The sequence below is a fragment of the Halorussus salinisoli genome, from assembly GCA_005239435.1.
Lineage (GTDB): Archaea > Halobacteriota > Halobacteria > Halobacteriales > Haladaptataceae > Halorussus > Halorussus salinisoli.
The window spans coordinates 114,252-169,948 of record SZNP01000009.1 but is presented as its reverse complement, the minus strand read 5'-3'; the positions used below and the strand labels follow the sequence as shown (position 1 = coordinate 169,948).

55 protein-coding genes and 1 tRNA gene (2 of these 56 cut by a window edge) are annotated in these 55,697 nt (G+C 65.1%); 28 read left to right on the top strand and 28 right to left on the bottom strand.

Annotated elements, in window-relative coordinates; all coding sequences use genetic code 11:
- Positions 1–542, bottom strand: partial view of a DUF7282 domain-containing protein gene (locus E2484_RS25845; RefSeq protein WP_321112954.1) — the 5' end (the start) only. 646 nt of this gene lie to the left of the window's left edge; the window shows 542 of its 1,188 coding nt (coding positions 1–542); its start codon is at positions 540–542; the stop codon falls past the left edge of the window.
- A gap of 432 nt (positions 543–974) precedes the next feature.
- Between E2484_RS25845 and E2484_RS21995 the strand changes: the two genes are divergently transcribed.
- The 3 genes from E2484_RS21995 to E2484_RS21985 all read left to right on the top strand — a co-directional run bounded on the left by E2484_RS21995 (position 975) and on the right by E2484_RS21985 (position 2,514).
- Entirely contained in the window at positions 975–1,463 is a 489-nt protein-coding gene (locus tag E2484_RS21995; protein ID WP_137287340.1) for a twin-arginine translocation signal domain-containing protein, read from the top strand.
- Between the two features lie 6 nt (positions 1,464–1,469).
- Positions 1,470–2,036, top strand: a complete 567-nt coding sequence (locus E2484_RS21990; RefSeq protein ID WP_137287339.1) for a hypothetical protein — start codon at positions 1,470–1,472, stop codon at positions 2,034–2,036.
- A 178-nt stretch (positions 2,037–2,214) separates the two neighbouring features.
- Entirely contained in the window at positions 2,215–2,514 is a 300-nt protein-coding gene (locus E2484_RS21985; protein ID WP_137287338.1) for a DUF7545 family protein, read from the top strand.
- 294 nt (positions 2,515–2,808) lie between these two features.
- Here E2484_RS21985 and E2484_RS21980 read toward each other — a convergent pair whose 3' ends face one another.
- Positions 2,809–3,471, bottom strand: a complete 663-nt coding sequence (locus tag E2484_RS21980) for a 2,5-diamino-6-(ribosylamino)-4(3H)-pyrimidinone 5'-phosphate reductase (RefSeq protein ID WP_137287337.1) — start codon at positions 3,469–3,471, stop codon at positions 2,809–2,811.
- Between the two features lie 71 nt (positions 3,472–3,542).
- On the opposite strand from E2484_RS21980, the gene E2484_RS21975 reads away from it, so the two are divergent.
- The 4 genes from E2484_RS21975 to E2484_RS21960 all read left to right on the top strand — a co-directional run bounded on the left by E2484_RS21975 (position 3,543) and on the right by E2484_RS21960 (position 9,042).
- Positions 3,543–4,871 carry an arylsulfotransferase family protein gene (locus E2484_RS21975; protein ID WP_137287336.1) on the top strand — a complete coding sequence of 443 codons (1,329 nt, stop codon included), beginning with the start codon at positions 3,543–3,545 and terminating at the stop codon, positions 4,869–4,871.
- 267 nt (positions 4,872–5,138) lie between these two features.
- A complete protein-coding gene (locus tag E2484_RS21970) occupies positions 5,139–6,407 on the top strand; it encodes a Single-stranded DNA binding protein (protein ID WP_137287335.1) in 1,269 nt (422 codons plus the stop codon).
- On the top strand, positions 6,404–8,281 hold the full coding sequence (locus tag E2484_RS21965; protein WP_137287334.1) for a hypothetical protein: 1,878 nt from the start codon (positions 6,404–6,406) through the stop codon (positions 8,279–8,281). The genes E2484_RS21970 and E2484_RS21965 overlap by 4 nt, the downstream gene beginning before the upstream one ends.
- Positions 8,281–9,042, top strand: a complete 762-nt coding sequence (locus tag E2484_RS21960; protein ID WP_137287333.1) for a metallophosphoesterase — start codon at positions 8,281–8,283, stop codon at positions 9,040–9,042. The genes E2484_RS21965 and E2484_RS21960 overlap by 1 nt, the downstream gene beginning before the upstream one ends.
- A 51-nt stretch (positions 9,043–9,093) precedes the next feature.
- Here E2484_RS21960 and E2484_RS21955 read toward each other — a convergent pair whose 3' ends face one another.
- Together E2484_RS21955 and E2484_RS21950 are read right to left on the bottom strand one after the other, a co-directional pair.
- Positions 9,094–9,567: a hypothetical protein gene (locus E2484_RS21955; protein WP_137287332.1), complete on the bottom strand. Its 474-nt coding sequence runs from the start codon at positions 9,565–9,567 to the stop codon at positions 9,094–9,096.
- A gap of 49 nt (positions 9,568–9,616) precedes the next feature.
- Complete coding sequence (locus tag E2484_RS21950; RefSeq protein ID WP_137287331.1) at positions 9,617–9,982, bottom strand: group I truncated hemoglobin; 366 nt, start codon at positions 9,980–9,982, stop codon at positions 9,617–9,619.
- Between the two features lie 489 nt (positions 9,983–10,471).
- On the opposite strand from E2484_RS21950, the gene E2484_RS21945 reads away from it, so the two are divergent.
- The 3 genes from E2484_RS21945 to E2484_RS21935 all read left to right on the top strand — a co-directional run bounded on the left by E2484_RS21945 (position 10,472) and on the right by E2484_RS21935 (position 14,987).
- The gene (locus E2484_RS21945; RefSeq protein WP_137287330.1) at positions 10,472–13,327 is read left to right on the top strand and encodes a DEAD/DEAH box helicase; all 2,856 of its coding nucleotides are present in this window, start codon (positions 10,472–10,474) and stop codon (positions 13,325–13,327) included.
- Positions 13,328–13,457: 130 nt separating this feature from the next.
- The gene (locus E2484_RS21940) at positions 13,458–14,126 is read left to right on the top strand and encodes a hypothetical protein (protein ID WP_137287329.1); all 669 of its coding nucleotides are present in this window, start codon (positions 13,458–13,460) and stop codon (positions 14,124–14,126) included.
- Positions 14,127–14,192: 66 nt separating this feature from the next.
- Positions 14,193–14,987, top strand: a complete 795-nt coding sequence (locus E2484_RS21935) for a YihY/virulence factor BrkB family protein (protein WP_137287328.1) — start codon at positions 14,193–14,195, stop codon at positions 14,985–14,987.
- Here the strand turns inward: E2484_RS21935 and E2484_RS21930 are convergent.
- From E2484_RS21930 to E2484_RS21915, 4 genes are all read right to left on the bottom strand, one after another.
- Positions 14,984–15,886, bottom strand: coding sequence for a hypothetical protein (locus E2484_RS21930; protein ID WP_137287327.1), 903 nt, complete (start codon positions 15,884–15,886; stop codon positions 14,984–14,986). The two genes, E2484_RS21935 and E2484_RS21930, sit on opposite strands and share 4 nt — an antisense overlap.
- Before the next feature lie 328 nt (positions 15,887–16,214).
- A complete protein-coding gene (rbcL, locus tag E2484_RS21925; RefSeq protein WP_137287326.1) occupies positions 16,215–17,462 on the bottom strand; it encodes a type III ribulose-bisphosphate carboxylase in 1,248 nt (415 codons plus the stop codon).
- 292 nt (positions 17,463–17,754) lie between these two features.
- Positions 17,755–19,002, bottom strand: a complete 1,248-nt coding sequence (locus tag E2484_RS21920; RefSeq protein ID WP_137287325.1) for a CBS domain-containing protein — start codon at positions 19,000–19,002, stop codon at positions 17,755–17,757.
- Between the two features lie 213 nt (positions 19,003–19,215).
- On the bottom strand, positions 19,216–21,441 hold the full coding sequence (locus tag E2484_RS21915; RefSeq protein ID WP_137287324.1) for an AAA family ATPase: 2,226 nt from the start codon (positions 21,439–21,441) through the stop codon (positions 19,216–19,218).
- A 164-nt stretch (positions 21,442–21,605) separates the two neighbouring features.
- Between E2484_RS21915 and E2484_RS25840 the strand changes: the two genes are divergently transcribed.
- Complete coding sequence (locus E2484_RS25840) at positions 21,606–21,740, top strand: DUF7128 family protein (protein ID WP_321112949.1); 135 nt, start codon at positions 21,606–21,608, stop codon at positions 21,738–21,740.
- 97 nt (positions 21,741–21,837) lie between these two features.
- Here E2484_RS25840 and E2484_RS21910 read toward each other — a convergent pair whose 3' ends face one another.
- Both E2484_RS21910 and E2484_RS21905 read right to left on the bottom strand, forming a co-directional pair.
- The gene (locus tag E2484_RS21910) at positions 21,838–22,083 is read right to left on the bottom strand and encodes a DUF7508 domain-containing protein (protein WP_137287323.1); all 246 of its coding nucleotides are present in this window, start codon (positions 22,081–22,083) and stop codon (positions 21,838–21,840) included.
- Positions 22,084–22,091: 8 nt separating this feature from the next.
- On the bottom strand, positions 22,092–22,520 hold the full coding sequence (locus tag E2484_RS21905; protein WP_137287322.1) for a DUF5796 family protein: 429 nt from the start codon (positions 22,518–22,520) through the stop codon (positions 22,092–22,094).
- Between the two features lie 223 nt (positions 22,521–22,743).
- Between E2484_RS21905 and E2484_RS21900 the strand changes: the two genes are divergently transcribed.
- The 3 genes from E2484_RS21900 to E2484_RS21890 all read left to right on the top strand — a co-directional run bounded on the left by E2484_RS21900 (position 22,744) and on the right by E2484_RS21890 (position 24,823).
- Positions 22,744–23,601, top strand: a complete 858-nt coding sequence (locus E2484_RS21900; RefSeq protein ID WP_321112946.1) for an alkaline phosphatase family protein — start codon at positions 22,744–22,746, stop codon at positions 23,599–23,601.
- 101 nt (positions 23,602–23,702) lie between these two features.
- On the top strand, positions 23,703–24,560 hold the full coding sequence (locus tag E2484_RS21895; RefSeq protein WP_137287321.1) for a shikimate kinase: 858 nt from the start codon (positions 23,703–23,705) through the stop codon (positions 24,558–24,560).
- Positions 24,518–24,823, top strand: a complete 306-nt coding sequence (locus E2484_RS21890) for a chorismate mutase (RefSeq protein WP_137287320.1) — start codon at positions 24,518–24,520, stop codon at positions 24,821–24,823. Before E2484_RS21895 ends, E2484_RS21890 begins: the two co-directional genes overlap by 43 nt.
- A 312-nt stretch (positions 24,824–25,135) precedes the next feature.
- Here E2484_RS21890 and E2484_RS21885 read toward each other — a convergent pair whose 3' ends face one another.
- The 3 genes from E2484_RS21885 to E2484_RS21875 form a co-directional block, all read right to left on the bottom strand.
- Positions 25,136–26,548: an FAD-binding oxidoreductase gene (locus E2484_RS21885; protein WP_137287319.1), complete on the bottom strand. Its 1,413-nt coding sequence runs from the start codon at positions 26,546–26,548 to the stop codon at positions 25,136–25,138.
- A gap of 322 nt (positions 26,549–26,870) precedes the next feature.
- Positions 26,871–27,131 carry a hypothetical protein gene (locus tag E2484_RS21880; protein WP_137287318.1) on the bottom strand — a complete coding sequence of 87 codons (261 nt, stop codon included), beginning with the start codon at positions 27,129–27,131 and terminating at the stop codon, positions 26,871–26,873.
- Positions 27,132–27,369: 238 nt separating this feature from the next.
- A complete protein-coding gene (locus E2484_RS21875; protein ID WP_170977458.1) occupies positions 27,370–27,894 on the bottom strand; it encodes a hypothetical protein in 525 nt (174 codons plus the stop codon).
- 612 nt (positions 27,895–28,506) lie between these two features.
- Between E2484_RS21875 and E2484_RS21870 the strand changes: the two genes are divergently transcribed.
- Entirely contained in the window at positions 28,507–29,019 is a 513-nt protein-coding gene (locus tag E2484_RS21870; protein WP_137287316.1) for a hypothetical protein, read from the top strand.
- Between the two features lie 222 nt (positions 29,020–29,241).
- On the top strand, positions 29,242–30,411 hold the full coding sequence (locus E2484_RS21865) for a zinc-dependent alcohol dehydrogenase (protein WP_137287315.1): 1,170 nt from the start codon (positions 29,242–29,244) through the stop codon (positions 30,409–30,411).
- 66 nt (positions 30,412–30,477) lie between these two features.
- On the opposite strand, the gene E2484_RS21860 is transcribed toward E2484_RS21865, so the two are convergent.
- From E2484_RS21860 to E2484_RS26210, 8 genes are all read right to left on the bottom strand, one after another.
- Positions 30,478–30,900, bottom strand: coding sequence for a ribbon-helix-helix domain-containing protein (locus E2484_RS21860; RefSeq protein WP_137287314.1), 423 nt, complete (start codon positions 30,898–30,900; stop codon positions 30,478–30,480).
- A 59-nt stretch (positions 30,901–30,959) separates the two neighbouring features.
- Positions 30,960–31,730, bottom strand: coding sequence for a 5'/3'-nucleotidase SurE (surE, locus tag E2484_RS21855; protein ID WP_137287313.1), 771 nt, complete (start codon positions 31,728–31,730; stop codon positions 30,960–30,962).
- A gap of 106 nt (positions 31,731–31,836) precedes the next feature.
- Positions 31,837–32,544, bottom strand: a complete 708-nt coding sequence (locus tag E2484_RS21850) for a hypothetical protein (RefSeq protein WP_170977461.1) — start codon at positions 32,542–32,544, stop codon at positions 31,837–31,839.
- A gap of 123 nt (positions 32,545–32,667) precedes the next feature.
- The gene (locus tag E2484_RS21845) at positions 32,668–34,029 is read right to left on the bottom strand and encodes an LLM class flavin-dependent oxidoreductase (protein ID WP_137287311.1); all 1,362 of its coding nucleotides are present in this window, start codon (positions 34,027–34,029) and stop codon (positions 32,668–32,670) included.
- Positions 34,030–34,351: 322 nt separating this feature from the next.
- On the bottom strand, positions 34,352–35,635 hold the full coding sequence (locus E2484_RS21840) for a carboxylate--amine ligase (protein WP_137287310.1): 1,284 nt from the start codon (positions 35,633–35,635) through the stop codon (positions 34,352–34,354).
- Between the two features lie 587 nt (positions 35,636–36,222).
- Entirely contained in the window at positions 36,223–37,686 is a 1,464-nt protein-coding gene (locus E2484_RS21835) for a small ribosomal subunit Rsm22 family protein (protein ID WP_137287309.1), read from the bottom strand.
- Between the two features lie 64 nt (positions 37,687–37,750).
- Positions 37,751–38,524, bottom strand: a complete 774-nt coding sequence (locus E2484_RS21830) for a prephenate dehydrogenase/arogenate dehydrogenase family protein (RefSeq protein WP_137287308.1) — start codon at positions 38,522–38,524, stop codon at positions 37,751–37,753.
- Between the two features lie 64 nt (positions 38,525–38,588).
- On the bottom strand, positions 38,589–39,383 hold the full coding sequence (locus E2484_RS26210; protein ID WP_137287406.1) for an aldo/keto reductase: 795 nt from the start codon (positions 39,381–39,383) through the stop codon (positions 38,589–38,591).
- 770 nt (positions 39,384–40,153) lie between these two features.
- On the opposite strand from E2484_RS26210, the gene E2484_RS21820 reads away from it, so the two are divergent.
- A complete protein-coding gene (locus E2484_RS21820; RefSeq protein ID WP_137287307.1) occupies positions 40,154–40,339 on the top strand; it encodes a hypothetical protein in 186 nt (61 codons plus the stop codon).
- Positions 40,340–40,388: 49 nt separating this feature from the next.
- Here the strand turns inward: E2484_RS21820 and E2484_RS21815 are convergent, their stop codons facing one another.
- On the bottom strand, positions 40,389–41,564 hold the full coding sequence (locus E2484_RS21815) for a M24 family metallopeptidase (RefSeq protein WP_137287306.1): 1,176 nt from the start codon (positions 41,562–41,564) through the stop codon (positions 40,389–40,391).
- Positions 41,565–41,783: 219 nt separating this feature from the next.
- Positions 41,784–42,314, bottom strand: coding sequence for a hypothetical protein (locus E2484_RS21810; RefSeq protein ID WP_137287305.1), 531 nt, complete (start codon positions 42,312–42,314; stop codon positions 41,784–41,786).
- Positions 42,315–42,399: 85 nt separating this feature from the next.
- Between E2484_RS21810 and E2484_RS21805 the strand changes: the two genes are divergently transcribed.
- The 4 genes from E2484_RS21805 (at position 42,400) to E2484_RS21790 (ending at position 45,980) form a co-directional block, all read left to right on the top strand.
- On the top strand, positions 42,400–42,657 hold the full coding sequence (locus tag E2484_RS21805) for a hypothetical protein (RefSeq protein WP_137287304.1): 258 nt from the start codon (positions 42,400–42,402) through the stop codon (positions 42,655–42,657).
- Between the two features lie 71 nt (positions 42,658–42,728).
- On the top strand, positions 42,729–43,178 hold the full coding sequence (locus E2484_RS21800; protein WP_137287303.1) for a universal stress protein: 450 nt from the start codon (positions 42,729–42,731) through the stop codon (positions 43,176–43,178).
- A 63-nt stretch (positions 43,179–43,241) separates the two neighbouring features.
- Entirely contained in the window at positions 43,242–44,546 is a 1,305-nt protein-coding gene (aroA, locus tag E2484_RS21795; RefSeq protein WP_137287302.1) for a 3-phosphoshikimate 1-carboxyvinyltransferase, read from the top strand.
- A gap of 201 nt (positions 44,547–44,747) precedes the next feature.
- Positions 44,748–45,980 (top strand): alkaline phosphatase family protein, encoded by a 1,233-nt coding sequence (locus E2484_RS21790; protein WP_137287301.1) that lies wholly within the window; start codon positions 44,748–44,750, stop codon positions 45,978–45,980.
- Between the two features lie 56 nt (positions 45,981–46,036).
- Here E2484_RS21790 and E2484_RS21785 read toward each other — a convergent pair whose 3' ends face one another.
- On the bottom strand, positions 46,037–47,044 hold the full coding sequence (locus tag E2484_RS21785) for a calcium/sodium antiporter (RefSeq protein WP_137287300.1): 1,008 nt from the start codon (positions 47,042–47,044) through the stop codon (positions 46,037–46,039).
- Positions 47,045–47,163: 119 nt separating this feature from the next.
- Between E2484_RS21785 and aroC the strand changes: the two genes are divergently transcribed.
- Positions 47,164–48,324 carry a chorismate synthase gene (aroC, locus tag E2484_RS21780; RefSeq protein WP_137287299.1) on the top strand — a complete coding sequence of 387 codons (1,161 nt, stop codon included), beginning with the start codon at positions 47,164–47,166 and terminating at the stop codon, positions 48,322–48,324.
- A gap of 30 nt (positions 48,325–48,354) precedes the next feature.
- Here aroC and E2484_RS21775 read toward each other — a convergent pair whose 3' ends face one another.
- Positions 48,355–48,990 (bottom strand): twin-arginine translocation signal domain-containing protein, encoded by a 636-nt coding sequence (locus tag E2484_RS21775; protein ID WP_137287298.1) that lies wholly within the window; start codon positions 48,988–48,990, stop codon positions 48,355–48,357.
- A gap of 249 nt (positions 48,991–49,239) precedes the next feature.
- On the opposite strand from E2484_RS21775, the gene E2484_RS21770 reads away from it, so the two are divergent.
- From E2484_RS21770 to E2484_RS21760, 3 genes are all read left to right on the top strand, one after another.
- On the top strand, positions 49,240–49,560 hold the full coding sequence (locus E2484_RS21770; protein ID WP_137287297.1) for a HalOD1 output domain-containing protein: 321 nt from the start codon (positions 49,240–49,242) through the stop codon (positions 49,558–49,560).
- A 12-nt stretch (positions 49,561–49,572) separates the two neighbouring features.
- Positions 49,573–50,460, top strand: coding sequence for a DUF7504 family protein (locus E2484_RS21765; RefSeq protein WP_137287296.1), 888 nt, complete (start codon positions 49,573–49,575; stop codon positions 50,458–50,460).
- Positions 50,461–50,579: 119 nt separating this feature from the next.
- A complete protein-coding gene (locus E2484_RS21760; protein ID WP_137287295.1) occupies positions 50,580–51,212 on the top strand; it encodes a uracil-DNA glycosylase in 633 nt (210 codons plus the stop codon).
- 28 nt (positions 51,213–51,240) lie between these two features.
- Here the strand turns inward: E2484_RS21760 and E2484_RS21755 are convergent, their stop codons facing one another.
- Entirely contained in the window at positions 51,241–51,447 is a 207-nt protein-coding gene (locus E2484_RS21755) for a hypothetical protein (RefSeq protein WP_137287294.1), read from the bottom strand.
- A gap of 67 nt (positions 51,448–51,514) precedes the next feature.
- Here E2484_RS21755 and E2484_RS21750 point away from each other — a divergent pair, with 67 nt between their 5' ends.
- The 3 genes from E2484_RS21750 to E2484_RS21740 all read left to right on the top strand — a co-directional run bounded on the left by E2484_RS21750 (position 51,515) and on the right by E2484_RS21740 (position 53,194).
- The gene (locus E2484_RS21750) at positions 51,515–52,075 is read left to right on the top strand and encodes a hypothetical protein (protein ID WP_137287293.1); all 561 of its coding nucleotides are present in this window, start codon (positions 51,515–51,517) and stop codon (positions 52,073–52,075) included.
- Positions 52,076–52,138: 63 nt separating this feature from the next.
- The gene (locus tag E2484_RS21745) at positions 52,139–52,894 is read left to right on the top strand and encodes a TIGR04282 family arsenosugar biosynthesis glycosyltransferase (RefSeq protein ID WP_137287292.1); all 756 of its coding nucleotides are present in this window, start codon (positions 52,139–52,141) and stop codon (positions 52,892–52,894) included.
- Positions 52,895–53,111: 217 nt separating this feature from the next.
- A tRNA-Ser gene (locus tag E2484_RS21740) sits at positions 53,112–53,194 on the top strand.
- A 448-nt stretch (positions 53,195–53,642) separates the two neighbouring features.
- On the opposite strand, the gene citE is transcribed toward E2484_RS21740, so the two are convergent.
- Complete coding sequence (citE, locus tag E2484_RS21735; RefSeq protein WP_137287291.1) at positions 53,643–54,665, bottom strand: L-malyl-CoA/beta-methylmalyl-CoA lyase; 1,023 nt, start codon at positions 54,663–54,665, stop codon at positions 53,643–53,645.
- A 24-nt stretch (positions 54,666–54,689) separates the two neighbouring features.
- Positions 54,690–55,697: the 3' portion of a 2-methylfumaryl-CoA hydratase gene (gene mch, locus E2484_RS21730; protein ID WP_137287290.1), read on the bottom strand. It continues 126 nt past the right edge of the window; the window shows 1,008 of its 1,134 coding nt (coding positions 127–1,134); its start codon lies beyond the right edge, outside the window; the stop codon is at positions 54,690–54,692.

The following is a 55,697-nucleotide window of genomic DNA, read 5'->3' as shown; positions in this document are numbered from 1 at the left end:
GTTGTCTCCTCTGGTGTCTCTTCCGGGGTCGTCTCTTCCGGGGTCGTCTCTTCCGGAGTTTCTTCAGGGGTAGTTTCCTCTGGCGTGGTTTCGTCGGCGGCGGTTATGGTCAGGTTGGCGGTCGCTTCCGCGTCCTCGGTGAAGACTCCCTGCGTGAACGTCCCCGTCGCCAGACCGGACGTGGTGTTCCCTGTGACGTTGAACGCTACCGACGTCGTGTTGTTCCCGGGAATCTGAACGATTTCGGAGTCGATGACGACACCGCCGATTCGGTACACCACTCTTCGGACGGCGCTTTGCGCCTCGTCGTTACTCACGTCGGCCGAAACGGTGAAATCCTCCCCTGCTCGAATCTGGTCGGGTGCCGACAAGTTCTGAATCGAAATTCTAGACGTGTCCTCCGGCGTGGTCGTCTCCTGGACCGCGGTAACGGCTTCCGTATCGGACGGTCCGCTCGCAACTGCTCCCGCCCCCACGACGAGGAGCGCAGCAACACAGACGACTCCCACCGCTGTCACTCGGTACTCTCTGTCCTGTATCATTCTACTCTTGCCCTCCGAAGTGTTCCGCCCTCTCAGGCAGCGTTCGCACGGTACGACCTCCGACCTCAATCCACTCTCAGTCGAGAGTTATAGCTGCAAGACCGTTCAGCGGCTCATTATCCTACTAACGTTCTATAACCGCGGGTATCCTCGAATACACTGGTGTCGAATATAGATGCTCGCCCTCGTTCGGGAGCTACCGGGCATTCGTTCGACACTCGAATACTGAAAATAACCTCTCCCGTTCACGAACGCCGTTTCGATGGTAACAGCGTATTGTTTTTTGTTAACAACTATCACTACTTGGTATCCTATTACACCGGAGAACAACGAGTTGATGAGAGCGTCCAAAATTCTGAACGGTCGTACTTCTTTAAGGAATGACTAGCCGCATATACGCAAGCCCCCAGAGGGGCAGAAAGAGGAGGGACTATGGAACGAGACAACGCACAAATACACGAGAAAGACGAGTCACGTCGGAACTTCATGAAGAAAGGCGCGCTCGCGTCGGGTGCAGTCGCACTCGGACTCGCCAGTACCGAAACCGCTGCGGCGGAGTCGAACCTACAACAGCAACCGAGTCAGGCGCTGGTGTTCGGGTACGAGTACAATCCCGGTATCTCGTACGAGGTCATCTCTCTACTACAGCAGGGGACGGTCGACAGTGTTCTCGGCCGCCAGGTCGGTGACGACGGTCGGTCGATCGTCCAAGACACGGCCGACTACAACGGCTACGTCATCCGATATCAACCCGACCAAGCCGCTGGCGAGTACGCACTCGTCTTCGTCCGGGACGGGTCGCTACAGTCCGGGCAGACCTACCAGTTCGGGACCGACGCTACGTTCTTCAACAGCCAGGTCAACCTGATCACCGCAGGAATCAGCACTGGTGGCGGTGGCGACGGTGGTGATGGTGGATAGCGAAACATGACTGGAGAGAGAGACAGGAACGCGAAGAAAGTTCTCGCTGCGGCCACACTCGGGCTAGGAGTCGCGGGTGGTGCCGCAGTCCGTGAAGGAAGCCAAAGTGCTATCGCCCAACAGCAGCCGAGTCAGGCGCTGGTGTTCGGGTACGAGTACAATCCCGGTATCTCGTTCGAGGTCATCTCCCTAGTGCAGCAGGGGACGGTCGACAGTGTTCTCGGCCGCCAGGTCGGTGACGACGGTCGGGCGATCGTCCAAGACACGGCCGACTACACTGGCTACGTCATCCGGTATCAACCCGACCAAGACGCTGGCGAGTACGCACTCGTCTTCGTCCGGGACGGGTCGCTACAGTCCGGGCAGACCTACCAGTTCGGGACCGACTCCACGTTCTTCAACAGCCAGGTCAACCTGATCACCGCAGGGATCAGCACCGGTGATGGTGAGGAGACCACGCCGGAAGACGAGGAGACCACGCCGGAAGACGAGGAGACCACGCCGGAAGACGAGGAGACGACCGAAGAGGTCGTCGTGGAAACCACGACTCCCGGGAACGGTGACGGCGGCTAACGGCCCTCGTCATCTTCGCAACTCGTACGGAAGCAAACGTTCGATGTATCGGGGTTGTACGAGATTGCTGTAGCCGCGTGCGGTCGCGTGCGGACACTTTTGCGTACCCGCTTCCAGTTTGCGCGAAGTCGTCTTTCTTTCCCCTACATCTTTACGTTCGCCCGGGGAAAGAAGAACCATGACCGACACCGAAGTCGAGACCGTAACGTACACCATCGAATCGCCCGACGGAGACAGCGAAGACCTCACTCTCCCGAAGGGAGTCGTCGACCTGCTCCGCGAAGACGAGAGCGAAACCGACACCGAAGTCCTCGGCGACCTGACGATGCTGTCGTTCGCCCAGCAGGCCCACGCCCTCGTCCACCACGCGCAGCAGGAACCCGACGAGGAAGTGCTGGCCAACGAGGAGAAGACGATGGAACTGTTCGAAGAGCGGTTCGGCCAGAGCTTCGGCGAGATGACCGGCCACTCCCATTAAATCACCGTTCGGGCGCAGTTACTTTACACCGTATTTGCCGGATCTTAAAAAGGCCTTTCTATAGCAGGGAATAATCACTCCCCTGACGACTTCGAAAGATACTCCGAGCGACCGCAATGGGCGAGGACGAAACCCGGATTCGGGTCCCGCTGTCGGGACTGCCCCTTCGAGAAAGTCGTCAGCGTCGACGCCGACGAGAAACCCGCAGACGTTCTCATCGAACACGGTCAGCGAACCGGCCACACGCTCTCGCTCGAACGTATCGAAGAGTGATTCGCCCGGCCGCAGAGCTGCTCAACCGACCGCGTACCGGAGCAGAACCCCGTCGTCGATTCGCTCTACGTCGGTCAGTTCCAACTCGGGAAACTCCGCGACGAACCCCTCGCCGTCGGCCAGCGTGGGAGCGTCCCGGCCGCCGATGATTTTCGACCCGACGAACACTCGGAGTTCGTCGGCAAGCCCCGCGTCGAACAGCGAGAAGATGAGTTCGCCGCCGCCCTCGACCATCAACTGCTCGACTCCTTCGCGCTCTAACGCCGAGAGCGCCCCCGACAGGTCCACGCGCTCGTCACCCGACGTGAGGAGTCGCGCGCCCGTGGCCTCCAGCGCCTCGATTCGCTCGGTGGGCGCGGCCTCGGCGACGAGGACGTAGGTCGTCGCGGCGTCGTCGAGAATCCGGGCGTCGGGCGGCGTCCGCGCGCGGGAGTCGGCGACGACGCGCGCGGGGTGGGCCGAGTCGTCGCGCTCGCGGCGGGCAGCCTGTCGCTCGGGGTCGTCGAGCGTGAGGTGCGGGTCGTCGGCCAGCACCGTCCCGACGCCGACCATGACCGCGTCGCTTCCACCTCGGAGGGCGTCCATCCGGTCGAAGTCGGCCGGGCCGCTGATGGCTATCTGCTCGCGGCGCTTCGAGGAGAGTTTGCCGTCGGCGCTCATCGCGGCGTTGACGACCACGCGCATACTCGGAGTAGTCGCCTCCGGGGAAAACAGCTTTCGGTCGATTTATGTCTCCGAGGGCGTATTTCTGAGGTGTGCGTCGTTATCGCGTCGCTTTCGCACTCGTCGTCGTTCTCTGCGCAGGTACGCTCGGCTACAGTTACGTCTCTTCGCCCGCCAACGCCGCGGTTTCGGACTACGAGCGACAGGCCGAACTCCCGGCGGACGAGCGTGCGTCCGTCGTCCCGGCGCGCGAGAACGTCACCGTAATCGCTGGTCACGGCATGAATGGCGAGTCGGCCGCGCTGGTCGCGTTCAGTCCCAACGGCGAGGTACTCTACCACAACGACTCGTACCACGGTTACTTCGACGTCGACCCCGTGAAGGGGACCGAGATGACCGTCGAGTACGTCGCCGAACACGACTACGAGGGCGACGACTGCGACGGGAAGTGTACGGTCTCGGTGGTCGAGCGTCTCAACCTCACGACCGGCGAGATAGAGCGCGTCTACTCCAGAGTCATCCCGGCCGACCGCGGGGCCAACTGGCACGACGTGGACCGAATCGGCGAGAACCGACTGCTGGTCGGAGCCATCAACACCGACGAGATGTACGTCGTCAACACGACGACCGGCATAACGACCTGGGAGTGGTCCACCAAGCAGGCGTACCCACTCTCGGGCGGCGGCCCCTACCCGGCGGACTGGGCACACCTCAACGACGTGGAGAAACTCCACGACGGCCGATTCATGACCAGCCTCCGGAATCAGGACTCGGTGGTCTTCGTCGACCCCCAGACCGGGGTGCAGGAGAACTGGACGCTCGGCGCTGACGGTGCCCACGGCGTTCTCTACGAGCAGCACAACCCCGACTACATTCCCGAATCGCGCGGCGGCCCGGCGGTCGTCGTCGCCGACTCGCTCAACGACCGCCTCGTCGAGTACCAGCGGAAGAACGGTGAGTGGACCCAGACGTGGGTCTGGTCAGACGACGAGATGAAGTGGCCCCGCGACGCCGACCGACTCCCGAACGGGAACACGCTCGTCGCCGACACGAACGCCCACCGCGTGCTGGAGATAGACGAACAGGGCGAGGTCGTCTGGGACGCGAACTTCTACGCGCCCTACGAACTCGAACGCCTCGGCACGGGCGACGAGAGCGCGAATGGCCCGAGCGCCACGGCGGCCGACCTCCAGTCGCACGACGCCGAGGCAGGCGACAGGGAGACCGAAACCGCCGCAGTCGCCGGATTCACGCCGCGGAAGGTGACCAACAGCGTCGCGTTCGTCCTGCCGATTTGGATGGGGTTCACCGACATTGCGGCCGCCCTGATTCTGGCTCTGACCGTGCTGGCGTGGGCGACCGTGGAGTACCGGCACTCCTCGCTGTCGGTGTCGTTCCGGTGGCCTGTTCGACTCCGGTGACTCGCCGACTCCGCCCATCTCGGTTTCGCGCCGACTGACTAACCGCCAGTAGAGGCCGCAGGACTTTCCACCGCGGGCGCGCCCGGCCGACCAACCACCAGTAGCACCCGACCACGAGAACGCGTGGGCTTTCTAAAACATCTCCCCTTCCACTGCTCGAACGAGTCCCACTACCTCCACGACACCCACGGTGCGTAACGAGTTTCGACTACCTCGGTTCGACTCTCGTGACGAACACTTTTAATCCGTCCGGGCAAAGTTCGAGTGATGAGTTTGGACGACCATGCCGAGGAACTCGCCTCCGACCTCGGCGTCGATAAGGAGGAGGTCAAGGCGGACCTCGAGAATTTGGTGGAGTACAGCGTCCCAGTGGACGAGGCAAAGCAGAGCCTCAGGCGGAAGTACGGCGACGGCGGTGGTGGTTCGAGCGAACCCTCGCAGGCCGACATCGCCGACGTGTCCACCGAGGACAGCAGCGTCACCGTCACCGGGAAGGTGCTGACGGTCGGCAAGCGCTCGATTCGGTATCAGGGCAACGAGCAGGTCATCCACGAGGGCGAGATCGCCGACGAGACCGGCAAGATCTCCTACACCGCGTGGGAGGACTTCGGTCTCTCGGCCGGTGACACCATCACCGCGGGCAACGCCGGCGTCCGCGAGTGGGAGGGCAACCCCGAACTGAATCTGGGCGAGAGCACCAACGTCGCCTTCGAGGACGACATTGAAGTGCCCTACCCCGTGGGCGGCGACGCCGACCTCGCGGACCTCGAACCCGGCGACCGGGGCATCAACCTAGAAGTCGAGGTGGTCGAAGTCGAGCAGAAGACCATCGACGGCCGCGACGGCGAGACCGAAATCAAGAGCGGCGTCCTCGCAGACGAGTCGGCGCGACTCCCGTTCACCGACTGGGAGGCCCGACCCGAACTCGCCGAGGGCGAGACGTTGCGAATCGAAGACGTGTACGTCCGGGAGTTCCGCGGCGTCCCCTCGGTCAACCTCTCGGAGTTCACGGAGGTCACGTCGCTCGACCGCGAACTGGCGATAAGCGACACCGGCACCCGGATGACCGTCAGCGAGGCGGTTGGAACCGGCGGTGCCTACGACGTGGAAGTCGTCGGCAACGTCGTCGCGGTCCGAGACGGTTCCGGTCTCATCGAGCGCTGTCCGGAGTGTGGCCGCGTCATACAGAACGGCCAGTGCCGGAGCCACGGCGACGTGGACGGTCAGGACGACCTGCGCGTGAAGGCCATCGTCGACGACGGGACCGGCACCGTGACCGCGGTGCTGGACGACGAACGCACCGCCGAGGTCTACGGCGGCGGCGTAGAAGACGCCAAGGAGCAGGCCCGCGACGCGATGGACAAGGAAGTCGTGGCAGACGCCATCCGCGAGCGCGTCGTCGGCCACGAGTACCGCGTCCGGGGCAACCTCTCGGTGGACGACTACGGCGCGAACCTCGAAGTCACGGAGTTCGAGTTGTCGAACGACTCGCCCGCCGACCGTGCGAACGCCCTGCTCGCGGAGGTGGCAGAATGAGCGGAAACGAGGACGAGAACGAGTCGGACAGTCAGGGCGGCGCGGGTCGCCGCGAAGTCGCGTGGCGCGTCTTCGCCGCGGAGTACGACGACGCCGACTTCGACTACTCCGAGAGCGACGAGGAGCGCGCCCCGAACTACGTGGTCACGCCGACCGGCGCGCGCATCAACCGCCTGTTCGTGGTCGGCGTCCTGACCGAGGTCGAGCAGGTCAGCGACGACGTGCTTCGAGGCCGGGTCGTGGACCCGACCGGCGCGTTCGTCCTCTACGCCGGGCAGTACCAACCGGACGAGATGGCGTTCCTCGAAAGCGCCGACCCGCCCGCGTTCGTCGCGGTGACGGGCAAGGCCCGGACCTTCCAACCGGACGATTCCGACCGGGTGTTCACCTCGATTCGACCCGAGTCCATCAACCGCGTGGACGCCGAGACCCGGGACCGCTGGGTGGTCCAGACCGCCGAGCAGACCCTCTCGCGGGTCTCGACGTTCGCCGACGCCATCGACTCGGGCGAGCGCGGCGACGACCTCCGCGAGGCGCTCGAAGCCAGCGGCGTGGACGCGGGACTCGCCTCGGGAATCCCGCTCGCGCTCGACCACTACGGCACGACGAAAGCCTACCTCGCGGACGTCTGGGATCTCGCGGTCGATTCGGCCCGGGTCGTCGCAGGCGAAATCACCGCCGACGACGTGGGACCGCTCGACCTCGCTCCTGGTGAGGGCGACGACGAGGTGACCGTGGACCTCGACTACTCGCTGACGAAAGCCGAAACAGACGACCTCTCCGGCCTCGGAACCGGAGAGACGGGGACCGACGCGACGACCGAAGTCGGTGAAGCCGAACCGACCGAAGACGAACCGGTCGAAGCCGAAGAAGCCGAACTGAGCGGCGCACCCGAGACGGAACTCGGTGACGCCCCGGAACCGGACGCCGAGAAGACCGCGGACGCCGAGACTGCCGCGGAAACCGAGACCACGACGGGTACCGAGACGGCCACGGACGCAGACCTCGGCGACGCTCCGACCGGTACGGTCGAGGACGCCGAGGCAGAAGCCGAAGCCCAAGAACCCCCCGAAGTCGAGGACGCCGAGGACGCCGCCGAACTACAGGAGGAAATCGGCGACGAGGAACCGCCGACCGTCGAGTCCGAGCAGGACACCTCGACCGACGAGTCGTTCGCTCCGGAGACCGACGACGCGGACGAGGGGCCGGACATCGGCACCGCCGGGGCGGGCGACGAGATGTACGAGTTCGACGACGAGGAACGCGAGGAGGTCGAGGAGGAGTACGGTCTCGAATTCTCCTCCGGAACCGAAGTGGACGAACCCGGCGAGTCGGAGATGGACGCTCCCAGTCCGGACCCCGAACAGGGTCCCGAGGACTCGACGCCCGAGCGCGAGGCCGAACTCGCCGACGACGAACCCGACGCGGGCGAACCCGCCGACCCGACCGCCGAAGAAGTCGATACCGACGAGCTACAGGACCTCGAATCAGCGTCCGGTGGCACGGAAGACGCCGTGAACTCCGCCGACGAGGCACCCGAAGGCAGTGGGACGGCCGCTGCGGAAGCGCCCGGCGCGTCCATCGGGGAAGATAGCGCGGCGGTCGAGTCGGGCGACTCCGTACCGGACGACTCCGAGGACGCGACCGACGAGTCGGAGTCCGGAGGGAAGGAGACGCCCGAGAACCTCGAAGACACCGTGATGACCGAGATGCGCGAGTTGAACGAGGGCGACGGAGTCGAGCGCGAAGTCCTGCTGGCCGCCGTGGTGCAGGACTACGACGTGACGCCCGCCGACGTGGAGGACGCGCTCGAAGCCGCGCTGATGGCCGGGCGGTGCTACGAGTCGGGCGAGGACACCCTCAAGCCCATCTGATGAGCCTGGTGGAGCCGGTTCCCGGCGAACCAGCCGCGATTGCGGACGTCGAACGCGACGCCGACTGCCGCCCGGAGCGCGCGTTGGTCGTCGCCGACTTCCACGCGGGCATCGAGCAGGCGCTGCGCGCGGAGGGCGTCTCGCTCGACAGTCGCGCGGCAGAGCGCCGCGAGCGCCTCCTCTCGCTCGTCACCCGAACCGACGCCGACCGCGTCCTCTTCCTGGGCGACCTGATGCACGCCATCGGCGACCCCGGCGGGGCCGAGCGCGGCGAAATCGAAGTGCTACTGGAACGCCTCGAAGAGCGAGAAGTCGCCGCCACGCTCGTCAAGGGCAACCACGACGGTGCGATCGAGTCGTGGGCCGACCTCGACGTGACCGACGGCGCGGGCGTGCGACTCGGCGATGTGGGGTTCGCGCACGGCCACACGTGGCCCGCGCCCGAGGTTCTCGGAAGCGAGGTAGTCTGCGTCGGCCACGAACACCCCGCCGTGCGTCTGGAGGACGAGGTCGGCGGGTGCAGGGTCGAGCGCGTCTGGCTCCGGGGGTCGCTGGCCGGGGCCGCCTTCGCCGAGCGCGAGGGCGGCGTCCGGGCGGGCGCGGAGTTGGTGGTGTTCCCCGCCTTCAACGACCTCGTGGGCGGAACGTGGGTCAACGTCGAGGGCCAGGAGTTTCTGGCCCCGTTTCTGCCCGAGGGGTTGGCCGAAGGGCAGGCGTATCTCCTCGACGGGACCCGGTTGGGCGACTATCGGTCGGTGTAATCCCGGCAATCGCCGGAGTGAGCTCGCCGCCGGAAACGCGTCTCTTCGCCCTCAGACCGTCTTCTCGGTCGCTTCCTGCACCGCCCCGACGAGTTCGTCCGGTCGGTCCGACCCGACGAACACCGACTTCCCGCCGGTGCGCTCGAACCGGACGCCGCTCCGCCCGCTGACGGTGTAGGCGATGCCGCTCGGACTCCACCGGATACCCCACCCGCCGTAACGCAGGGGACTGTAGCCCGTCGCCTGCACGTCGGTGAGGTCCGCGAAGGGAACGCGCTTGTCCGACCGGTGGAACGGCGCGAAGTTGACGTACACGCCGTCGTCGCGGACTTCGGTCCGGAGCGTAGCGACCCGGAACAGGAGGGCGACGGCCCCGAGCGTGGCGAGGCGGCCGACCGTCTCGCGGGCCGACCGCTTCCCGCGAGCGAGGGCCAGGAGGTCGCCGACCGCACGCAGGCCGAGTAGCCCCCAGAGCCACGGCTGGTCGAACTCCTGATTTTCTCGGAAGTGGACTTCGGTCTCCATGACGCGCCCTTCGACACCTCCGGAGAAAAGCCTTCGCCGGAAGTCGAAGCTATCGAACGAGCACGTCGTCTTCCAGCGCCGCGACCTCCGACATGATTCCCTCGACCGACTCCTCCGGCACGTCGAACTCCCGAAGCGCGGCTTCGAGGTGGGTTGCAATCGCCGCGAAGTGTTCCGGTTCGAGACCGAGGCCCTCGTGGACTTCGCGCATCTCCTCACCGTCGTACTCGACCGGCCCGCCCGCGACCGCACTCAGGAACTGCGTCTGGTGGGCGCGCTGGGCCGCCATGTCGACGTCCTCGAAGAAACCCGCGACCGAGTCGTCGGCCAGCACTCGCTCGTAGAACTCGTCTACGACGTTCGAAATCTGTTCTTCCCCGCCCAACCGATGGTAGAGTGTATCTCCTGCAGACATTCGTGACGTTAACTTCGGTAGTCGCCGCGTCGGCGACAGCGGTTCGGTCGTAACTCGATTCCCGGTCGTACCGGACCGGCGACGCCTCGATATCGAGGTGTCGCGAGTGTATATCTTCCCCCGAACAAGTTCGGACGACGCGAAACAGGTCGCTCGCTGGTGTCGATTTTCGGAACTGTTCGCCGTCGTTATTGTTATGTACTGTCACGCGGACGGCGGACGCTGTAAGGATATCAGAGCAATCGTTAGAGAAACATATAGTTATTATAAGAAAACGATATCAATCGTCTGCTTCGGTGCGCGCTGGCGTCATCGCGGGGGTACCGCCGATAGACGCTCGGCGTCAACTGGGTGACGGACTTCCCGTGTGAGCGCGCTACCTCGTCTCCGAAACCCACCACGCGAACTCCGCAAAAACGCCCGACGAGGCCTCCCCGTCAGTTTCCGAAGGCAACGCGCTTATCACCCTCTAACCACTAAAAACGACCGATGAGTGACCAACGGGCCGCCGGTTCTGCGGCCTTCGCGCAACTCGGCGAGCAGGTGCGGGCGGCGCTCTCTCAACGGGGGTTCTCGACGCCCACCGAGCCACAGCGTCGGGCCATCCCGCCGCTCGCTCGCGGCGAGGACGCACTGGTCATCGCGCCGACCGGGACCGGAAAGACCGAGACCGCGATGCTCCCCGTCTTCGACGCGATTGCCGAGAACCAGGCCGAGAACGGTCCCCGATTCGGCATCTCCGCGCTCTACGTCACGCCGCTGCGGGCGCTCAACCGGGACATGCGCCAGCGACTGGAGTGGTGGGGCGAGGAGTTGAATCTGGACGTGGACGTGCGCCACGGCGACACCACCGACTACCAGCGCCAGAAGCAGGCCAACGACCCGCCGGACGTGCTGGTGACGACGCCCGAGACGCTCCAAGCGATGCTCACGGGGTCGAAACTCCGGAAAGGCCTCGAAGACGTGCATCACGTCGTCGTGGACGAGGTCCACGAACTCGCCAGCGCCAAGCGCGGTGCGCAGTTGACCGTCGGACTGGAGCGCCTGCGGGAGTTGGCCGACGACTTCCAGCGCATCGGTCTGTCCGCGACGGTGGGCGACCCCCCGGAGGTCGGGCGCTTCCTGACCGGCGGCGACGACCCCGAAATCGTGGAGGTGGACGTGGGGAGCAAGGTCGAGTTCGAGGTCCGCGAACCCGAGATAACCGACGAGGACGAGCGACTCGCGGGCCGACTCGCGACCGACGAGTCGGTCGCCAGCCACGTCCGGGCCATCCTCGACGTCGTGGACGACCACGACTCGACCCTGATCTTCGTCAACACGCGCCAGACCGCCGAAGCCCTCGGTTCGCGGTTCAAGGAACTCGACGCCGACGTCGGGGTCCACCACGGGTCGCTGTCGAAGGAGGCCCGCATCGACGTGGAAGACCGGTTCAAGGCCGGGGAAATCGACGCCCTGCTCTGTACCTCCTCGATGGAGTTGGGCATCGACGTGGGTCGCATCGACCACGTGGTCCAGTATTCGAGTCCCCGCGAGGTCGCGCGCCTGCTCCAGCGCGTCGGGCGCGCGGGCCACCGGAGCGAGCAGGTCTCTCACGGGACAATAATCACCAAGCACCCCGACGACACCCTCGAAGCCCTCGCTATCGCCCGCCGCGCGAAAGCGGGCGACGTGGAGAGCGTCGAGATTCACGACGGGAGCTTAGACACCGTGGCGAACCAGATCGTGGGTCTCGTGATGGACTTCGGCGAACTGTCGGCGATGCGGGCGTACGACGTCGTGACGCGGGCCTACCCCTTCCGCGACCTCTCAGAGTCGGAGTTCAAGGCGGTCTGCCGCGAGTTGAAGAGCAACCGCCTCGTCTGGCTCGACGAGGAGGCGGACCGACTCGAGAAGTCGAGCCAGACGTGGCAGTACTTCTACGCCAACCTCTCGATGATTCCCGACGAACAGAAGTACACCGTCGAGGACATCGCCTCGGGGTCGCAGGTCGGCACCCTGGACGAGCGATTCGTCGTCAACTTCGCCCAACCCGGCGAGATCTTCGTCCAGCGCGGCGAGATGTGGCGGATTACGGAGGTGGACGACGACGACGAAGCCGTCAAGGTCTCGCCCATCGAGGACCCCGGCGGCGAGATTCCGTCGTGGGTCGGCGAGGAGATTCCGGTCCCCTACGACGTGGCCCGAGAGGTCGGCGAGATGCGCGGCGTGGCCGGCCCGCAGTTCGAGCGCGGTGCGCCGCGCGAGGGCGTGGCCCGCGAGTTCACGAACCGGTATCCGACCGACGAGTACACCGCCAGCGAAGCCCTCTCGCAACTCGACCGCCACGCCGAGGCCGAGGCACCCCTCCCCACGGCCGACCGAATCGTGGTCGAACACGCCGCCCGGAAGGTCGTCCTCAACGCCTGCTTCGGCCACAAGGTCAACGAGACGCTCGGGCGGGTCCTCTCGTCGCTGGTCGGCCAGCGAACCGGTTCCTCGGTCGGACTCGAAGTGGACCCCTATCGAATCGAGTTGGACGTGCCGCCGAAGGTCAACGGCCGAGAGGTCGCCGAAGTCCTCGAAGACACCGACCCCGAACACGTCGCGGCCATCATCGAGTTGAGCCTCAAACACTCCGACTCGCTCAAGTTCAAACTCTCGCAGGTCGCAGCGAAGTTCGGCGCGCTCCGCAACTGGCAGGGCGGCGGCACCTCCGGTCCGGGGATAGGCCGCCTGATGGCCGCCCTCGAAGAGACCCCGATGTACGACGAGGCGGTCCGCGAGGTGTTCCACGACGACCTGGCGGTCGAGCGGGCCAGCGAGGTCCTCCGGAAGGTTCGGTCGGGCGACGTCGAGGTCGTGACCACCGGCGGGCGAACCCCGGTCGGCACCGGCGGCATCTCCTCTGGCAGGGAACTGCTCGCGCCCGAGAACGCCGACGCCAGCGTCATCCAGACCGTCAGGGAGCGCATCCGGAACGACGAGGTCATCCTGTTCTGCCTCCACTGCGAGGACTGGAAGCGCAAGAAACCGGTCCGGCGCGTCCGCGACCAACCCGGCTGCCCCGAGTGCGGTTCGACCCGAATCGCGGCGCTCAACCCGTGGGCCGACGAGGTGGTCAAGGCGGTCCGCGCACCGGAGAAGGACGACGAGCAGGAGAAGATGACCCGGCGCGCCTACAAGGCCGCCAACCTCGTCCAGAGCCACGGCAAACGGGCCGTCATCGCGCTGGCGGCCCGCGGGGTCGGCCCGCAGAACGCCGCCCGAATCATCGCCAAGTTGCGCGAAGACGAAGACGAGTTCTATCGGGACATTCTGGCCCAAGAGCGTCAATACGCTCGGACTCAATCGTTCTGGGACTGAGGCGAAACCGACCGTTTCTCGCCCGTAACCCCGGTTGCTCGGACGTAATCCGAATGTCTCCGGATTAGGCCGGGATAGGGGCCGTGAACTGCCAGTTCGGTATAAGAGGCGACGGTGCGGAAATCCGGGTATGGCAGACGAGAGTGACTCACCACGACGACGCGACGTACTCCGAGCAGGCGCGGCCGCGGGCGTCCTCGGCCTCGCGGGGTTCACGGTCGGTGGTGCGTCGGCACAGCAGGTACAGAACGCGTTCAGTTTGAGCCTGCAAGAAGGCGACCAGTTCAGAGTCCGGTTCCGACCGAGGGACCCGCAGGGGAACCCAGCGACCCAGACCATCCCCGGCGAATGCTTCGAAGACGGTGAGCAACGGGAGGTCCAGATACTCATCGTCCGGGCGCTCCGGGACGAAATCGACCTCGGATACCGGGGACTGTTCGTCCCCCAGCGAGTGCTGGAAACTCGGACTCCCGAGACGACGACTCCGGCGGAAGAGACGCCGACGCTCGGCGACGAGACGACACCCGGAAACGAGACGACACCCGCGGACGACACGACGACCGAGGCCGCACTTCAGGAGGAGACGACGCCGGGGAACGAGACGACGACACCTGCCGACGAGACGACCCCGGCCGAAACGACCCCAGGGGCACGGCCCGAACTGCCCGAGATACTCGTCGGCGAGTGGTACAGCGTCGTGTCGTCGAGCCGATGCAACGACTTCTCGAGATTGACGCTGGAGCGGACCGAACCGCCCGAGACGACCCCCGTCGGCGGGAGCGAGACCACGACGGGGTAGGTCTCCCCTGGACCGTTGCGGACCGGGCCGTACGGCCTAAAGGCGTGGCCGACGTTTACAGCGACTATGGCCACTTCTCAGAGCCGCGTCAAGCGAGTCGTAGACGTGGCGCGCGACCGTAACGTCATGTTCTTGGCCGCGAGCGTCGCCTACTACGCGTTCGTCTCGCTGATTCCGTTGGCGTTGCTCGTGTTGGTCGTCGGGAGCGTCGTGGGCGGGCAGGCGTTCGCGGATTTCGTCGTCCAGCAGTTCCAGAGCGTGCTGTCGTCGTCGGGCGAGCGAGTCCTCGGGAAGGCGCTCACGAGTTCGACCGGTCGGACCAGCGCGGGCGTCGTCGGCTTCGTCACCGTCGCGTGGAGCGCGCTCAAGCTGTTCCGCGGTCTGGACATCGCGTTCTCGGAGGCCTACGGTACCGAGCGCGACCCGTCGCTCGTCGAGCAGGTAGTGGACGGCGCAGTGACTATCGGACTGATCGTCGTCGCGGTGGCCCTGATGGTCGCGGTCGGCTACGTCCTCCGGTCGCCCTCGCTCGCCGAGGCGGTCCCGTTCGCCAACGTCCTCGGGAATCTGGCGCTCGTCGCCGGTCTCGTCGTGGCGTTCCTGCCGCTGTATTACGTCATGCCGCCGGTCGACGTGTCCGTCCGGGAGGCGCTTCCGGGTGCCGTCGTCGCGGGCATCGGGTGGGTCGCGCTACAGGTGTTGTTCCAGTTCTACCTCTCGAACGCCGGGCGATACCAGGCCTACGGGGTCATCGGCGCGGTGTTACTCCTGCTGACGTGGCTCTACTTCGCGGGAGCGGTCGTCCTGTTCGGTGCAGTGGTGAACTCGGTCCTCGGCGGCCGAATCCAACTGTCGAGCTAATCCCCGCCTCGGTCCGCCCGCGTCACTTCGAGGGTCTCGTCCATGCTCTCGTGGACGACGGCCACCTCGTCCGGGAGCGCGTACTCGAAGTCCACCGTCGCCTCGTAGGTGACTTCGCCGACGCACTGGGTACCCGGGTCGCCGTCGTCGGTCTCGCTCGCACGGACGCGGACCGTCAGCGCATCGGCGGTTCGGTCGTAGTCGGTCCCTGCGAGCGAGAGGTCGGACTGCGGCGTCGGAGTTCTGACCGCGCCGTCCATCCGGACCCGCTCGCCCTCGAAGCCGACCGTCGCGCGGTGTTCGGTGCCGCAGGACCTCCGCCCGACCGAGAGAGCGGCGTCGGCGACTTCCGGGCCGTGGCACGCCATCGCGGTGGACATCGACATGGTTTCGACGCGGCCGTCGGGCATGACCCCCGCGTCGGTCCCGGTCTGGTTGCAGTCGAAGGACGTGCGGGAGATATCGACCGTCGTCGCGTCTCCGTCCGCGAGACCGACCGAGAGTGCGTAGTCGGCGGGTTCGTTCAGGACGAGTTCGAGGTAGGCGTCGGCTTCGAAATCGAGGGTCCGGTCCACGAGGATTTCGGCGCTTCGGGCGACCCGTACGGATATCTCTCGACTCTCGTCGGCGGCGTTCCAGACCCGAACGCCGCGGGGCTGGTTGTTGTCGGGGAAGGCGACTTCTTCGCGGCTTCCCACGGAAATCGTCCGGAAGGGGTCGTCGTGGTCGGACCTGACCCCGGAGAATCGGCCGCGGGCGTCGTCGGTGGTCGCCCCGGAGTCGGTCGTCGGCTCGCGGTCCGTCGGTGGGGAGTCGCTACCAGCACTACCGAGACAGCCAGCGACGCCAGCGACGGCGGCCAGCGCGCTGGCACGATGGAGGAGTTCGCGTCGGTTCATGCCCTCTCGTTTCGGGGGCACTCCAAAGGACTTTCTGTAAACTCAAATAGCGGCTTTACATACTCCGAGACCTGTGTGGGCGTTCGAATTTCACCCGATAGCCGGTTACTCGAACGACATCCGCTATCGGACGCCGCCGCGGTGGCATCTCACCGGTCGCCCGGGTCGCCGGCCGTCCGGCAACGACTCTAGACAACTCCTCCGACGTGACTGCCCGGTTATTATCAGTCGGTCGTTTATTACCTATGGGACGTCTCGGTTTCTACAACATTGATATAAGGGTGCAAAATCCAGAATCGTACTCGGCGTCGGCGCTCTGACCGACCGACTACCGCGGCGTGTCGGTGCCCCACTTGTCGAGTGCGGTCGCCAGTTCCGGGTGGTCGTCGGCGTACTCTTCGAGCGGGACGCCTTCCATCGTCCCGTCGATGGCCTGCCGGAGGGCCTTGGCTCCGGCGTGGGTCCCGTCCGGGTGACCGTGGACGCCGCCGCCCGCCTGAATCCCGATGTTGGTCCCGGCGCGGTCGACGAGTTCCGGAACGAGTCCGGGGTGAAGCCCGCCGGAGGCCATCGGGAGGACGTCGTTCAGGCCGTAGAGGTCCGAATAGAGCCACTCGTTGATGCCTACCGTGTCCTCGTTTTCGAGTTTGCCGAGGTCGGCGGTCCCGGTGTGGATGTGGTCGACGCCACAGAGGCGGGCGACCTGCGCGATGACCCGCATCGAGACGCCGTGGGTCTCCAGTCGGTCGAAGGCGGCGTGCATCGCGCGGTGGGCGTGGATGGCGAGACCGTGTTTCTCGCATCGCTGGCGGACCTGCTGGACCGCGGCCCACCCGGTCGTAATCACGTCCACCATCACGTACTCACAGCCCTGTTCGGCCGCCAAGTCCACGCGGTTCAACATCTCGTCGCCGTCGGCGGTGACGTTGACCAGGTAGCTCTTCTTCTCGCCGGTCTCCTCCTCGGCCTGGTCGCGCTTTTCGAGGCTTCGATTCAGGCGCTCTTCGAAGGGGTTGAACTCCTGGTCGGTGAGGTTCTCGTCGTCCTTCAGGAGGTCGATGCCGCCGGTCCACGCCTCGTAGCCGACCTGTACGTGCTGGTCGGTCGTGAGGCCGACTTTGGGCTTGGGCACCGTCGCGGTGATGGGTCGGTCGCCCGCGTCGAAGATGTCGTTTCGGACGCTCGTGCCGAACTGCGGTCCGGGGAAGGAGGTCGTCAGTTTCTCGGGCCACTCGCAGTCGAGCAGGCGGATGCGCTCTACGGCTTTCATGCCTAGGATGTTGCCCGCGATGCACGACAGGACCTGGGGCATGTTGCCCGCCTCGAACAGTGCGTCTGGGTACGCGACCGTCACTCGATTCCCGTCGATACCGCAGGCCGTGGCGCTGAGGTTCCGCACCGAGCCTTCGACCTGCAACTCGGCCCACGTCCCGTTGGAACTCTCGGAGGCCACGCGACTGGCGGCGGCCTCCATGTCCATGTCGGCGGCCGGTTCGACGTAGAACTCGCAGACGAGGTCGGTTTCGACGGGGTCGTAGCCGAGGTCGATGAAGTCTTCGTAGGTGATGCCAGTCATAGTGTGCCTGAAGAACTATCGGAGGCCGGGCAAATAGTCTTTGAGGATAGTTCGCAAGGTGGTGTTCAGATACGCAGCGTCGGTGAGAGTCGAAGGCGAACGAGGACGCCCAAACGGTGGTTCGGTCGGCCGAGACGTCCCGCCAGTCGATGGTCGGGCTCGTTTACGAGGGACCGATCCGGAGCGAATTAGACAGCGTAATAACTCTATGGCGTTCCGAAACAATCGAAAATATTGCTTTTGAAAGTAAGAATGCAACCGAAACGATTGCTCCGAATGTCCTGCCGACGTTCTACTCTTCGCTGACTTCGCCGACGCGCCACCACTGGAGGAGTTCGGCGGTCCGTTCGCGCTCGTGTTCCATCTGGCTCCGAGGCGACTTGCGCTCCTTGTCGGACAGCGCGTTCTCCTCGACGGTCGCCGCGGCCTCGTCGAACGACGCCCTCGCGCCGTACCCCTCACCCGTGCCAGAGAACAGCCCTTCGTTGGTGAACAGTCGAATCGTGGCTTGGAGGAGCGGCGTGCCTCGCAACTTCTCCTTGTGCCGGTGGAACACCACGTTGGCTTCGAGCAGGTCCATCTTCTGGTACTTCCCGTCTATCTCCTCGATGCGCTCGGCGACGCTCTCGCGCGTGAGGTCGTCCATGAGGTCCACGCCGAACACCTGGACGTTGTACTGCTCGTCCTCGGTCCACGTCAGCGCCCGGAGCAGGTCGGTCTCGGTCACGATGCCCTCGGGTTTGGAGAACCCTTCGGGGACGACGACCAGCGACGAGTAGTTGTGTTCCAGCATCTTTTCGAGCGCCTCGTCGAGTCCCGCGTCGGGCGTAATCGTCGCGACCGGCGTGTTCATCACGTCGCGGGCGGGCAGGTCCAGGAGTCGGGCGGCCAGTCCCGAGCGTTCGCCCCAACCACCGTGCGTGCGCCCCTGACTCTTGGAGACGCCGCCGCCGAACGAGTCGGTCGCGTTGCTGTTTCCGCCCTGCTCGCGGTCCACCTCCCGCGTCGTGAAGTCCACGAGGTCGTAGAGGCTTATCATGCCGACCGTCTCGCCGTCGTCCACGACTGGGACGCGGGTGAACTGGTGCGTCCGAACCAGGTTGATCACCTCGCCGAGACTGTCGTCGGGAGCGACCGTGAGCAGTTCCGAGGTGTAGACGTCGGACACGTCGAGCGCGCCGAGGTTCTCCTGTACCGCCTTCAGGAGGTCGGTCGCCGTGACGACCGCTCGGAACGCGTCGTCCTCGAACACGGGAAGCAGTTTCACCCCGTTCTCGACCATCAGTCGGGCGGTCTCGCGCACGTCCTCGGTTCGGCTAACTTTCGGCGGATGGCGCACCACCGACTGGGCCTTGGCGTCGGGGTTGTGGTGCGAACTGACGAGGTCTTTCCGGGTGACGAGACCGTCGAACTTGCCCTCACCGCGGACGACGATAGCGTCGAGGCTCTGGTCCTCGTCGAACAGTCCTCGGAGTTTCCCCAATCTGGTACCGGGGTTCACGTCCACGTACTCGGTCGTTACTGCATCGGAGATGTCCATTCGTACCCACCTACTCTCGTTTGCAGGCAAGCACGCTTCAAGCTTGTTCCCGATTCGGCGTCGAGACTACGAATCGGCGGCCCGTGGACTGCCGTCTACTGGGAACTCACGAGGACGCGTCCGGACGCCAACACGTCCGCCGTTCGACGTGGGCCGACCCGGAGACGTAGCCTTCGGACTCCCCAGCTTTCGCCGGTTCCGCCGCTTCGGGTCTCAGTCCAGCGTCGGTCTGACCTTCTCCACGGCGGCGTCGAAGTGTCGGCGCTTGATTTCGATTTCGCCGGCGTTCTCGTCGGCCTGTTCGACGCCCCACGCGTCGGCGGCCTCCCGAATCGCCCGCATCGAGGCGTCCCGGACCACCGCCTCCAGGTCGGCCCCGGTGTACCCCTCCAGTTCCGCGGCGAGGTCGTCCAGGTCCACGTCGTCGGCGAGAGGCTTGTCGTCGGCGTGAACCGACAGAATCGCCCGGCGGCCCTCCTCGCCGGGCGCGGGGACCTCGATGTGTTCCTCCAGTCGGCCGGGCCGAAGCAAGGCGCGGTCTATACTCTCGTAGCGGTTGGTTGCTCCGAGGATGACGATGTTGGGATTGTCCGTCAATCCGTCCATTTCAGTGAGCAACTGGGAGACCACCCTATCGTTGACCTCTCCTCCGCCACTGTGTCCGGTACCACGCTCTCTCACGATTGCATCGATTTCGTCGAAGAAGATGATGGCAGGAGCGGCCTGCCTCGCTTTGTCGAATATCTCTCGAACTTTCGCTTCAGTTTCGCCGACAGGAGCGGCCAACAGTTCAGGACCTTCCACAGATATGAAGTTGACACCGCTCTCGCCCGCCAGCGCCCGCGCGAGCAGTGTCTTACCGGTCCCCGGCGGGCCGTGCAACAGGATGCCCGTCGGCGGTTCGGTGTTGGTCTTCTCGAAGAGGTTCCGGTACGCGAGCGGCCACTCCACGGCCTCGGTTAGCGTCTGCTTGGCCTCCTCCAAGTCACCCACCGCGTCGAAGCCGATTTCGGGCGATTCGGCGACGAACTCGCGCATCGCCGAGGGGTCTACCGAGGCCATCGCGGTCTCGAAGTCCTCGCGGGTGACTTTCACGTCCATCAGCGCCTCGTCGTCGGCCCCGGCGTCGCGCGCCCGCCGGAGCGCGGCCATCGCCGCCTCGGTCGAGAGCGCGTGGAGGTCCGCGCCGACGAATCCGTGGGTCGAGGCCGCGAGTCGGTCCAGGTCCACGCCGTCGGCCAGCGGCATCCCGCGGGTGTGAACGTCCAGCACCTCGCGCCGTCCGGCCTCGCCGGGCACGCCGATTTCGATTTCGCGGTCGAATCGTCCGCCGCGTCGAAGCGCGGGGTCGATGGCGTCAACCCGGTTGGTCGCGCCGATGACCACGACTTCGCCGCGGGACTCCAGTCCGTCCATCAGCGAGAGGAGTTGGGCGACCACGCGATTCTCCACGTCGCTCTCCTCGTCGCGTTCGCCCGCGATGGCGTCTATCTCGTCGAAGAAGAGGATGGTCGGAGCGTTCTCGCGGGCCTCCTCGAACTTCTCGCGCAGGCGCTCTTCGCTCTCGCCCTTGTACTTGCTCATGATCTCCGGCCCGGAAATCGTGATGAAGTGGGCGTCTACCTCGTTTGCGACCGCCTTGGCTATCATCGTCTTCCCCGTTCCTGGCGGGCCGTACAGCAGGACGCCCTTCGGCGGATCGATACCGAGACGCCGGAACAGCGCGGGGTTCGAGAGCGGGAGTTCGACCATCTCGCGGACCCGCCGGAGTTCCTCTTCGAGTCCGCCGATGTCCTCGTAGGTCGCGCCCGTCGGCTTGGACGGCGTCTGGCCGTCGGCGTTCCCCTCGCCGCCGATGGGAATCGAAACGTCGGTTCCCGACCCGGATTGGCCTGTCCCGGTTGACCCCGACCCGACGCCGCCCGACCCGGACGATATTGCGACCGTCACGTCGGTGCCGTCGGTCACGCGGACCACGCCGTCTGGGTCGGTCGCGCCGACCCGAAACGTTCCCGCGTCGCCGAGTCGTTCGATGCGGACTCGCTCGCCCTCCTTGACCGGCCGGTCCTGGAGCGTGCGCTTCAGTGCCCCTTCGAGCGTGTCGCGGTCGTCGGGGTCGAATCTGGCGGTCGGCGCGAGCGTCACCGACTCGGCCGCGGCGACCGAAATCTGGCGAACCGTCACCGCGTCGCCGATGCTTACTCCGGCGTTGGATCGCGTCTCGCCGTCGATTTGGACCGCGCCGTCTGGCACGTCGCTCCCCGCGGGCCAAACCTTGACCACGGTCTCGCGCTCGCCTTCTACGACCACGGTGTCGCCGCTCAGGACGCTCAGCGCCGACCGGGCCGATTCGGGGATGCGAGCGATGCCCCGGCCCGCGTCGCGCTTCTCCGCGCCCTGGACGGTGAGTTCGACTGCCGCGGAACCCTTCGCGTTCATGTCAGTCTCTCGTTGCTCGTCCGTATTGAGGGTTCCCCTGTCGCGGTGGTCGGCGTTTCCGTCTCGGTGGTCGGAGTCCGCCGGGTGTCGAGACGCGAGCAGACTTCCGTCGAGCGACCGACTCCGGGACAAAGGATTTGTCCGCCGATACAGTATCTCCAACCATGGTCGTCAAAACCCAGCGCGACGACGTGACGTGGTACGAGTGCGAGGGGTGTGGGATGATGTTCGACGACGAGTCCGACGCCGAGCAACACGAGGAGAACTGCGACCACGAGGACCCCTCCTATATTCAGTAACTGCGAAAGCGCGTCCCGTCGTCGGTGTCACCGAGCGCGGTTCTCCTGCCCGTCGGCCTCGATCGTCCCCCGTGCCACGGTCGCCTCCCGCTCCGGGTTACAGACCGGCGCGTTCGCGGTGTTCCTCCGCGAGTTCCTTCGCCTCGGCTCTCGTCTGGCAGGTCTCCCACCGGACTTCGTCGCCTGACCCGTAGGCCAGCGCGTCCTTGAGTTCGTCGCGCAGGACGCCCCAGCCGACTTCGAGGACCTCGCCGTCCTCGCCGAGTTCGTACGCGCCGTACTGCTCGGGAGCGGTCCCGACCGTCCCGCGGTTCAGCGACTGCCAGCGTTTCGGGAGTGGCATGGCGAGCGTCAGTCTTCGTTGACCATCTCGTAGGACTGCTCGTCGAGTTCGTCCTCCTCGAAGACGAACACCCGGCCGCGGGCGGTCTCGGGGTCGGCCTCCACTTCGATGGCGTAGCCATCCATGCGAACCGTGACGCCGGGGAACAGTTCTTCCTCCTCACCGGGGTCGAGCATCACCCGACCGACGCCCGACGATTCGAGGATGTCGTCGTGTGTGTTGCGGTCGTTGACGTACATCATCACGCCCTCGGTCTCGGTTGGGTCCGTGACCAGAATCTGGACGAGTTTGTTCGGTTGGGTTCGGAGCGTCCCGGCTACCTTCTCGGGGACGCCGCGGTAGTAGGTGTCCCGGCCGTCGGTGTACTCCACGACGATGCCGTCCTCGGCCAACTCGACGCCGAGGGTGTCTGGGGCCACGTCGTTGCGCGCGCTCATGGTCGAGATTTCGTCCGGGCAGGGGAAAAGGAGTGCGTTTCTTCGCACGAACGGGCCGTGAATGACGATTCAGATTTGCAGATTGAAAGGTTATTAAACACCATACGGGAGTAGTCAACTGTAGATGGTGTAGATGGTCATGGGCTCGAAGATTACGTTACGGAACGCGAGACGGATGCTCCGAAATCCGAAAGTGCTTCTGGGAGAAGCGGCGTGGCAAACGATGAAACTCAACCGAAAACTGTCGGAGAAGGACGGAATCCACGTGATGGACCAAGACTGGGACACGTTAATTCTGCTCGACGGTTGCCGGTTCGACACCTTCGAGAAGTGCAGTTGGTTGGACGGCGATCTGACTACCGTCTCGTCGCTCGGAAGCCACAGTAGCGAGTTTATCGAACGGAACTTCGCCGACGGTCAGTATCACGACACGGTGTACGTATCGGCAAATCCGCACGCCGAATCGCTCAAAGGAGAGGGGGTATTTCACGATATAGTCGACGTACTCGACTGGGGGTGGGACGAGGAGTTGCGGACGGTTCCGCCCGAGACGATGGCGGAGGCGACGATCGACGCCGCCGAGGAGTATCCGCACAAGCGTATCATCAGTCACTTCATGCAACCCCACACGCCGTTCATCGGTGACACGGGACGACGAATCACTCACGCCGGTCTGGCCGGGGACGAGTCGTCGAGTGACGACTCGTCCTCCGAACTCTCGCTCTGGGTGCGACTGCGCTATCGATTGGCGACCGAAGACCCGGCGGCGATACGTGAAGCGTACGAAGAAAATCTCGAAATCGCGCTGCCGCACGTCCAACGCATTCGAGACTCCATCGCGGGAAAAGTCGTCGTCTCGACGGACCACGGCAACATGTTCGGCGAGCGCATGCGACCCATTCCGGCGAAGATGTGGGGCCATCCGCCGGGTCTCACTCATCCGTCGCTCGTGCGAGTCCCGTGGTTAGTGATGCCACACGAAACCCGCAGAGAGACGAGAGCAGACGTACCGAGCAAAACTACGGAGACGATGGACGACTCGGAGATGGAAGAGCGACTTCGAGCGTTAGGCTACCGGTAGCTACCGAACGGAACCTAAATCGCATCATCGCTCCGTACTCGCTCGACGAGTCGATTGCACCAACCACCAGCGTCAATACGTCCCGCGAGAGAGTGCCGGACATGCACGGCCGAGCATCGGCACCCGCCGCGGGGACGGTCTTGAACGCCCTCGCCTGCGGGAAAGGGTCTGCGTTCGCCATTGACGCTGAGACGACCGCCGAGGTCGAACTCGACTTCTCGGGGTCGTTCGCGGGCGAAATCGCCGACGCGCCCGACGCCGACACCGCCCTAATCGAGCGATGCGTCGAACTCGCGGTCGAGGAACACGGTGGAAGAGACGTTTCGGGAGGTCACGTCTGGACCGAGAGCGAAGTGCCGATGGCGGCCGGACTCAAGAGTTCCAGCGCGGCCGCGAACGCCACGGTGCTGGCGACGCTCTCGGCACTCGGGGTCGCCGACGACGTGCCACGCGAGGAGGCCTGCCGACTCGGAGTGCGCGCGGCCCGCGACGCCGGAGTTACCGTGACGGGCGCGTTCGACGACGCCAGCGCGAGCATGCTCGGCGGCGTCACCGTCACCGACAACCGGAGCGACGAACTGCTCGACCGCGAACCGATTTCGTGGGACGTGCTGGTCTGGACGCCGCCCGAGCAGGCCTACAGCGCCGACGCCGACGTGGACCGGTGCCAGCGCATCGCGCCGGTCGCCGAACTGGTCGCCGACCTCGCACTGGACGGCCGCTACGGCGAGGCGATGACGGTCAACGGCTTCGCGTTCGCGGCGGCGCTCGACTTTCCGGCCGACCCGATGCTGGACGCGCTACCCGACGTTCGCGGCGTCTCGCTGTCGGGGACCGGCCCGAGTTTCGTCGCGGTCGGCGAGCGCGCGGTACTTGAACAGGTTCGAGACCGATGGAATCAACGAGAGGGTACGACATGGCTGACGAAGACACAGAACGACGGCGCCCGGACGAGATGAACCTCGGGGAACTCCGCGAGGAAATCGAGAGCATCGACAGAGAGATAGTCGAACTCATCGCCCGCCGGACCTACGTGGCCGAGACGGTCGCGCAGGTCAAGGCCGAACGGGAGATGCCGACGACCGACGAGGACCAAGAACAGCGCGTGATGGACCGCGCGGGCGAGAACGCCGAGCAGTTCGGCGTGGACGCGAACCTCGTGAAAGCGATTTTCAGGCTGTTGATAGAGTTGAACAAGGTGGAGCAAAGGGAGTCTCGGTAGTCGAAAACGGGGTTCTGAAGGCCTGCACGTAGAATATAGCACGACGATTTTCTTCCGGCAGTTGCGCTTTCCTTCGTCGGTGAATTGGTGACTGGTATGAGCCCGTCACAGAATACTTGACGTGATTCACGTTAACAATTAACATGTGCTGTATCCAATCAGGCGATTAATGTTCCCACACTTAACATAAAGAAGTCAATTACACGGACATCGACCGCAAGACAGCGTCGGAGTGTGAACCCTTCTGTGACGGCCACTTGAAGGAATGCAGTATCGGTGCGAAAGGCTGAGTGCCAGCTTGGTCAAGAACCGTCAGCCTGTAGGCTCGATGTTCTGGTTGAGGTGAAACACGTTGTCGGGGTCGTATTCGACCTTGATCTCGGCGAGCCGCCGGTAGGTGTGCTCACCGTAGGCTTCACGGACCCGTTGGGTGCCGTCATCGGCATCGAGGAAATTCACGTAGACGCCCTCTCGATACGGTTCGAGTGCGTCCAAAAATCGACGGACCCACTCGGTCTCCGACTCGGCGAACTCGTCCGTCTCGTCGGGACGCCACACGCCATTGATGTTGATGTTGTGAGGCGCGTGCCGACCGGTGTAGGCGGTGGCGTCATTATCGACCCGGCTCACCGCTCCGCCGAGATGGAACAGCACCGAGTACGAACGGGGTGATTCCGCCGAGAAGGCGTGGTTGACGAACACGTCGATTAGGTCGTCGGACAGTTCGGGCAAGTCGGTTGACTTCCAGTAGTAGTGCCACCCATGGAGAACGGTGCTGTCGGTCCCGCTCTGATGCGCCACATACGGCTCGGGAGAGACCAAGTCGAGAAGCGGTGTGCCGTGTTCGCGCAGCGGTCGGAGTACGCTCTTACCCTCCTCGATCGGACCGGCGTAGCAGGCGTTGATGGCCACGGCGGGTCGCCAGTGAATCTCCTCGGGGGCAACCGGGAGAGGAGGGATGGTCCCGAACTTGACGATAGTCCCCAGCTCGTCGGGCGTATCCCGCACGAAGTCGCGGTAGAAGCGCAGCATGTCGGCGGTGTCGTCCGCTGGCCAGAACACGGGGCCGGCGAGTACAGTGGGACCGACAGGGTGGAGGGCGAACTCAATGGAGGTCACAATCCCGAAGTTTCCACCACCTCCCCGCAACGCCCAAAACAGGTCCGAGTGCTCGTCTTCCGAGGCTCGGACGAACTCGCCATCGGCGGTCACCACATCGGCGGAGAGCAGGTTGTCGACGGTGAGGCCGTGCTTGCGCATCAGCCAGCCGATTCCGCCGCCGAGGGTAAGCCCGGCAACGCCGGTGTGACTGACGATGCCGCCCGTGGTCGCAAGTCCGTGGGCCTGGGTCTCGTGGTCCACGTCACTCCACAGGGCACCGCCCTGTACCCGGGCGGTCCGCGCGCGTGGGTCGACCCACACGGCCCGCATCGCTGAGAGGTCGATAACGATGCCGTCGTCGCAGACGGCGGTGCCGGCGACGTTGTGGCCGCCGCCGCGCACAGCGATTTCAAGGTTGTACTCTCGGGCGAAGTTCACTGCCGTGATCACGTCCGCGGCGCCCGCACACTGGGCAATGAGGGCTGGCCGTTTATCGATCATCCCGTTCCAAATTGTGCGCGCTTCGTCGTAGCCCGCGTCCCCTTGGCGAAGGACTTCGCCTCGCAGCTCTGCGCCGAATCCTTGGACGGTTTCTTCGTCTATTTCGGTTTGTGGTTCTGGCATGTTACGAACTATCCCTCGTCGAGCGGCGTGTCCATACCTGTGCTACGAGTTACCGCACCATACCCTTATCGCGCGGTTACCCAGTCGTTCATTTATATGTACGGCGTATCTAAGGCCTCTCTCCCCGGATTAGAAGGATTTCACTTGGACCGATTCCCCAAAGTTTCAGGAGAATCCGTGCTGGATTTCAGCTACCTGAACAAAGTTGAGCAACGTGACAAGCGGTAGAACATACTGTTAGATTCTCTCTCCGCCTCATTTACTCGATAACAGTGAGGCAACCGTACTCATGGCGTAACAGAGAGCGGAGATGAAACCCCGTTCAATTGCTCCGATTTCGGGAGGGTACTCGCGGCCGGAACATATGCTCGTTAATCAGGAAGAAGATTCCAGCGATCACTTGCAAACCACCAGCCATCAGTAGCGCATCTACACCGAACAGAACAAAATCAGTAGAAGTGACGAGACCAAGATAGATATTCAGAACTCCTACACCAAGTAAGCCAAAACTCGCGAATAATCCCAGCGATTTCATCACTCGTTCGGGGGTCAGCCATTCGAACGGAGCCATCTGGATGACCATGGCAACGCTACGAACACGCAAAAGTATCACGACTCCGAACAGACACATTCACTACATATCCATCACGTAGAAGCGGTCCTCGAGGGGGCCGAAACCGGCAAGGAAGTCAGAATCTGTAACATCAACCGAGACCTGAACAAGATAGAACAAAGACATAATGTGGAAACCGACAGAGGGCGAACTGATAGCAATCTCGACGAATGACCCTTTAACACCAAAGAGAGTCTCAACGGCCAATCTATGACCGAGAGACGTGCATGTCTTCGACAACTACTTCGTCTGTGCCCTCTCCGCCGTTGATGACGCCGATATAGAGAGCGGCAAGTGTCTCCCCAGAGATACCCTCAACAGTTCCCTCCTGCAACTCGGTCAGTGTCGCCTCGGTTCCCGCATTAATAAGGCGGAATACGGTGTCGCCGTCGATAGTCACCTCTCCGCTTGCGGCTGAAAACAGGAGCCCTTCATCGTCAGTATCGGAGCCAAGAGCACTCTCCGTTCCGTCGTCGTTGGGCTCCCAATTCCCGAACTCACCGCTATCATCTTTGTCCAAGTACAGGCCGAGGAACAATTCGGCGGGTCCCCAGCGCGGGGTCCGGAGCGTTCGTGAGGTGACGGTCACGGTTTCAATCGTGCCAAGCCGCCCGAGATGTACGTCGAATCCCGTATTCCGGTTCGGCGGCTCCGTCCCGAGGTTCTGCGCGAGACAGCGTACGCTGCCATCGGACTGTGGCTGTGCCAGCCATCGACTGTCCCCGTCTTGCATATCGTACGGTGTAGCTGACCGCCCCCACGACTCGGGTCCCAACGGGAACCACGCGTAGTGGCCGTGACTCTCGATTTGTGCGACGACTCCAGATTGCTCATCGTGCGCTACTGAACTACCAACGACTGCCGTTCCTCCGAAGACGACCGCTCCCGTGGCTACTGCTCCCTTTCGGAGGACGCTTCGGCGTGAGACCGGTTTGTGTGACGTCATTGCTTCCCACCTACAATAATCATGCTAATAGTTAACATAACACACTAGGATAGTTTCTATCGTTTACGTTTTGGAATATTTATTACTGTCAATTCAGAGCTACCAATGAATGCCACTTTTCCTCTGTAATCATCTCTTAGAAGTCAAACTGCCAATGGTTCCTCGGAACCCAGCTAACGGACGACCAGAGACGTGTCCATTATCGTTGTCAGGAAATCGTATTGCCAACTACTGCTTTAGAGCAGAACCCGGAAAAGACACCCTCATATTTAGTCTAATCTATTATAGATATTGTCTCTCTGAGCAAGGTCGAACAGCGAGAGACTCGATAGCGTACAATCTCGGGTCGAATCCTTTCGGAGAGATGATTATTAGTTATTCGAGTAACAACTACGCCGTATGGCTCTCCGGTCCGACCGACTCGTCGACCTGATTTTGGGCAAGGAGTGGACGAGGACGCGACGAGCACTCGTACTTGCAGGTGGGTTCGTTACGGCCAGCCTGATATTGGAGTATCTTCTCTTCCTCACGAGCTTCGAGAACGGCCTTATCGAGGCGCTTCACCAGGTGTTCCTCCTCGATGAATACCTTCCCAGTTGGCACGCGACAGGCGCGTTCTCCGTTATCGGCCTCGCCGCGCTTCACGCCTATCTGAACGAAGGGTTTCTCCCGAGCACACTCCTCGGATGGAGTCCCGTTTACGGAAACGTCAGTTGGACGATTACGTCTCTCAGCGGAGTCGAAAACTATCGTCTCGACCCTGTTGCGGCGTTCGAACGCACGTTTCCCGAAGCAGTCGTCCTCGCCACGCTCGGGTTCGTTGTCGGTGTCACGTTTCGCTGGGCGCGGAAGCGCCGGCGAGGCGACGCTGTATCACGATCCGAATCCGGTGAAGTCCAATCGACAGGGTGAAATCTCGGACGAATAACAGCACCACCCGCTGAGAAACGGTGTTTTCCGGAGCGACGAGCGAGAGTAACCGCTCGTAGCAGAGGCCACTATCTTTACTAAATCTTCTGTGGTCGTCAGTAACGAGGGGGAGAAAGTGACAAATAAATATCCAGTGCGGACGGCGCAGTCTCCGAGACGACGGCCTGTAGGAATCGGTGGACGTGAACGACTCTGGGGGAGACGATGAGGGCACTCTGCTGGCACGGCGAAGGGGACGTCCGCGTCGATACCGTCCCCGACCCCGAAATCGTCAATCCGCACGATGCGATAATCGAGATCACCGCCACCGCCATCTGCGGCTCCGACCTCCACCTGTACGACGGCTACGTGCCGACGATGCAGGAGGGCGACGTGCTTGGCCACGAACCGATGGGCGAGGTGGTCGAAGTCGGAAGCGCCGTCGAGAATCTACAGGAAGGCGACCGAGTGGTCGTGCCCTTTACCATCAGTTGTGGCTCGTGTTGGTTCTGCGAGGAGGACCTCTACTCTCTCTGTGACAACTCGAACCCGAACGCGGAAATCGCCCGCAAGATGATGGGTCAGTCGCCCGCCGGGTTGTTCGGCTACTCCCACATGATGGGCGGATACGCCGGCGGTCAGGCGGAGTATTTGCGGGTGCCGTACGCCGACGTCGGCCCGGTCAAAATCGACTCCGACCTACCGGACGAGCAAGTGCTGTTCCTCTCGGACATCTTCCCGACGGGGTACATGGCCGCCGAAAACGCCGACATCGAGGAGGGTGACACGGTCGCCGTCTGGGGGTGCGGACCGGTCGGGCAGTTCGCTATCCAGAGTGCGTGGATGCTCGGCGCTGGCCGAGTGGTCGCCATCGACCGAGTACCGGAGCGCCTACAGATGGCACGAGAACACGGGGACGCCGAGACCATCGACTTCGAGGAAGAGGACGTCTACGACCGTCTGATGGCGATGACCGGGGGTCGCGGCCCGGACCGTTGCATCGACGCGGTCGGGACGGAAGCGCACGGTACGGGCGTCACTGGGGTCGTAGACAAGGTGAAACAGGAGATGCACCTGGAGGCCGACCGGCCACACGTGCTTCGACAGGCGATTCGGTGTTGTCGAAAGGGCGGGACGCTCTCGGTTCCCGGCGTGTATCTCGGGCACGTGGACGACCTCCCGTTCGGCTCACTGATGAACAAAGCCCTGACGGTCAAGACCGGGCAAACGCACGTCCAACGCTATCTCGACCCGCTTTTGGAGCGAATCGAGGACGGTGACATCGACCCGTCCTTCGTCGTCACTCATCAGGAACCGTTAGAGAACGGCCCGGAGATGTACGAAACCTTCCGTGACAAGGAGGACGGGTGCATCAAGGTGGTGCTGACGCCCTGAGAAAACGACTGACGTGTCGGCGGACGGGATACCTTCCACGGCGAAGTCCGAGGCGGGGTTCCGATTTCACCGACGTTCGGGACTGATCGAATGTCGCGGCGTGGAGGCCGAATCGGGTGCCGACTCGTGGTAGAACGAGAGGAGTTCTTCGAGGAGTACGGCGTCTCGCTCGTGGGGGTCGTAGTGGTGGTCGATGAAGTCCTCGGCGTCCTGAATGTTCCCTCGGAGCGCGTACTTCCGAACGACCAGGACGGATTCGAGGAACGAGACGCTGTCGGCGTCCGAGGGGCCGGAAGACTGGGTGATAAGCTCGTCTCTGAGGGCGTCGAAGTCGAGCGTCTTCGGTTCGTAGTCGGAGTCGAGTTGTGCGAGGACGTACTCCGAACAGAAGCGGTGGAACTCGGATTTGCTCTCCACGACGCCTTCGTCGACGAGTGCTTCGATTTCCTCGACTACGGGTTCGGGAAATCGGACTGTACTCTTGACCATACCTCTCTATTCTCAGTACCGTTAGATAAATCTTGCCAACGTGTACCTCGGCTCTTCGTTCAGAACCGTTCCGCCAGTTCGTCCAGCGACTCGTGACGCTCGGTCGTGTGCGGCGCGGTCAGCGGCGAGACGCTGATTTTGCCCTCGTAGACCGCCCGGCGGTCGGTGCCTTCGGGGTCGGGCAGACTCTCGCCGTCCATCTGCTCCCACGTGTGGTCGTGGAGGGTGACCACGCCGTCCTCCTCGCTCGCGTCCATGTCGTAGACGTGCGACGGTCGGGTGACGACCATCGGGGTGTGACCCTCACTCGGTAGCGGTGCGTTGACGTTGAGGTACTCGGCTTCCTCGAAGACGCCCGCGTCGGGTGCGTGCTCCACGAGATAGCGGACCGCCTCGGCGACCTCGCTGTACTCCTCGACCTCCGTCTCGCGGGGCCACTCGCTCTGGGGGACGTGAAGCGACGCCGCGATGGCGGGCACGCCGAAGAAGGCGGCCTCGACCGCGGCGCTGACGGTGCCCGAACGCCCGAGGACGTACGCGCCGATGTTCGCACCCTCGTTGCACCCCGAAACCACGATGTCGGGGTACGGGCCGAGTTCCGCGAGTCCCGCGACCACGCAGTCGGAGGGCGTCCCCTCCAGGGCGTAGCCGAGTTCGTGTTCGTGGACCGGCACCTCGTACGTCATCGCTCGCCCGACAGCGCTCTGGTCGTCGGCGGGCGCGACGGTCGTGACGTTGCCGACCTCCGAGAGGGCGTCGTAGAGGGCGCGGATACCGGGGCTATCTATCCCGTCGTCGTTCGTCAACAGGATTTCGCGGGTCGCGGTCATGTGGAAGACGTTACAGTGGGCGGTCAAAAGTCCTACTGCTCTCGGCAGGGGGCTTGTTATGTACGCGTGTATCGGTCGGTAGTCGAAAGTTCGGGTCGAGACGGTCTCAGAACCGGACGTACACCATCACGAAGATGATCGCCAACTGGAGCGTCCCCTGCACGCCGGCCAGTTTGGCGTTGCGCATCCCGATGGCACCGATGAGTTCCTCGTCGGGGTTCGCGGAGGTCATCTCCCGGTACATCCGCAGTTCGCCGGGCAACAGCACGCCGAAGCCGAGAATCGATAGCATGGTCACGATGCCGAGCGCCGCCGCGATCTCGTGAGAAGTCATCGCGAACTCGGGGAGCGTCCGGGCCAACCACGCCGCGTGGCCGACGCCCACGACGCCGAAGACGCCGAGGGTTCGCCGGTCGGTCAGCGCGTCGAACTGCGCGGCGACCAGCAGGACGACGGGCAGTGCGATCGCGGTACTCATCAGCGCGATCCACGGGTCGGCGTGGGGGAACTTTCCGAGGTCCTGCGCGAGCGTGACGCCGCCGAAGATGGTTACGGTCGCCAGCGACGGCATCAGAAACGTCGTCTTCGGGGTGAGCCGCCGGAACACCGCCGCCTTCTTCTCGGTGTCGAGTCCGCCGACGACCGGTCCGAGGACCAGTCCCAGGAAGAGGTCGATGCCGGTCCACAGTACCCCCGCCATCACGTGAACGTAGTTCAGATGCTGGAGCGGGCCGACGGTGACGGCGTAGACCAGCGCCACCAGCGGGACCGCGACGACTCCGGCCGCGAAGGCGGGATTCGCCCTGTTCGCCATGCCGTTTACGAAGCCTCGTGACGTGGTTGCCATACGCTATCGAATGCGGCGCGTGGCCGGGAGTTAAAATTTCTGTTTATTTCATTTCTCGGACTCGTGGCCGGAAACTCGTCGGCTCCCGACTCAGTTCCGGGCCGGATGGTCGTCGGCGAGTCGGGTCCGGCCTTCCTCCTCGAAGAGGTTCTCGCGCAGCGTGTCGCCCTCGTACTCCTCGCGGACCAGTCCGCGTTCGCGGAGGACGGGAACCACCATGTCCACGAAGTCCCGGAGCGTGCCGGGTCGGACGACCTCCTTGAGGTTGAACCCGTCCACGCCGACGTCCTCGAACCAGTACTGGAGTTCGTCGGCGACTTGCTCGGGGTCCCCGACCACGATGGGCGACGTGGAACCGAGACCGGCGAACTCCGCGACTTCGCCGACGGTCCAGTCGCGGTCCGGGTCGTTCTGCGTGAAGGCGTTGACCGCGCCCTGAATCGCGTCTGTCTCGATGTGTTCGACCTTCTGGTCGGGGTCCAACTCCGAGAAGTCGATGTCCGTGAAACCGGCAAGTAGTGCCAGCGTCGCCTCGTAATCGACGTTCTCGGCGTAGGTCGCGTACTTCTCTCGGGCCACCTCCTCGGTCTCCCCAACGATGGGCACCACGCCGGGGAAAAACCGGAGTTCGTCGGGGTCGCGGCCCTTGGCCGCCGCTCGTTCGCGCAGGTCCTCGACGTAGCTCCGGACGCCCTCCTCGGTGGGTTGGCTGACGAACACGGCTTCGGCGTTGTCGGCCGCGAACTCCCGGCCGCGGTCCGACGACCCGGCCTGATAGAGGACCGGCGTGCGCTGAGGCGACGGTTCGCAACTGTGGGCGTCGGGGACGTCGAAGTACTCGCCCTCGAAATCGACGCCGTGGACCTTCTCCGGGTCGGTGTACACTCCCGTCTCTCGGTCCCGAACCACGGCGTCGTCGTCCCAGCTCTCCTCCCAGAGGCGGTGGCACACGTCCATGAACTCGTCGGCCCGGTCGTAGCGGGTCTGGCGGTCCATCCGCTCGTCGAGTCCGAGGTTTCGGGCGGCGCTTTCGAGGTAGGAGGTGACGACGTTGAACGCGACTCGGCCGTCGGTCACGTGGTCGAGCGTCGATAACTCGCGGGCGAGTTGGTAGGGGTGGACGTAGGTGGTAGAGCGCGTCACCGCGAACCCGAGGTGGTCGGTCGCGGTCGCCATTGCGGGCACCAGCGCCTGCGGGTCGTTGGCGGGCGTCTGGACCGCGTTCTCGATTGCGGTCTCGCGGTCGTCGCCGTACACGTCGTAAATCCCCCGCACGTCGGCGAAGAACACCGCGTCGAACCCGCCGCGCTCGGCGGTCCGGGCCACGTCGAGCCAGTACTCGACGTCCGTGTAGCGGTGGGACTGGTCGCCGGGCGTCCGCCAGTTGCCGGTCGTGACGTGTCCGACCGAGTTCATCGTGAAGAGATTGAGGTGGATGTAGTCGCTACTCATGGTTGCTCTGGGGGCGTCGGCCCGGGAAAAGACGGGGATACCGGCGAGATACACGGTCGAACTCGGACGCGCGCGATTCGAAGTTCGTCTCGTGTACTTCTGCCGAGAACGAGAGTGAAGTCGAAACGAAGCTAACTACCGGTCGAACCGACCGTACCGCAACCGCACGGCACCGTCACCGCTCCCCGAACCTCCCCGCGTCATCGCGAGCAGAGCGAGTGAAGGCTCGGAAGACGCGGTTCGTCTTCCGGTGTTCCCGGTCGAGCTTTTGCCGGCGAAGAATCGCCGCGAACCCGAGGTTCTGGGCGCAGGGAAAGGTCGTCTAGCAGGAACAGTAGTACTCCTGCGTGCCGAACTCGGTGCTGAGCAGTTGGTACGCCGGAGCGGGGTCCGAGGGCCGATACACCCCGGTCGTCAGGTCCTCGCTCGCCTCGAAGTCGCCCGAGACGAGCGAGAGCCAGTCGTTTCGGGCCAGCACGTCCCCGAATCCGTCGGTGTTCAGCGCCTTGAGGTAGTCGGCGAGGTAGACCCACCGCGCGTCCCGAACCTCGTCGGCCTCGTACTCCTCGCCCACGGCGTCGGCGTATGCCGCCAGCGGGAGGTTCGCGCCCGCCTGCACCGGCAGGGAGATCCACTTCCACGGCCGGGTGTTCACGTCGATGAGGACGTACTCCTCGCGGTCGCCGTCGTAGAGGAATTCGGCCTCGCTGATGCCGTGGTAGCCGGTCTCGTCGAGGACCGACAGCGCGTTTCGCTTCACGTCCGGTTCGTCGGCGCGCTGGACGACGCAGGAGGTGCCGTAGCCGAGGGGGTACCGGACCCGGGCGTTTCCGACGAAGGTGACGGCCTCCCCCGTCTCGGGGACGTAGGAGGCCAGCGAGCAGTCCTCGCCCTGCACGGCCGGGACCTTCTCCTGGGCCATCACGCGGATGCCCTCCGCGGCGGCGTTGGCCACCACGTCTTCGAACTCGGCCTCGTCGCCGACCTCGATGACGTTTGTACCGACCGCCTCCGAGAACTTGCGCTTCAGGGCGGGCTTGACCACGAGGGGGAAGCCGAGTCGCTCGGCGGCCTCGGCCGCGGGGACGCTCTCGCGGTCGTCTCCCGCAGGACCGCGCGCTCCGCCCGTCTCCGCGGGGTCGGTCTCGGCGATGCGGTAGGTCTCGGGGTAGGGCACGTCCAGTCGCTCGGCCACGGTGTACAGCGACTCCTTGTCCAGCACGCGGTCGATGGTCTCGCGGTCGGCGAACGGGAGGGTGACGCCTTCGGGTTCGGTCCGGGAGAAGGCGTGGACCCACTCGTCCATACAACCGAACGCGACGGGGTCGTGGTCGAGTTCGGCCGCGAGCGCCTCCACGTCGTCGCGGAAGCCCTCCTCGTCGTCCAGCGGGTACGTAACCTGGCCAGCGAAGTCCACGGCGTCGGAATAGGGCGCGACTCCCTTCTCGTTGCGGTCGATGGCGATGACGGGCACGTCGCGTGCCTTCAGCGCGCGAGCCACGCTCAACCCGGTGACGTGGGCGTTGCAGACGATAGCTGGTGGCCGGTCGAAGTCGGCGTCCGCGAGCGCGTCGCGGAGGCCGTCGAACGAGCGAAAGGTTGCCATACACGTCGTTCTCGTCTCGCCCGCTAAAAGTCGTGCGAGTCGGCAACGCCCGCCGGGGACTACGACGACCCTGTGATAACGACAGCCCTGTGATAACGACGACCCTGTGATACCTTCACCCGGCGCGCGCTGGCGCGGCGCTCGTGCGCCGCGCCCATGCGCGCGAGGGACGAGCATCGCAGGGAGTGGAGCGACCGAGAAGCGCAGGAGGTTGGGGAGGTGTGAGGCCTGCGGTCGCGGTGCGGGGCGGCGCGGTTACTCCTTGGCTCTAGGAATAGCTAGCGACCCTCAGCCATTCGGCCGAGTAACTGTTACCCCTCGTCAGACACTCATCCGACTGAAACCGACGAGTTCGCTAGCTACTGCTCCACCCAATCGTACCGCGACCGTACCGCAACTCCACCGCAACCGTACCGCAACTCCACCGCGACCCGGACTTCCCCGTCGGTTCGCGCCTGTCGGCGCTCACTCGGCGCGTCCAGTGGGACGTGACGGTTCGAAAGACGGTCGATAGACGCATGTACATGATTCTAGGAAAGAAATATATGTGTTTAGTACTAAATAAATATACTTAGAACGAAGAAAACCTATACCGGAATCCCGTCCACGACCGTCTCCTCGTCCACGACGAGGTTGTAGGCGTCCTCGTCGTCGTTCCAGAGGGCCAACACGCCCTCGAACGCCAGCAGGTCGCCGTAGTCGGCTGTCCGGAGGTCGCTGTTCAGCGACGTCTCGTTGGTCAGGACCGCGAAGTGGTCCTCCGATTCGCTCCCGTCGCCGATTTTGAAGAGGGGGTTGCGGTCGCCCTCCGCGAGCGAGTGGCTGAGTTTCACCGCCACGAGGTCGATGCGGTTGGTGACGTGGCGGTCCATCTCGGCCATCTTCGCCGTGCGCTCGGCGTCGGCCGTGAACTCGGCCTTGCGCTGGCCGTCGGGGCGCAGAATCGAGTAGGAGAACTGCACGTCCACGTTGACGAACTCGCGGGACGCGCCAGCGGCGTCGTCGAGTTTGCGCTGGAACCCGGGCACCTCCAGGTCCGGTTTCACGTCGAACGACCACCCGCGGTCGGTCGGGCGCCCGTCGGGCCAGAGTCGGAGCGTGGGCGCGAAGACGGTGGCCGCCCGCGCGTCGTCGGCGACGGCGCGCTCTACCTTCCGAAGTCCGATGCTGGTCTCGCGGTCCGCGGGTTCGATTGCGAGGAGCGCGCCGTCGTCGGCGAGGGCGTCGAGGTATCGCCGGACCACCGCTTCGGGGTCGTCCAGTTCGTTCAGGACGTTGGCGAACAGCATCAGGTCGTACTCCCGACCGTCCTCGGCGTCGAACGCACCGCGTTCGGCCCGGTCGAACGCGTCGCTCTCGCCCGGTTCGAACTCTTCGGCCGTCTCCCGGTGGAGTTCGACGTGGACGTTCCGACTGGCGTCGGTCGCCACGCGCTCGAACACGTCCGCGGCGGAATCGCTCGGTTCGACCGCCTCGTACTCCACGAGGGCGTCGTCGGGCAGGTAATCGGCGATTCCGAGCGCCGGGCCGCCGACGCCCGCGCCTACGTCGAGAATCCGGAGGTGGCGACCCACCAGTCCCGCTTCGGCGAGTTCGTGGAGGACGTACTGCGCCACCGCGTAGTTGTCCGGCAGGTGGTAGACGGCGTAGCCGAGCGCGGCCGTCTCGTCGTACTCCACGGGGTTGTTTCGGAAGTAGTCCTCCTTGAGTCGCCGAATAGTCTCGCGGAGTCGGTCGCCCGACTCGCCGGTCTGCCAGTCCGGACCGAATCGCTCGACCAGCAGGTCTTCGAGGCGGCGGCCGTACTCCGTGGGGAACGCCTCGACGCCGTGGAACGCGGGCGTAATCGGGCCTTCCTCCACCGGTTCGAAGGTGCCGTCCTCGCGCTCGACCAGTCCGAGCGACGGGGCCTCCTCGCGGAGCGTCTGGCGGACGACGCCGGGGTGTGGTTGCCCTTCGACGTACTCCGAAATCTCGTCGGGGTCGATGGGTCGGACCTCCCGGAGGTACTTCGCGTTCTCTCGAATCTTCTCGCGTCGGTCGTCGTTCATCGCCCTACCTCCGCCGTCGTGCTCTCCGTCATCTTTCCCTCCGACGTCCGTCGTTTTGTCTTCGTCATCGCTCTGTCTCCTCGGTGCCGGTCTTCTCCGCGGTCCCTCCGGCCGCTCGATACAACTCCGCGAACTCGTCGGCGTCGGCGTCTGCGAGGAGAGTCGCGGCCTCCGCCACGCGCTCGGCCCCGTCGAACGTCGCCTGAATCTCGGCGTACACCGACGGCGCGTTGCCCGTGACTTGCTCGGCCACCGCCGACAGGTCCTCGAACACCGGAGTCGTCAGTCCCTCGGGCACGTCCTCGGCCGCCGAGGCGAACGCGAGGACGGCCGCGTGCGTCCCGGCCTGCACCGTCTCCATCGCCTCGTCGTGTTCGGCTGGCGTCGTCTCCACCAGTCGGTTGCCCGCGGATTCGAGCGCATGGAGAATCCGGTCGGTGACGGGACCTGACTCGTCGGCCACGACCGCCACGTTCCCCGGCGCGTTGGCCGCCGCGAACAGCGGGTGGAGGCTCACGCGCTCGCGGTCGGGCGCAACCGCGGCCATCGCGCCCACGGGGTCGGCCATCTGGCCGGTCACGTCGAGGAGCGCGCGCTCGGCCTTCGCCGCGTGGCGCTCGATAGCCTCGCTGGCGGCCGAGATGGGGACTGCGACGCACACCGCGTCGAACCGCTCGTCGGTCGAGAGCGAGACCGACCGCTCGCCGACCGCTTCGGCGGCCGCCTCGGCCACCTCGGGGTCGGCGTCGGCGAACGCCACGTCCGCGTCGAGTTCGCTCGCGACGATCTCGCCGAACCACCGGCCCATCTCGCCCGCACCGACGACGAGTAGCTTCATCGAGAGTGGATAGCCGGTCGGGTGTCAAAAGGGGTTCGCTCCGCTCGGAGCGCGTGGTCCCGTCCTACTGGTTCCACGGCGCTTCGTCGGGGTCCACGATGCGCTCGCGCTCCTCGATGGAGTCTATCTTCTCTACGTCCTCGTCGTCCAGTTCCACGTCGAGACTGAGCCAGTTCTCCCGGAGGTGGTCCTCGCTGGTCGCCTTCGGGATGGCCGTGACCTCCTTCTCGCGGAGCCACGCGAGGCTGACCTGCTGTGGGGTCGCGTCGTGCTTGTCGGCGACCTCCTGTAGTTCCTCCACGTCCGATACGTCGCCGCGAGCGATGGGCGAGTAAGCGACCAGTTCCACGTCCACGTCGTCCTGGGCGCAGAACTGCCGGAGTTCGGTCTGCGGGAGCAGGGGATGCATCTCGACCTGATTGGCGAAGATCGGCTCGTCGGCGACTTCGATGGCCTCCTCCAGCAGTTCGACGGTGAAGTTGCTCACGCCGATTTCTCCGATGAGGTCCTCTTCGCGGAGTTCCGCGAACGCTTCGAGGGTGTCGTTGGCCTCGTACTCGCCCGTCGGCCAGTGGACGTACAGCAGGTCCACGAAATCGACGCCGAGTCGGTCGAAGCTCTCGGCCGCGTTCGTCAGCACGTGGTCGTAGTCGAGGTTTTGGGGACTGATCTTCGTCGCCACGAAGAAGTCATCGCGGTCCACCTCGGACTCCGCGATGGCGTCTCCTACCGCGTCCTCGTTGTCGTACCCCTCCGCGGTGTCGAGGTGCCGGTACCCCATCCGGATGGCCCGCTGGACGCTCTCGAAGCACTCGTCGTACTCGTCCATCTGATAGGTGCCGAGACCGAGCATCGGCATCCCGTGAGTCGTCGGCGGCGAGAGCGCGGCCACCTCCTCGTCGATTTCGGCGGTCTCGGTTTCTACCTCGCCTTCGGTCGCTGTTTCTCCCTCGACCTCTGTTTCTCCTTCTTCCGCTTGTTCGGCCTCGCTCTCCTCTGCTCCGGTCTCCTCGCCCTCGCGCTCTTCTTCGCGCACTTGCTCACCGGAGACGCTCCCCATCGAACTCGGCTGGTCGGTCGCTCCCTCGGCGTCGGCGCTTTCGGTCTCGCTCTCGCCAGTGGCGGACTCGCCCTCCTCGCCGGGCATCGCTCGTTCGCGGATTTCGGACGCCTCCTCGCTCAACTGGCCCTCTCCGCGCTCGAACGTCCCGGCGTCGGATCGGTCGTCTCCACGTTTACCGAGCAAAAATCCCACGGCGAAGGCGAGCGCGAAGGGTAGTCCTCTCCGCAACGTCCCCCCGTCGCGGCGTTGTGGCTTGTCCCGTGACTCGTCGTTTTCGGTCAGCTGTCGGAGCATGGACTCCGAGTTCGCTAGACGGACACTTGCCGGTTGTGGCAGTCGTTGGACGTTGTGACGTTCGCGGAGAGGAGTGGAATGGTCAGAGAAGTTAAATGTTTCGCGAGCCAACCGAGACCGAATCTGCGGAACGACGTAAACGACGAAGAAGCTATCTACTCCTCGAGCCACGGAAGACCGCACTGCTCCGCAACCGCGACAGCCTCACGCTCCCAGCCTCGCCGGCGGCATCCGCGGCTGCCGTCCACCGTCGGAGGCACGCTCCGACGAGCATGCACTCGCTCCGCTCGCGCAGACACCGGAAGACGCGGGTCGTCTCCCGAGCCTGCGTCACGTCCGTCGCCGCAGACACCGGAGGACAAACAACGTCCTCCGAGCAGGCGGCGCTCCGCGCCGACGACCTCGTGCGGTTGGCGCGGCACACGGTCGCGCCGCGCCAGCGCGCGCCGGGAAGGTAGAAGATGTCGAGAAACAGAACGAAGAGTCCTCGCCCTCCCGGAAGATTCCCTACTCCACCTGCAACCGAATCGGGTAGTCGGTCAGGTTCCGATAGCCGTCCTCGGTCACGACCACGAGGTCTTCGATACGGATGCCGCCCACGTCGGGGTCGTACAGGCCGGGTTCGATGGTGACGACGTGGCCCGGTTTCAGTTCGCCGCCGCTGGGGCTGACCTGCGGGAGTTCGTGAACGTCGAGTCCGATGCCGTGGCCCGTGCTGTGGATGAACCCCGTCTCCGCCGAGGGGTCGCTCCGGAGGGTGTCGTAGCCCTTCTCCTCGTAGACGTCGCAGACCGCGTCGTGGACCTCCTCGCCCGTGACGCCGGGTTCCAGAGCGTCGAGCGCGGCCTCGAACGCCTCGTAGGTGTCGTCGTACCTGCGCCGGACCTCGTCGCTCGGGTCGCCCTTCACGAAGGTCCGGGTCATGTCGCCGTGGTACTTGCTGGCCTTGTTCCGCGGGAAGATGTCGATGACGATGGTCTCGCCCGCTTCGAGGGGACCGCTCCCGCGGTTGTGCGGCCCGGCGGCGTCCGCTCCGCAGGCGACGATGGTCTCGTCCAGCGCGCACCCGTGGCGCAGGAGCGTGACCTCGATTTCCTCCTTGACGCGCTCGCTGGTCAGCACGTCGCCGTCGTAGTGCAACTCGCCGCCCTCGACGCTGGCCGCTTCGAGCATCTCCTCGGCCGCCCGCATCGCGGCCTCGTTGGCCTGCTGAGCCTCGTGGACGGACTCGACTTCCTCGTCGGTCTTCGTCGCGCGAATCTGAGTCACCACGTCCTCGTCCAGCACCTCGACCGAGACGCCCTGCTCGCGCAGTCCGTCGGCGGTGCCAAGCGGGAATCGCTCGGGCGCGGCGACCGACTCGACGGCGCGGTCCGCGAGGAACGCGGCGCAGGTGCGATTTCGTCCTTCGGTCTGGCCGTGTTCGCCGACCTTCTCCTGAAAGCCGTAATCAGATAGTCGGGCTACCTCGTCGGCGCGACTCTCCTCGGTCGCGCGGCCGTACTCCAGTCCCGAGACCAAGAGGAACGTCCCGTCTGGCGTGTAGAGGGTGACGAACTCGTCGGGTGCGTCGAAGCCCGAGAGGTACAGTTGGTCGGACTCGCCCGAGTCGGCGTCGAGCAGATAGCCGTCCACGTCGGCGTCGGCGAGCGCGTCCGAGAGCGGTGACAGGTCCGGGTACATACCCACCGAAAGCCACGCGAACGGGAAAACGATACGGGTTCCGGAACGGGACGCGACCTGACAGCACGCGCTCGGTGAGACGTCCACCAGAAGGCGCTCGGTGACACGATAGACAGTCTGGGTGGACTGAATGGGGCCGCCCGGTCGCGGGCTTTCTAAACGATGTTCTCTACACTAACTCCGAAAACTCTCCCGGAATTCCTCCGACGACTGTGACTCTCACTCCCGCGCTCCCGGCTTTCCGTCCCGCCGAACCGTGGACTCCGGGCCGACGAAGTAGGTGGCGTACTGGGTGAAGTAGTCGGCGTGGATGGTCGTCTCGCCGCGGCCGGTGTTGGCCCACGCCGAACACCACGCGACGACTCGGAAGCCCTCGCCGTACTCCGCGACCGAATCGACGCCGCACTCCCGATGGACCGTGGTCGAGTCGTCGCGGTAGAGTTCGTTGTACACCCACCGACGCTCGAAGGTTGCGACGAACTCGCGGACCGACTCGGCGGTCAGGTCGGCCGGGCGCTCGGGCCGGGACTTCGGTCCCTCGGGGAACTCGACCGACCCCTCCGGAAGCGAGGTGTCCACGCCGAGGGCGTGGGTCGTGGGGTCGCTGGTGGAATCGTCGGCCGACTGCTTCCCGGTGGTCGTCTCGGTCGGTTCGGACTCCCTGTCGAGCAGTCCGGACGTGCATCCGGCGACCGACCCGGCGAGGGCGACTGCGCCGAGGTGGAGGGCGCGGCGTCTCGACGGTGGCATGTTCGGCCACTCTCGCCGACCCGGTAAAAACTTTCTCCGGGCGAGAGTCCGAAGCTATTCGGTCCCGGCGTTCGAGACCGCAGATATGTCGGCAGACGAACCATCGAAGCGTGCGCGCGAACCCTCCGTCGTCCTCAGGGCCGCGCTCGGCGTCCTCGCGGTTCTTGCATTCCTGTACAGCCTCGTAATCGCAAACCGGCCGCTCCTCGGCGTGACCTTCGTGGTCTGGCTGTTCGGGGCGTACCTCCTCTGGCGGTTCTTCTACCTCGCGGCCAGATTCGTCCGAGCGGTCGAGCGCATCGCCGACGCGATGGACCGTCCGGACCGAGAGCGCGAGGTCTGAGGCTTCCTCTCGTGGGCGATTTGCCGGAAACGAGCCACAATCCAAATCATCGCTCGCGTCGAACGACGAGTATGAAGTACCTCGTCGCGGTCGATGGCTCCGAACCCAGCATGGACGCGCTCCGGTACGCGGTCGAGCAGGCGGCCGCGACCGGCGCGTCGGTAATCGCCATCAGCGTCGTCGTGCCCGAGCAGTTCTTCACCGGCGGCGACGACCCGCCGATGAGCTACGCCGAGGCCGCCGACGAACTCGTCGCCGAAGACGTGGAAGACGCCGAGGAGGAGGCCCAGAATGTGCTCGACGAGGCCGCCGAAGTCGGCGACCAAACGGGCGTCGAGGTCGAGACCGGTATGCTGTACGGCGAACCGGTCGAGGCCATCACCGAGTACGCCGAGGACGCGGAGTTCGACGCCATCTTCGTCGGTCATCGCGGCCTCTCCGAGGAGTACGAGGGATTCGTCGGAAGCACCGCCAAGGACATCGTCGGGCGGGCGACGGTGCCCGTGACGGTCGTGCGGTGACTTTCCGCACGGTAAGTTGCGTCCTCCGGTATTCTGATACCCCCTCGGGTCGTCGGGCCGCACATGGACGTAGAGATAGACCCATCGACGCTCTCGGGGACGGCCCGCGCGCCCTCCTCGAAGAGCTACACTCATCGGGCGATTCTGGCCGCGGGGTACTCCGGCGGCGCGCTCGTCTACGACCCGCTCGTGAGCGCCGACACCAAGGCGACCATGCGAGCGGTCGATGCTTTTGGCGGGGACGTGACTCGGAAGTCCGACCACCTCGACGTAGACGGGTTCGACGGCCGACCCGAGGTTCCCGGCGACGTGCTCGAGTGCGCGAACAGCGGGACGACCATGCGACTCGTGACGGCGACCGCGGCACTGGCCGACGGTATCACGGTCCTCACGGGCGATAGCTCCCTTCGCTCGCGGCCCCACGGCCCGCTCCTCCGAGCCATCGACGAGTTGGGCGGGAACGCCGAGAGTACCCGCGGCAACGGACAGGCCCCCTTGGTGGTCGAGGGACCCGTCTCGGGCGGGTCGGTGTCGATGCCCGGCGACGTCTCCTCGCAGTTCGTCTCGGCGCTGTTGATGGCCGGAGCAATCACCGACGAGGGTATCGAAGTCGAACTCGAAACCGAACTCAAGTCCGCGCCGTACGTGGACATCACGCTCGAACTCCTCGACGAGTTCGGCGTCGAAGCGGGGAAGGAAGGCGTCGGTGGCGGTGGGGGAACCTACCACGTCGAGGGCGGCCAGTTCTACGAACCCGAGGACGGCGAGTATCACGTCCCCGGTGACTTCTCCTCGATTTCGTACCTGCTCGGGGCCGGAGCGGTCGCGGCCGAAGAGGACGACCCAGTCCGCGTCCGGGGTGCGTACCCGAGCGCGCAAGGCGACTCGAAAATCGTCGGCGTCCTCGGGCGGATGGGCGCGGACGTGGACTGGAACCGCGACGACGGAATCATCACGGTCGAACGCTCCGACCTCTCCGGCGTCGAGGTGGACGTGGGCGACACGCCCGACCTCCTGCCGACCATCGCGGCGCTCGGCGCAGTCGCCGACGGCGAAACCCGCATCGTCAACTGCGAACACGTCCGGTACAAGGAGACCGACCGGGTGAGCGCGATGGCCGAGGAACTGGAGAAACTGGGCGCGACGACCGACGAGAGCCAGGACGTGCTTCGGATTCACGGCGACGAGAGCGAGTTGGAGGGCGGCGTCGTGGACGGCCGCGGCGACCACCGCATCGTGATGGCGCTCTCGGTGGCCGCGCTGGCGGCCGACGGCCCGACGACGATAACCGGCGGCGAACACGTGGACGTGTCGTTCCCGGACTTCTTCGAGGTGCTGTACGACCTCGGCGCGACCGTGAATCGGTAACCCCCGCGAACGGTCCCTCTAACCCCGTACTGGCAGACTGGCCAATCAGCGTGGCTGAGATTCTGTGACTAACTCACCTCGGGCGGGCCCTTTCCGAACCGACTTTCCTACGTTGCTGTCGTTCGTTCCCTCCACTCTACTTCGTAGTTGCTTCCCACACCATCGAAACGTACTTTTTCCGACGATTCGAACCCCCGGCGAATGCTCCGAACCGACGTTGCCGACGACCTCCGGCGGGAGTTCGAGGAAGACGGCTACCTCTTTCCGGACTACGACGGCTACTGCTTCGCTAACGTTCCGCACACCGTGGCGTCGCCCCTCGGCGTCGGGACGGGTCGGACGCTCCCCGAAGACGTGTTGGACGGTGTGGACGCGGCGGGCGTCAGGAACGTCCTCGTCGTGCTGGTCGACGGCTTCGGCTTCCGGCAGTGGCGACGCGAGCGCGACCACCACCGGTTCCTCGACCGGTTGAGTTCGGCGGCGCGAGTCACGCCGCTCACGTCCATCTACCCGAGCGAGACCGCCGCGGCGATGACGACGCTCCACACCGGGACACTCCCGGCCGAACACGGCGTCGTCGGGTGGAACGTCTACGAGCCGACGGTCGGCGAGGAGTTCGAGGCGCTCCCCTTCCGAACGAAGGCCGGCGAGGAACCGACGATCTCGCGCCCGGAGTTGGCCGAAGCAGACTCGCTCTACCCCGAACTCGCCGACGCTGGCGTGTCCGCCCACCACGTCGTGCCCTTCGCGACGACGCCCGAAGGTACGACGAGGCACGGCTACGAGACGCGTTCCGAGTTCGCCGAGCGCGTGCCCGAGGCGGTCGAGCAGACCGACGCTCCCACGTACTGCTTCGCGTACCTCCCGCAGGTGGACGCCGCGGCCCACGAGACCGGGACCGACTCGGATAGCTACCGCGAGACGGTCGGCGAGGTGTTCGACGCGGTCGAAGCGGCGCTCACGGGCCTCGACGCCGCCGAGGAGACGCTGGTGGTCGTCGCGGCCGACCACGGCCACGTGAACACCGACCCCGACCGCAACGTGAACCTCGACCGGCGCGAGGGCCTGCTGGACGCGCTCCGACGAGGCGGGGACGGCGGGCCCATCAAGTTCTCGGGGAGTCCGCGCAACGTACACCTCCACCTTCGGGACGGCCGCGCCGAGCAAGTCGCCGCGGACCTGCGCGCGGACCTGGACGCGCAGGTGTTCGAGCGCCCGGAGATTCTCGACCGGGGGCTGTTCGGCGACGTGTCGCCCTCCGAGGCGTTCCGGCGGCGACTCGGCGACGTAGTGCTCTCCCATCGGAATCTGGGGACGTGGTACGGCGACGAGGAACCCGACGAACTCGGATACGTCGGAATGCACGGCGGCCTCCACCCCGAGGAGATGCTGATACCGTTCGCGGCGGTCCGGGCCGACGAACTGATAGAGTGAGCGGAAAGAAAGGAATACAGCCCTTTGAGAACGAATAACATTGCTGAAGTCCAGGATTATCCGGTGATTCCGGTGAGTCCCAGCACCCACCGAATCAGTTCCGAGAGCGCGAACAGGCCGCCTTCCGCGCGGGAGAGTCGCCGCCCCGACCAGAGCGCCACCACCATCACGACGACGAGGACCGTCAGCCACGCCATGCTCTCCAGCGCCGCCCCGGAGACCGCCAGCGGACGAATAACGGCACCGATGCCGAGGATGCCGAACAGGTTGAAGAGGTTACTGCCGACGACGTTTCCGACCGAGACGCCGAGGCGGCCCCGTCGCATCGCCACGAGCGACACCGCGAACTCCGGAGTGGACGTGCCGGCCGCCACTATCGTCCCGCCGATGACCCACTCCGAGACGCCCGCCCCACGAGCGAGCGCGGTCGCCGCCTCGACCATGTAGTGGCCGCTCACCAGCACGACCGCCAGTCCGGCGACCAGTAGCGCGACGTCGCGGCCCAGAGAGGCGTTCCGCTCGACGTCGAACGCCTCGACCGAGTCCCGACCGCCGTCTGGCGGCGTCGCGGCGGAGGATCGAGACTCCTCGCCGACGTCGCCCTGTGACTCCGTGCGAAGCAAGTAGACGGTGTAGACGACGAGCAGACCCACCAACAGCAGTCCCTCGACGCGCCCGACCGTCAGGTCGCCCATCGCCGCGAATCCGACGATCGTCGAACCGACGAGCACGAGTCCGTCGCGGTGGACCAGCGACCGGTCGATGGGGACGACTCGGAGCAGCGAGACGACGCCGAGGATGAACGCGAGGTTGTAGATGTTCGACCCGACGACGTTTCCGACCGCGATGTCACCCGCACCGGCGAGCGCCGCACCGGTCGTCACGACGAGTTCCGGCGTCGAAGTTCCCATCGCAACCACGGTGAGTCCGATGGCGAGTTCGGAGAGACCTGCTCGACGGGCCAGTCGGACCGCGGAATCGACGAGAAACCGTGCCCCGAGCCAGAGACCGAGGACCGTGACGGCGATTACGGCGACCTGAGCGACGGGCGTTTCCCAGACCATAACACTCTCACTGGGGGTATTCACGCCGGAAAGACAAAAGCGGCGGAGACCCGACCCATCGAGGACCAACTTGCATGTACTCCAAACCATAAATACCAGCCCCACCCAACAAGCCAGTAATGAACGGAAACAGCTTCGGACGTCTCTTCCAGGTAACCACCTTCGGCGAGAGCCACGGCGAGGCGATGGGCGTCACCGTCTCCGGTTGCCCCGCGGGTCTCGAACTCGACGAAGACGACGTACAGGCCGACTTGGACCGCCGAAAACCCGGCCAGTCGATGATAACCACGAGTCGCGGCGAACCCGACCACGTCTCGATTAAGTCCGGGTTACAGGAGGGGTACACCACCGGAACCCCCATCGGGATGGTCATCGAGAACAAGGACGCCCGCTCCGAGAAGTACGAACCCTTCGTCACCGCGCCGCGGCCCTCCCACGGTGACTTCACCTACTCGGCGAAGTTCGGCACGCGAAACTGGGGCGGCGGCGGACGCTCGTCGGCGCGCGAGACGGTCAACTGGGTGGCCGCCGGGGCCATCGCCAAGAAGTTGCTCGCCGAGGAGGGCGTCGAACTCAAGGCCCACGTCAACCAGATCGGCGACATCGAGGCTCCGGAGGTCTCCTTCGAGCAGATGCTCGAACACAGCGAAGAGAACGAGGTGCGATGCGCTCACCCCGAGACGGCCGAGAAGATGCGCGAGCGAATCGACGAGTATCAGGACGAGGGCGACTCCATCGGCGGGTCCATCTACTTCGAAGCCCGCGGCGTCCCCCGCGGACTCGGCGCGCCGCGGTTCGATTCCGTCGAGGCCCGACTCGGGCAGGCGATGATGTCGGTTCCGGCCTCGACGGCCTTCGAGTTCGGACTCGGCCGCGAGGCCCGCGAGTACACCGGACTGGAGCGAAACGACGAGTGGGAGTTCGACGGCGAGGGTGAGGACGCCGACCCGGTTCCCGTCGAGAACGACCACGGCGGCCTCCAAGGCGGCATTACCACGGGCGAACCCATCTACGGCGAGGTGACGCTACACGCGCCGACCTCGATTCCGAAGCCCCAGACGACGGTCGATTGGGAGACCGGCGAGGAGAAAGAGGAGCAGGTCATCGGCCGCCACGACCCCGTGCTTCCGCCTCGCGGCGTCCCGGTCGTGGAGGCGATGCTGGCGCTGACGCTCGTGGACTTCATGCTGCTGGGCGGGCGCATCAACCCCGACCGCGTAGACGACCGGCCGGGCGAGTACGACACCGACTACCATCCGAGTAGTCCGCGAAACGAGTAAAGAGGGACCGGCGAAGTCGGTTTGACCCGATTATCCGGAACTGTTGTTCTCCATTCCGCCACCGCCGCCCTGAATTTCGACGTCCCCGACCATCGTGTTCGGGTGGACGAGACAGATGTACTGAGCCATCTCGCTGGTGGCAGTGAATCGGACGGCCTGAACCGCGCCTTGCTCCGAGATAATCTCGGTCTTGTCGACTTGCGACACCGTGGTCTGCTGGCCCTCGGTCTGGTTGCCGGTCATATTCCCGTCGGTCTCGTTGGTGACGCCGGTGACGTTTCCGTCGGAGACGTCGAGCGAGACGTTCTGGGTGGCCTCCGTCTGGTTTATCTGTTCGAACACCTCCGGCTGGACCTCGAGCGGTTCGAGGACCTGTAGATTCTCTCCCTGCGAGTCCTGAATGGCGAAGTTGTGCCCCACGCCGTCGCCGTTCTGCCACATCAGGGTGTAAGTCGTCCCCTCCCGCAAGGTCAGCGTCGGGTTGTCCGACCCGGTGGCTTCCTCTCCTCCGGGGAGGCGATAGCCCAGCCACGCCCGCGTGTATCCGCCGAGGAGAATTACCTCTTCGTTCTGGCCCTGCGCGAGGACTGTCGCGTTCAGACCGGCCAATGCCCCTGTCGCTGCCGCCGCTTTCAGAAAGCGGCGACGGGATGTCTGCTGTGTCATGAAACCCCCGACGAACAGTTCTCCGCGAGCGGATTAAATGGCGGTAATCGTTCGTCGCGTTCACTCGCCGAGCGAAACGTAACGGGAGGTTACGAATCGTCGTGAACCGTTACGCCGCCTTCCGTAGCCGAGTTCCGGGTCGAAGTCGCGTTCGCCAACTCACCACCCGAAACTCACTCAACCGCCGTAAATTTATTAGTAGATGATGCGTAATAATAGATGGAGTCGGGAAACGTGTCCAAAAGTAACATGGGAAACGATACGACCGAAAGTTCGGGACTGACGGAAGCTTCGGACCACCCTGGAGTCTACCGCGCGTCGTACGACCCGGACGGTCCGGCGACGATCAGCGACACCGTCATCGAGGCGATAGCGGAAGTCGCGGACGTAGACCCGACGAAGACCATCATCCCGCTCTCCGACAAGATCGACCCGGACGCACTCGACAGACTGTTCGCCGACCACGAGGGCAACTCGCAGGTCACGTTCCGCGTCTGTGGCCTCGAAGTCCTCGTGCAGAGCGACGGCCGGGTACGAATCGTAGACGAGTCAGTATCGGACGCCGGATGAGGGGGTGATGGTGTGCAAGATACGAAACTGGTACGAACCAGCGTAGACGCGGACCCGCACAAGCTCGTCCTGCGCCGGACGCGCGACGAGTTACCGACGCTCGGACTCCTGTTCGATTCGTTCCCCGAGAACGAACCGACCGACGTCTTGGCCGTTACCCACGAGGGTCCCGAAGAGTTTCTCGGTACGTGGCGCGACCGTATCGAGCGCCGCCCGCGGAACGTCGGCGTCGTCAGCGTCGGCGAGCAGATGCGGTCGGCGGCCGCGGCGACTCCCACCGACCGCAACGTCGTCCGGGGCGTCGCCGACCCGACGGACGCCGACGCGATACGCGACGCCGTAACGGGGTATCTCGACGCGTGGCCCGCCGACGGACAGACGGTCGCGTACTTCGACTCGGTGACGGCGCTCCTCGACTGCTGGAACGTCGAAACCGCGACCGAGTTCGTCCGAGACCTGCTCCGGACGCTCGACGTCCGTGACGCGGTGGGCTACTTCTGCCTGACGCCCGCGGCCCACGACCGGGCGACGGTCCGGGAAATTGCGTCGCTGTTCGATACGGTAGTCGAGTGCGTCGAGAGCGCGGCCGAGGCGACGGTCGAACCCTCCGTCAGCGACTGCTTCGATGCAATCGCGGACCCTCGACGTCGGTACGTCCTCACCGGGATTCCCGAGTCGGAGTCGGTGGCCATCGCCGACCTCGCCGCCAGCGTGGCCGGGCGAACCTCCCTCGACCGCCAGCATGTCGAGACCTCGCTCAAACACGTCCATCTGCCGAAACTGTCCGACTTCGGGATGGTCGCCTTCGACCCCGAACGCGGTCGAGTCGAGCGCGGCGACCACTTCGAGCGCGTCGAACCCTACCTCCGGAAGGCGACAGGGACCGACGACTCCCGGTAGGAGTTCGGTGCGAGTAATCGAGGTGTTCTCGAAAGACCTGCCTGCTCGTAGTGTGGCCTGTTCTCGGCGGGCGAATCGCTCCGACCGGTTTTTACCGCGCGGTCACTTTGATTCCGACGATGGACGCGAACCAGCAGACTCGCGCGAACCCGTTCGGGATGGACGCCGACTGCGAGAACTGTCCGGAACTCTGCGCGACCCGCGATCAGGTCGTCCACGGCTACGGCGACGTGGGCGCGGACTTCCTCTTCGTCGGCGAAAGTCCCGGCGAGGGGGCCGACCGGACGGGCGTTCCCTTCACCGGCGACGAGCGCGGCGAAGCCCTCCAGCACGTCCTGGGTCTGCTCGGACTCAACAACTCCCTGCCGAGCGAGGACGAACCGGAACTCGAGAACGCCTTCGTGACCTACCTCGCGCGGTGCCGCGACCCCGAGCGACCGCCGACCGACGAGGAGATTCGGACCTGCGAACCCTACCTGAACGCAGAAATCCGGAAGATAAATCCGGAGATTCTCGTCCCGGTCGGCGAGCGCGCGCTGGCCGAGATCGCGACCGAGTACACCACCACGCCGGCCGAGAAGTTCGACGTGACCGAGGACCACGCCACGACGGTTCGGGGCAGAGGCTTCGAAATCGTCCCGATGGCCGACCCACTCGACGCCTCGGACGCCGAACGCGATGCGTTCGTGGACCACTTCCTGTCGCTGATGGACCGCGACTACCGCCAGACGAAGGGTCGGCGCGGGCGGTGAATCCCGAGTCAGCGGTCCCCGTATCGAGTTAGCGGCCCCAGTAGGGCGTCGATAACCAGCGATTCGGTGCGCTCCCCCACTTGCTCGCCGCGAGGACCGCCACGACCAGCAGGCCGACGACGGCGAGCGCGGCGAGACTTCCGAGGACCGCGGCGGCGAGACCGACCAGTCCGCCGACCGCGACGAACGTGACCAGTGCGACCGAGAGCGCGGCGAGGGGTTTCCACCAGTTCATGCGGGACGAGAGGGCCCGTAGTGATAAAAAACGAGGCTTTTTCTCCACGCCGAGAGACGTTCCGTTCGTGCCCTCCAGACGACAGTTCCTCGCGTCCGCCAGCAGTGCCCTCGGCGTCGGGAGCCTCGCGGGGTGCCTCTCCGAACTCAGGTTTGCCGAGACCGGACACCTGCAACTGAAGGCCGTCTCGCTCGCGTGGGATCACGATGGCCAGCGGTTTCGCAGCGAACCGCTCGACGTTCGGTTCGACGGCCGAGACCGACTCGTCTCCGGGGAGTACGACCCGGCCTTCGTCGGTGATAGCGTCCGCGTACCCGACGACGTCGTGGTGAGTGACGAGGCTCACGACCGACTCGCCCGGCGCTTCGACGTGACGTACCTTCTCGGAATCTGTGGGTCGGACTTCGCCGCTTCGGACGAGTCGTACGGCTGTCGTAACACGGCGACGAGCCGAGCGGATTTCAATCGCGTCCAGTCGAACGACCGCGCGGAGGTACGCTTGGCCGACCGTCGCTTCGACGTCATCGACGTGTACGAGGACGCCTACGAGATAGCCGAGGCCGACCTCCGGACGTTCGACTTCGCCGAACGCCACGCGGACGACGGAATCCGGCCCGAAGAGTGGTGACGACCGGCGACCGACGCTCCTGGAAATGACGACTTTCAAGGCCGCGGAACACCGAGAGAGGGTATGACTGTCATCGCGGTCTTCGCCGACCCGCCGCGGCCGGGACTGGTACTGCCGAAACTCGCCGAGTCGTCACCGCTCTCCGAGCGTGAGGCGGCCGACCTCTACGCCGCGACGCTGAAGGACACCGTGCTGGCCGCCGAGCGAAGCGGCGGCGAACTGCTGGTCAACTACCGCGACGAGGAGTCGTTGCCCGACGAGTACGAGGGCGACCAGAGCGCCGAGGCCGAGGTCCGCGCGCTCGCGGCCGACGCCCTGGCCGACCCCGACGAGGCCCGATTCGAGGTACAGGTCGGTTCGACGTTCGCCGCGTGCGCTGGCAACACGGTCTCGTACCTGCTCGGAGAGGAGGACGCCCAGTCGGCCGCGGTCCTGCCCGGCACCGCGCCGATGCTGACCCGCAAGGAGATAGACAGCGCCGCGATGAAACTCCGGCGCAACGAGGTCGTCCTCGGCCCCAGCGAGCGCGGCCGGGTCCACTTCGCCGGGTTCACCGACACCATCGACTTCGAGGACGCCTACGCCACGCCCGAGGTCGAGACGCTGACGACCCGCGCCACCGACGCCGGTCACGAGGTCGGCTTCCTGCCAGCGACGACCCGCATCGAGACCGGCGAGGACCTGCTGTCGCTCGTCCCGACGCTGAACGCCCGGGTGTCCGCCGGGCGCGTCGTTCCGGAACACACCACGGCCCTGCTCCGCGAGTGGGGTCTGCGCGTCGTGGACGGCGAGGACGGGCCGTCGCTGACGCGGGAGTAGCCTTCCGGCACTCGATACTCTCGGCATCCAATAGCTATCTTCTAGCTGCTTTTACCTGTTCCAAAGAATTGTATTTGTTTCCTAAGTATTCAATCGTATCGCTCGTATCGTTCTAGCGAGTCGGGTTCCAGTTCGAAGCCGACGCGCCGGTATCGACCCGCGGCCCGCGAATAGACCGACAGTTCTTAGACGGACGAGTCGGTAGTTTCGGCCGCGCGGTGGGATGGCAGAGCGGCCTATTGCGCCTGCCTTGAAAGCAGGTGGCGTCATGCCTCTTGGGTTCAAATCCCAATCCCACCGTTTTTCCGACGAACAACCGGCGAGCAGTTCGTGATTTAGATACGCGATGGTGGACCGACCAACCGCCGTGGATGCGCTCGGTTCCAGACTCACCAGTGGGGTGGATAAAGGGGGCTTTCGAGACCGAAACAGTTCTCGGGACTACTACTGTAGCTAGTGAAATCGTGCGGCAACGGTGAGAGCGTCGATGAAGCTAGCTACTCCCGACGCCAAGGAGTCACCGCACCCGCACAGCACGGCACCGCAACCGGACCGCGACTGCAGACCACACCCTCCCCAACCGATTCCGTCGCTCCCGTCGGTCGCTCAGTCATCCCTCGCGCGGATGGGCGCGACCTCAAACCACGAGGTCGCGCCAGCACGCGCCGGAGTGAAATGGTGAAATGCCAGCACACGCCGGGGTCGAGTTTCGAAGTTCGCGTAGATAGTCGTCCGTCTCAGTCCCGCCTCATCCGACCGAGAGCGCCCGCTCCAGAAGGTCTGATTCGTAGAACTCACGCGTCTGCGACTCGCGAGCGTCGTGGACCGCACGGACCGTCTCGACCGTGTTCTCGAAGTTCTTGAACGTCGCCTCGTCCACCATCTGGCCGTCGATGGACACCGCGCCCGTGCCCTCGTCTTTGGCCTCGGTGAACGCCTCTATCTTCCGGACCGCCTCGCGCAACTCCTCGTCGGTGGGCAGGTGGATGCGGTTGGCCTGCTCGGTCTGGTTGGGGTGGAGCGACCAACTGCCGTCGAGTCCGACGCGAGCCTCGCGCTCGACGTAGTCGGCGTACTCGTCGCCGTTGTAGAACGTAACGCCCGCGCGCTCGCGGAACAGGCGGTCGAAGGGACCGCCGACGGCGAGCAGGTCGTTCGCGCTGGCTTCGTTCGACATGGCCTCGTAGAGACCGGGCCAGTTCGGACTGCCGCCGACCTCCCGGCCGCCGAGTTCGGCGGCGTAGTCCACCGGGCCGAACACGAGCGCCGCGAGCCGGGAGTCGGTGCCGAAGGCGGCTATCTCCCGGAGGTCCGACCGAGCGCGGGCGGTCTCCACGATGACGGCCAGTTCGACATCGTGGCCCGTCTCCTGGACTGCGGCTTCGACCGCCGCCTCGGCCGCTTTCACGTCGTCGAGTCGCCCGACCTTGGGGACGACCACGCCGTCGAGGTGGTCGCCGACCGACTCGACCAGCGTGGCTATCTGGTCGCGGCCGCGTTCGCGGGTCGCCTCGTCGTCGTAGCCCCACTCGACGCGGGGCCAGATTTCGCCCGCGAAGTCGGGCGCGTACTCCGGCAGGAGGTCTCGGACGTTCGCCAGCGCCTCGTCTTTGAGGTCGGGCGCGGTGCCGTCTTCGAGGTCGGGCACCAGCCAGTCGGGTGCCTGCCACCCCTCGGCGGTGAGACCGGAGACGAGGTACTTCGCGCTGTCGTCGCGGGGGACGCCAGCGGGCGCGGTCTGGAATGTTCGGCAGAGTCGTGTGTTCGTCATGGAATCGTGTGTAGTCGCGGAATCTCAGTTTCGTTTCTGGACGAGTGCGGTTCGCGTCCCGGAGTAGACCGGTTCGTCGCGCTGGTCGAACGCGACGTGTTGGAAGGTGACTTCGCCCGCGTCGTCGCGCTCGACTTCTCTCGCCTCCTCGACGCGAGTGAAGCCGTAAATCGTGTCGCCGACCGTCACGAAGTCGTGGAATCGCTCGTCGCCGCAGGACACCTCGCGGGCCGTGCGCTCGTCCGAACGGGCGTGCCCGAGGGCAATCGAACGCGTCACGTCGCCGTAGGCGACGATTTCGCCCGACGGCGAGTCGGTCATCGCGTCGGCGTTGTGGTGCTGTTTGGCGGTGTTGAGCGTCGCCAGCGGCAGTTGGGCGACCGTCGTGTCGTCGATGGTGCGCCCGCGCTCGTGTCGGTAGGCGACCGCGGCGTCTCGGTCCCCGGCGCGGTCGAGTGCCTCGCGGAAGTCCTCGAAGTAGCCGCCCTCGGGCGCGAGGAGTTCGTCGGGGAGACCGGAGTCGGCCGATTCGGTGGCGTCCATCTCGTCGGCGTCCGCCTCGGTCGACTCGTCGCCGGTTTCCGCGGGCGAGTCGCCCGAATCGGTCGACCCGCCCGCAGCCTTGCCCTCTCCGTCGGTGGCGAGGGGTTCCCGGCGCGGAATCATGTTCGTCCGGGTGTACGACAGCAGCGGGTCGCCCGTCGCGGCGTCGTAACCCGTCGTCTCCCACGTCACGATGCCGTAGGCCGGGCGGGAACTCGACTCGGCCTTCTTCTCGACCACCGACTCGACGCGGAGTTCGGTCCCCGGTGGGACGCCCGGCCGGTGGTACCGGAGGTCGTCGCGGCCGAGGAAGTAGCCGCCCTTCTCGCTCAGGTCCTCGACGCTCGCGCCCATGACGCAGGCCAGCAGGTAGTCGGGGTGAACCGGCACCTCGTCGTAGCCTCGCGTTCTCGCGACCGAGGGTCGCCAGTACGCCGGGTCGTAGTTGAGGGTCTGCCCGGCCCAGCACTCGGACCCGTGGCGCGAGAG

Excerpts from the sequence above, each read along its gene's own strand:
- E2484_RS21995 (WP_137287340.1), top strand. The coding sequence starts at position 975 with ATGGAACGAGACAACGCACAAATACACGAGAAAGACGAGTCACGTCGG.
- E2484_RS21990 (WP_137287339.1), top strand. The coding sequence starts at position 1,470 with ATGACTGGAGAGAGAGACAGGAACGCGAAGAAAGTTCTCGCTGCGGCC.
- E2484_RS21985 (WP_137287338.1), top strand. The coding sequence starts at position 2,215 with ATGACCGACACCGAAGTCGAGACCGTAACGTACACCATCGAATCGCCC.
- E2484_RS21980 (WP_137287337.1), bottom strand. The coding sequence starts at position 3,471 with ATGCGCGTGGTCGTCAACGCCGCGATGAGCGCCGACGGCAAACTCTCC.
- E2484_RS21970 (WP_137287335.1), top strand. The coding sequence starts at position 5,139 with ATGAGTTTGGACGACCATGCCGAGGAACTCGCCTCCGACCTCGGCGTC.
- E2484_RS21965 (WP_137287334.1), top strand. The coding sequence starts at position 6,404 with ATGAGCGGAAACGAGGACGAGAACGAGTCGGACAGTCAGGGCGGCGCG.
- E2484_RS21960 (WP_137287333.1), top strand. The coding sequence starts at position 8,281 with ATGAGCCTGGTGGAGCCGGTTCCCGGCGAACCAGCCGCGATTGCGGAC.
- E2484_RS21955 (WP_137287332.1), bottom strand. The coding sequence starts at position 9,567 with ATGGAGACCGAAGTCCACTTCCGAGAAAATCAGGAGTTCGACCAGCCG.
- E2484_RS21950 (WP_137287331.1), bottom strand. The coding sequence starts at position 9,982 with ATGTCTGCAGGAGATACACTCTACCATCGGTTGGGCGGGGAAGAACAG.
- E2484_RS21945 (WP_137287330.1), top strand. The coding sequence starts at position 10,472 with ATGAGTGACCAACGGGCCGCCGGTTCTGCGGCCTTCGCGCAACTCGGC.
- E2484_RS21940 (WP_137287329.1), top strand. The coding sequence starts at position 13,458 with ATGGCAGACGAGAGTGACTCACCACGACGACGCGACGTACTCCGAGCA.
- E2484_RS21935 (WP_137287328.1), top strand. The coding sequence starts at position 14,193 with ATGGCCACTTCTCAGAGCCGCGTCAAGCGAGTCGTAGACGTGGCGCGC.
- E2484_RS21930 (WP_137287327.1), bottom strand. The coding sequence starts at position 15,886 with ATGAACCGACGCGAACTCCTCCATCGTGCCAGCGCGCTGGCCGCCGTC.
- rbcL (WP_137287326.1), bottom strand. The coding sequence starts at position 17,462 with ATGACTGGCATCACCTACGAAGACTTCATCGACCTCGGCTACGACCCC.
- E2484_RS21920 (WP_137287325.1), bottom strand. The coding sequence starts at position 19,002 with ATGGACATCTCCGATGCAGTAACGACCGAGTACGTGGACGTGAACCCC.
- E2484_RS21915 (WP_137287324.1), bottom strand. The coding sequence starts at position 21,441 with ATGAACGCGAAGGGTTCCGCGGCAGTCGAACTCACCGTCCAGGGCGCG.
- E2484_RS25840 (WP_321112949.1), top strand. The coding sequence starts at position 21,606 with ATGGTCGTCAAAACCCAGCGCGACGACGTGACGTGGTACGAGTGCGAG.
- E2484_RS21910 (WP_137287323.1), bottom strand. The coding sequence starts at position 22,083 with ATGCCACTCCCGAAACGCTGGCAGTCGCTGAACCGCGGGACGGTCGGG.
- E2484_RS21905 (WP_137287322.1), bottom strand. The coding sequence starts at position 22,520 with ATGAGCGCGCGCAACGACGTGGCCCCAGACACCCTCGGCGTCGAGTTG.
- E2484_RS21900 (WP_321112946.1), top strand. The coding sequence starts at position 22,744 with ATGAAACTCAACCGAAAACTGTCGGAGAAGGACGGAATCCACGTGATG.
- E2484_RS21895 (WP_137287321.1), top strand. The coding sequence starts at position 23,703 with ATGCACGGCCGAGCATCGGCACCCGCCGCGGGGACGGTCTTGAACGCC.
- E2484_RS21890 (WP_137287320.1), top strand. The coding sequence starts at position 24,518 with ATGGCTGACGAAGACACAGAACGACGGCGCCCGGACGAGATGAACCTC.
- E2484_RS21885 (WP_137287319.1), bottom strand. The coding sequence starts at position 26,548 with ATGCCAGAACCACAAACCGAAATAGACGAAGAAACCGTCCAAGGATTC.
- E2484_RS21880 (WP_137287318.1), bottom strand. The coding sequence starts at position 27,131 with ATGGTCATCCAGATGGCTCCGTTCGAATGGCTGACCCCCGAACGAGTG.
- E2484_RS21875 (WP_170977458.1), bottom strand. The coding sequence starts at position 27,894 with ATGCAAGACGGGGACAGTCGATGGCTGGCACAGCCACAGTCCGATGGC.
- E2484_RS21870 (WP_137287316.1), top strand. The coding sequence starts at position 28,507 with ATGGCTCTCCGGTCCGACCGACTCGTCGACCTGATTTTGGGCAAGGAG.
- E2484_RS21865 (WP_137287315.1), top strand. The coding sequence starts at position 29,242 with ATGAGGGCACTCTGCTGGCACGGCGAAGGGGACGTCCGCGTCGATACC.
- E2484_RS21860 (WP_137287314.1), bottom strand. The coding sequence starts at position 30,900 with ATGGTCAAGAGTACAGTCCGATTTCCCGAACCCGTAGTCGAGGAAATC.
- surE (WP_137287313.1), bottom strand. The coding sequence starts at position 31,730 with ATGACCGCGACCCGCGAAATCCTGTTGACGAACGACGACGGGATAGAT.
- E2484_RS21850 (WP_170977461.1), bottom strand. The coding sequence starts at position 32,544 with ATGGCGAACAGGGCGAATCCCGCCTTCGCGGCCGGAGTCGTCGCGGTC.
- E2484_RS21845 (WP_137287311.1), bottom strand. The coding sequence starts at position 34,029 with ATGAGTAGCGACTACATCCACCTCAATCTCTTCACGATGAACTCGGTC.
- E2484_RS21840 (WP_137287310.1), bottom strand. The coding sequence starts at position 35,635 with ATGGCAACCTTTCGCTCGTTCGACGGCCTCCGCGACGCGCTCGCGGAC.
- E2484_RS21835 (WP_137287309.1), bottom strand. The coding sequence starts at position 37,686 with ATGAACGACGACCGACGCGAGAAGATTCGAGAGAACGCGAAGTACCTC.
- E2484_RS21830 (WP_137287308.1), bottom strand. The coding sequence starts at position 38,524 with ATGAAGCTACTCGTCGTCGGTGCGGGCGAGATGGGCCGGTGGTTCGGC.
- E2484_RS26210 (WP_137287406.1), bottom strand. The coding sequence starts at position 39,383 with ATGCCGATGCTCGGTCTCGGCACCTATCAGATGGACGAGTACGACGAG.
- E2484_RS21820 (WP_137287307.1), top strand. The coding sequence starts at position 40,154 with ATGCACTCGCTCCGCTCGCGCAGACACCGGAAGACGCGGGTCGTCTCC.
- E2484_RS21815 (WP_137287306.1), bottom strand. The coding sequence starts at position 41,564 with ATGTACCCGGACCTGTCACCGCTCTCGGACGCGCTCGCCGACGCCGAC.
- E2484_RS21810 (WP_137287305.1), bottom strand. The coding sequence starts at position 42,314 with ATGCCACCGTCGAGACGCCGCGCCCTCCACCTCGGCGCAGTCGCCCTC.
- E2484_RS21805 (WP_137287304.1), top strand. The coding sequence starts at position 42,400 with ATGTCGGCAGACGAACCATCGAAGCGTGCGCGCGAACCCTCCGTCGTC.
- E2484_RS21800 (WP_137287303.1), top strand. The coding sequence starts at position 42,729 with ATGAAGTACCTCGTCGCGGTCGATGGCTCCGAACCCAGCATGGACGCG.
- aroA (WP_137287302.1), top strand. The coding sequence starts at position 43,242 with ATGGACGTAGAGATAGACCCATCGACGCTCTCGGGGACGGCCCGCGCG.
- E2484_RS21790 (WP_137287301.1), top strand. The coding sequence starts at position 44,748 with ATGCTCCGAACCGACGTTGCCGACGACCTCCGGCGGGAGTTCGAGGAA.
- E2484_RS21785 (WP_137287300.1), bottom strand. The coding sequence starts at position 47,044 with ATGGTCTGGGAAACGCCCGTCGCTCAGGTCGCCGTAATCGCCGTCACG.
- aroC (WP_137287299.1), top strand. The coding sequence starts at position 47,164 with ATGAACGGAAACAGCTTCGGACGTCTCTTCCAGGTAACCACCTTCGGC.
- E2484_RS21775 (WP_137287298.1), bottom strand. The coding sequence starts at position 48,990 with ATGACACAGCAGACATCCCGTCGCCGCTTTCTGAAAGCGGCGGCAGCG.
- E2484_RS21770 (WP_137287297.1), top strand. The coding sequence starts at position 49,240 with ATGGGAAACGATACGACCGAAAGTTCGGGACTGACGGAAGCTTCGGAC.
- E2484_RS21760 (WP_137287295.1), top strand. The coding sequence starts at position 50,580 with ATGGACGCGAACCAGCAGACTCGCGCGAACCCGTTCGGGATGGACGCC.
- E2484_RS21755 (WP_137287294.1), bottom strand. The coding sequence starts at position 51,447 with ATGAACTGGTGGAAACCCCTCGCCGCGCTCTCGGTCGCACTGGTCACG.
- E2484_RS21745 (WP_137287292.1), top strand. The coding sequence starts at position 52,139 with ATGACTGTCATCGCGGTCTTCGCCGACCCGCCGCGGCCGGGACTGGTA.
- citE (WP_137287291.1), bottom strand. The coding sequence starts at position 54,665 with ATGACGAACACACGACTCTGCCGAACATTCCAGACCGCGCCCGCTGGC.